Below are 57,671 nucleotides of genomic sequence, written 5' to 3'. Positions count from 1 at the left end.
GCGGTTCTCTGCCGACGGACCACGCATCCATGCGCCGCGCCGGCACCGTGCGCCGCGCGCTTCCCCTCACCGCTCATGCCGCCGCCTGTGTCAGATAGCGGATGCGATCTTTGCGCATGAGCTGGTCTGCAATCGAGGCGCGGAAGGCGGCAAGTCCGAAATGGCGGAGGTCTTCGTTGAAGTCCTCCGTCTGCGGCGACAGCACGATTGCCTCGATTCCGGCGTCGGTCGCACGCTCGAGCAGGCCGTCTCTGGCACCGTCACCGGCCGGATCGTTGTCGCGGATGACATAGAGCCGCCGCAGGTTCGGAGGAAACAGGATGGCGGCAAGATGGGCTGCCGAGAGTGCTGCCGCCATCGCCATGTCGGGCAAGGCGCATCTGAGCGATAGCGTTGTCTCGATGCCTTCGCCTGCCGCCATGACGTTGCCGGGTACGCCGAAGCGGACGGCGTGACCGAGAAGGTCACCCATTGCCCGACGCGGTGTGTCGACGAGTGCCTTGCCGGTGCCGTCCGGTGCGAGCCAGGTGCGGTGCGCGCCGGTCAGATGTCCATCGAGGTCGGTGACAGCGGCGATCATCGCCGGCAAGGTCTTGGTCGGTCCATGATCGTCTGGCCGGTAGTAGCAGTGTGGATGGAACTGCAAGGCTGCGGTTCCGTGCAAAGTCGTAATGCTACGGCCACGCAAATAGGTTTCCACGAGGGTGCCGATAATGTGCTTCGACATGGCGACCAGTCGGCGAGCGGACTCCGGAGATCCAATGGGGACCTGCGTGATCGGCTCGGCCGGTCGGGGTGGCATGGCATCTGGCATGGCGAGAAACCCGCGCGCCTCGTCGGCGACGTCCCGGAAGTTGACCAGTCCGAGGGATTCGCGGATGACATCGAGCAGGTCGCCATGCTCGCCGGTAGCGGCGTCGGTCCATTTGCCTGGCGGTCCCTTCGGGGATGGCTGCAGACGCACGAACATCGAGCGACCCGGCGCATTGCGGACGTCGCCGACGGTCCAATAGTTGCCCTGGCGACGGCCATTGGAGAGGTAGTGGCGGCACACCGCCTCGGCATGTTCGCCGAGGCGGTGTGCGAGGTCGGATGCAGCGTGACGCGGAATCATGCAGCCTCCCGCTCGCTGACCCGCTCGATTGGAAAACGGTCGAGCACGCGCTCCAGCACGGCGAGCCCGTTGGCGTCGATCGGCACGAACATCCTGAGCTTCCATGAAATGATCTCGTGGAAGAGACCGTAGGCGGTGAGGCGCTGGCGCATCGTGTCGGTGAAGCCCGACAATTCGATGCGCCATGCGCCCATGACGCGGCTGCGGCGAAGCTGGAGATCCTCGGCAAGATCGAGGATTGTCCGGCCGTCCATCAGAGCCGCAAACGCCTGCTCCGGCGATAGCGCAACCCCGTTCGTCGCAGAGGCGTTGGCGGCCCATGCCGGCGAGACGCGACGGCCGATGAGGCGCTCGCCCTCGTCGGTCTGAAGCCGATAAACGCGTGTCGACTCGTTGGGCAGGCGCTTCCAGATCGGCAGCAGCAGGCCGGTGACCATGTGCAAGACCGAGTCCGAAAACTCTGGCACCCCGGCGATTTCGGCCGTCCAGGCAGTTATGAACGCCTCGCGATCGGCCTCGGCCCAGCGTGTTTCGCCCATGGCCTTGAGCGGCATGTTCTGGCCTTCCATCGGCCGGATCAGGCGGACACGTCGCTCGACCTCGCCATCGTCGAGCATGACACTGGGTGTCGGGATCTGTACGGCGGCGCGGCCCGATTGCTCGTTGATGAGCAGTAAGGCACGCGGATCACGGAGATGATCGAGCGCCGCATTGAGCGTGACGGGCCGATTGCGCTTGCGTTCGGTGATCGTGAGCAGGCGGCTTTCGGCGCCGGTGCGCGGATGGGTGTAGATCACCTGCCGATCGGTGACGACGAAGTTTTCGGCCTGCAGCGTCTCCAGCCCGGCATCGTAGGTGCCTGACGCGATCGCGCCCTCGATGCGGGCCGCCAGCAGTTGCTCGAAGGCACCGAACAGCACGCCCTGCAGCGCGATAGTCAGTGCGAGCAGGCGATTGAGGAAGGTGGTGATCGGCGGCAACTCGTCCTTGACGCCATTGGCATCCATCAACTTGAGACCTGTCGCCGCCTCGAAACGCTCTAGCGAGCAGCCCTCGACCTTGCCGCGGACGATCAGCAGATAGAGTTGCCGCAACGCATCGCGGGCATAGTGGCTTTCCAGATTGTCCTCCGGCCGGAACAGGCCCTGGCCACCGGTCTGGCGCTGGCCCCGAGTGATCGCGCCCAACGTGTCGAGACGGCGGGCGATCGTCGAGAGGAAGCGCTTTTCCGCCTTCACATTGGTCGAGATCGGCCGGAAGAGCGGCGGCTGCGCCTGATTGGTGCGATGCGTGCGGCCCAGGCCCTGAATGGCGGTGTCGGCCTTCCAGCCGGCTTCGAGCAGGTAGTGGACGCGCAGGCGCCTGTTCCGAGCCGAGAGGTCGGCATGGTAAGACCTGCCCGTGCCACCGGCATCGGAAAAGACCAGAACGCGCTTCTGGTCATCCATGAAGGCCTGCGTCTCGCCGAGGTTGGCTGGCCCGGCACGGTTTTCAACGACAAGGCGCTCTCCCTTGCGGACAATGCGGCGCGAGCGACCGGTGACCTCGGCCACGATGTCCACCCCGAAATGCTGGACGATCTGGTCGAGCGCGCCCGGGACAGGCGTCAAGCTGGCGAGTTTGGCGATCAGCTCGTCGCGCCGGGCGACCGCCTCGCTGCTCTCGACCGGCTGGCCATCGCGGTAGACCGGGCGCGACGACAGATTGCCTTCGGAGTCGGTGAAGGGCTCATAGAGCTGCACCGGGAAGGAATGGGCGAGATAGTCGAGGACGTATTCGCGCGGCGTGATGTCCACTCGGACATCGTTCCATTCCTCGGTCGGCAGCTCCGCCAGCCGCCGCTCCATGAGCGCCTCGCCCGTCGAGACGATCTGGACAACGGCCGCATGGCCCTCCTCCAAATCGCGGGTGATGGAGCGGATCAGGGTCGGCGTCTTCATGCTGGTCAACAAATGACCGAAGAAGCGCTGCTTGGCGCTTTCAAAAGCGCTGCGCGCGGCCGACTTGGCCTGGGCATTGAGCGTGCCGGTGGTGCCGGTGATGTTGGCCGCCTGCATCGCCGCATCGAGATTGTTATGGATGACGCCGAAGGCACCAGCGTACGCGTCATAGATGCGGACCTGTTCAGGCGTCAGCTCATGCTCGAGCAGTTCGTATTCGACGCCGTTGAAAGAGAGCGAGCGGGCCGTATAGAGGCCGAGCGCCCGAAGATCGCGTGCCAGCACTTCCATCGCCGCCACGCCGCCTGCCTCGATCGCCTCGACGAAATCGGCTCGGGTCGAGAATGGAAAATGCTCGCCGCCCCAGAGACCGATCCGTTGTGCATAGGCCAGGTTGTGGACCGTAGTGGCGCCGGTGGCTGACACATAGACGATGCGAGCTTGCGGCAGGGCGTGCTGGAGCCTGAGGCCGGCGCGGCCTTGCTGGGAGGGAGCGGCGTCGCCGCGTTCGCTCTTGCCGCCACCGGCGTTTTGCATGGCGTGCGCCTCGTCGAAAATGATGACCCCATCGAAATCCGGGCTCAACCATTCGACGATTTGTTTGACCCGCGAAACCTTCTCGCCGCGGTCGTCGCTGCGCAGCGTGGCATAGGTGGTGAATAGGATGCCTTCCGCGAGCGTGACCGGCTTGCCCCGCGGGAAGCGGGAGAGCGGGGTGATCAACAGGCGCTCCATGCCGAGCGCGGACCAGTCGCGCTGCGCATCCTCGATCAGCTTGTCGGACTTGCTGATCCAGACCGCCTTGCGTCGGCCCTGCATCCAGTTGTCGAGAATGACGGCGGCGGATTCCCGGCCTTTGCCCACCCCAGTGCCGTCGCCAATCATGAAGCCTTGCCGAAAGCGTACCGAACCCACGGCGTCATCGGCTGCGGCGCTCACCACGTCGAAGGTGTCGTCGAGGGTCCAGGCGCCGGCGAGATATTCGGTATGGGCCTCGCCGGCATAGATGACGGTCTCGAGTTGCGCATCCGACAGCAGGTCAAGGACATTCTTCGGCAGGCGCGGCCGGTAGCTCGGCTTGGGTGGCGCCACCGAGGCCATGGCCGCCGATTGCACGAGTTGGGTGGGGTGCGGCTGCGCGTCGGGAATGCGGATCGCCTGAAGCGCGTAGTCCTCGTAGATGGCGTCGCTGATGTGGCCGCCCTCGGCCGCGTGCCAGTCGACCACCGTATAGGCGAGTTCGACAGCCTCTGGGTCTACAATCGACATGTGTGGCGTGGTTCTCACCGCGCGTGCGAGATAGCCGTGCACTGTGCGGGGCGCGGCGACCGCCGATGCCGCGCTGGAAACGGCGGTCATCACGACCGGCGACCGCGCGGGAAGGCGCTCCTCAATCCACGCGAGGAGCGTCGCCGCATCCGGAGCGATGCCCGGAGCATCCGCGAGTATGGTGGCATCGTCCGCCGGAACCTTGTCGATGACGGTGAGGCGTGTCGGAAAGGTCGTGCCATGCTTGGCATAGACGGCGCCGTCTATGGCGGCAGAGAAGACGACGCGACCACGCTCCTGCAGCCGGGTAAAGGCCGGGGTCCATGCCGGATTGTCGGGACCGAAACTGGCGCCGGTGATCGTCACCAGCCGCCCGCCAGGCGCAAGGCGCGCCAGCGCCGAGGCGATGTGCCGCCAGGCCGCGTCGGCCATGCGGCCGTCGACATTGGCTATGACCGAAAAGGGCGGGTTCATCAGCACCACGCTCGGCTCGGCGCCGGGATTGAGATGGTCGTCGATCTGGGCGGCGTCGAAGCGGGTGACGGGAACGGTCGGAAAGAGGCAGGAGAGAAGTGCCGCGCGTGTCTCGGCAAGCTCGTTGAGGACGAGCGAGGCACCGGCTATCTCGGCCAGGATGGCGAGCAGCCCGGTGCCGGCGGAAGGCTCCAGCACACGGTCGGCGGGCGTGATGGCGGCGGCGGTTGCCGCGACCAGGCCGAGCGGAATCGGTGTCGAGAACTGCTGGAAGGTCTGCGCCTCTTCGGATCGGCGGGTATGCGTCGGCATGAGCCCGGCGATCTTCGACAATGCGGAAAGACGGAGAGCCGGCGACGCGGCTTTGCGGAACAACGCCTTTCCGTACTTGCGCAGGAAAAGGACCGTCGCGGCCTCGCAGGCATCATAGGCCTGCTTCCAGTCCCAGGCGCCGGCGGCGTCGGATGCGCCGAATGCGGTTTCCATCGCCGAGCGCAGCGTTGGCGCGTCGATGCACTCGCCGCGTTCGAGACGGGGAAGCAGCAGGCCGGCGGCGGCGAAGATAGCGTCGGCTGCACGGGTTTGGGCGAGCGGGAGCGGTGCGCCAGTGGGAACCGTAGCAGCGGGCGAGATCATATACATGGTGTGAACCTCGGGAGAGCGGGGAAAGGATCGAGCCGCGCGGCGCTCTCTCTGGACCGCACGGATTCAAACCCATCCCGGCCCGCCTCTCCCTCTCAGGGCCCCGCCGAACCTAAAATGAAATAAACGCCCCGCCGTGAGGTGGAGCGCTTGCCGGTGTTTCGCAGTTACGCTGCCGCCCGCCCCTCGACGACGTCCGCGCCGACCTCGTCGGCGGTGACGTCTTCAAGACGCGCATTGCGGTATCCGGTCTTGGCCAACCAGAGTGCGGCCGCCTCCCGGCTCTCGGCGAGGTGCAACAACTCGTCGTCGTCGCCGATCTGCTGCAGGACCCGGACCATGCCGATACCGGGCTGCTCGACGATCTTGAAGGTGAGGTCGCTGTCGACCGAGTAGGTTCGCATGGCCGTCACGAGGATGACGCCCCCGGAGGAGAAGTTCCCTTCATTGAGCGTGATCGAGACCGGCGCGCTGTAGGTCGGACGGTTGCGCGGCGATGCCTTGCGGACCAGACGGCCGAAGCCGTTGCGACGGTCCCAGTCGGCGAGCTTGCGGGTAAAAGCGCGCGGGCGGTTTGGGGGTGCCGTCCGAGTACCGGATCAGCGAGCCGAGCGGGGCGTTGTCATAAACGATGTGGGCGGACATGGATGTCTCCTGAAACGAAAAGGCCCGACAGGGCGTCGGACCATGAGGGTGAGGTGAAGGGAAACGGGGAGGCCGGAGCCGCCCCGTCGATGGGTGCTATTCGGCAGCGACCGCGTGAGCGATGACCTCATCGGCTGCCGCCGAGTCGTCTTCGTCATCGCCGGCGAGGAATTCGGGCAGGTCAGGTTCCTCGCCCTCGCCCGGCAGCGCGGGCGGTGCGTCCTGATCGATCAGACGGAGCGGTTCGGGTAGCCAGCCACTATCGGCAAGGAGGCGTTCGGCCTCCTTGGCCATGTCGCCCTTCTTGAGGTGGTCGATGAGTTGAGCGGCCTGCTCGCCGACGCCCTCACGCACGGCTTCGAGGATGCGGGACTTGGTGACGCGACCGAGATAGTTCTCGACCGTCGGACGCCAACCCGCATCCACCATGTCGAGCCCGGTGGCGTGGGAGAGCCGGTCGGCTTCGCGCAAGCGCTGCTCCAGCCCGTGCTGGGAAACGCCGCTGCCATAGGGGTTAGGCCGCTCGAACAGCGCGTTGATCCCATAGCTGACGCAATGCGCCAGCAGTGCGTGCTGACTGGCTTCATCGAGACTGTCGAGCCAGGCCCACAGAGTCTGGTCGTCACCGAGCGGGATGTCGCCCTTCCACGCTTCATGGCGTTCGTCGATCGCCTTGGCCGCGGGGCTATCTTTCAGCTCGGCGTCTTGCGTCGGCAAGCGAACGTGTCGGACGAACGCCTCGAGGCAGCCGGTCGCGGAGCGATGACCGAAGGTGTCGAGGACAAGCCGATGCAACAACGCCGTCATCGCCACGTGCTGGTTCCCGGCCACGGCATTGCGCAGCGCCAACGTGCGATGCGCGGTGAGCTCGATCAACAGGCGTTCGGGCAGCGGCTTGATGGCGTCGCCGTCATCCTCATCGGGCTCGGACGTTTGCGCGCCGATGGTAATGGTGGCTCGGCGCACCGAAGGATCGTCCCTGCCATCCTCGCTCTCGGTCGCACCGTCGGCGTCGCCGTCGACCGCTTCCGGCGCTTCGTCCTCGGGGCGCACATATCCGCGATCGACGACCAGGTCACCGTCACGGTCGATGCTGATGAAGGCACCGGCGCGGCCGATATCGGCGGGATCGTAGTTCATCGGGCGGCTCTCGAAGGCCTCAAGCGCAGTCTCGATCTGGCCGAGGCGCCGATCGACCTCATCGGGGAGTTCGTCGGATTCGCCATACTCGGCTTCGAGCCGATCGTACTCCGCGCGCAGGGCTTCGCGTTCCGCCCGCTCCGCGTCGGTCAGATCGACGGCGGTACCGGCCAGTGCCCGCAGACCGTGATTATGGCCATAAGGCAGATCGACATCGACCACGATCCACTTCCAGCCCTCCGCCGCGATCTCGTCGGCGATAGACTTCAGCTTGTCGTGGACCAGGCGGTCGAGCAGAGCGGGGTCCTGCAGCCAGCCGCCATTGTCGGCCTCGAACAGGTCGCGCAGGACGACGCCGCCAGCGGCGACATACGCCTCGACACCGACGAACAGCGCCCGGCGATCGGTCGCGAGCACCGTGGTTTCCGTCAAAAGGCGCCGGATCTGCTGCGGTTCCTTCGACCAGGAGTTTTCGACAGCCTCCCAGACCTGTTCCTGACGGGCGTGATCGTCGGTGACGGTAAAGGCCATGAGCTGCTCGAGCTTCATGCCATCCTGCTCGTAAACCTCCTGCAGCTTGGCCGAAACCCTGGCCAGCCTCAGGCGCTGCTGCACGAACGTTGCGGAGACGAAAAAGCGTGCCGCGATCTCCTCATGGCTGGCGCCCTGGTCGTGAAGGGTCTGGAAGGCGCGAAACATGTCGAGCGGATGTAAATCCTCGCGCTGAAAATTCTCGGCAAGCGAATCCTCCTCGATCGGGATCGCGCTGTGGGCATCGCTGACGACGCAGGGAACGGGCTCGGTCTTGATCATGCGCTTCTGCTTGACCAGCAGTTCCAGCGCGCGATAGCGGCGCCCGCCCGCCGGCACCTCAAACATGCCGGTCTCGTTGCCCTCGCCATCCAAAACTGGCCGGACGTTGAGGCTCTGGAGCAGGCCACGCCGTGCGATCGAGGCGGAGAGGTCCTCGATCGTTTCCCCGCGCTTGATGCGCCGGACATTGGACTGGCTCAGCATCAGCTTGTTGAAGGGAATGTCGCGCGAGGCGTTTAGGGTGATCTTCTGCTTGGGCGTAGCCATGTGGACTATCTCCGAGACGGGCGGCCGAGACTCTCTCGACCTCCAAACCCGTCACAAAGACGGGCGCAGCCCTCTCACTCTGAGGACTACGCCGCACACGGAACATTTGGAGGGCACAGGGCCGCAGACACGACTTTGCGCATCTGCGGCTTGGGATTTCCAAGTTGAGATCTCACTCGCCGTCTCGGCAAGGCTGGGCCGCGTGGTAGAGGATGCGTTCCGCGTCGCGGATGCTTCCGGCCCGCTGGGCGGCCTCTGCCCAGACCGAAATCGGTAGGTCGGTCGCAAAGAGAATGTCGCGCTCGATGCCCATACCGAACGGCAGCCGGACTGACGTCATATCGAGGAGTGAGAAACTGCCCAACTCGAGATAGCCGAGATCGGCGAGACCGAACATGGCGTCGCCATCGGCATCCAGTTCGTTCGCGAGCCAGGTTCCTTCGCCGAGCGGATTGAAGAACTTCACGACCGGTGCGTGATCGGCGTTGCGCTCGCGGCCATTTGCGAGGAGGCGCTCGCGCAGTTCGTCGGTGAGGAGGATCATGCCGCCCTCCTATCGATGTCGGTCTCATCGACCTCGGCGGAGCCTGCCTTGGCTCCGCTGCCAGGTTGCGGCAGGAAGGCGAGCAGCCAGTCGGCCGCCTTGCTGGCCTGGGAGGCCGCACGAACGATGGCGCGGTTATCTTCGCGCAGGACCTCGAGCCAGGACGCCAGGTAGTCGGCGTGGCGCACGGTCGGCACGATGCCAAGCGAAGCGCAGCAGAAGGCTGCGTTCATCTCGGCGACGAGTTCCTCGAAAGCGTATTTCTTGGTGCCGAAGGCGCCGCCGAGGTCACGGCCGACGCGGGAGGCATGGCCGGTAGCGTGGCCCAACTCGTGCAGCGCCGTGCGATGCCAGTTGATCGGCTCGAAATAGGCGGCCGGCGGCGGCACACACACATAGTCGTGGGTCGGAACATAGAACGCCCGGTCCCCGCCGATACGGAATGCGATGCCAGTCGCCTTGATCAGCGCCTTCACCTGCGGCTCGATCTGGCCGGGTGGCGGGGATGGCGCGGCGATCGCCACGTCCTCCGGCAAACCCTCGCACTGGCCAACGTTGAATACGGTGTAGCGCTTGAGGAATGGGATTGACACGGCTTCCTCTTCGGTCTCCTCGGCGCGCTTCTTCTCGTCGTCGGGGATAAAGCGATCGGCATAGACGACGGTGGTGCCGTGTTCGCCTTTGATGACGTTCCCGCCGAGCGTGAGGGCCTGTCGAAAGGTGAGCCAAATCTGGCTGGGAAAACCGTGCTCGATTAAGGCGCCCCAGAGCAGAAGCACGTTGATACCCGAATAGCGCCGCCCGGTGGCGGCGTTCTTCGGCATGGCGAGCGGCGCCTTCGCCGCCGCCGTGCCCCAGGGCTGCACCCAGGGGAAGCGGCCGGCCTCCAGCTCTGCGATGATCTTGTTGGTGATATCATAATAGAGGCTTGCCCGGTCGGCGCCGACGCGAGCGTAATGTCTGGACATCGCGGTTCTCCGCGACGGGCGCAGGAGGCCCGTCCTCCAGCTCTCAACCCGTCACGACAAACCGGTCCGTACTCTCACTTTAGACGGCGATGCGGGATCCTTCCGTAGGAGGGGGACGCTCTCGAATTTGCGGCAAAGGCAGCCCGCGCCAAATTGGCGAATGTCGCTAACCATCTAGTATGGTTATTGCTACCGGACTGCGTGGCGGATGCGGTCGGGGCATGCCTGGCAGTGTGTGCTTCTGAAAAAAGTCTGTTGCAGGTCGCCCTGGGTATCGCGCACCAAGCGAAAGCGGCCCATCCTGGATGTGCGGCAGCATCTTCCCGGCCACCACGGCGTAATAGGCGGCGAGCGTGGGCCTTGGTCACGTTGGCCCCGAGATACAAGGGCGAAACTATCTCGATATTTTCGCGACAACGGTCCCCTGTTCCATCGAACTCAGCCTGGCTGCCGCGGAAGTCACAGCATAATTAAACTCGAATTGGGGGGCTTATGCGAACGGTAACAAGATGGTCTGGCCCTATGCCGCCGACGGGCATACGCTCTCGGCGGCATATTCGATCACGACCCCGGTTGCGTATACACGAGCGGGTGCCCGCCGCTCTGGTAGTCCTTTACCGGCAGGGCCGGTTGCGGCCGTGCGTAGAACATCGGCTCGCGGGTATCGAGACCGGCATCGGCGGTCTGCATCTTCATCTCTACCCCAGTGCCCTCGGCTTCCGCCTTGCCCATCGCATCTTGAAGTTGTTGCGCGGCTTGTTGGCTCCATGGCAGCACATAGAAGCGCGGCTCGGTCGAGTCAGGCGTGGTAAGCCATATGTAGATAGCTTGGTTCTCGACCGGGACAGCGCCCACCACCTGGGCTTTTGCCGTGTCACGCCACTCGAGCGTGAACGGCTTGGGACGGCCAAGAAGCTCGCTGGCGCCGACATAGACGACGGTGATCAGCGCCAGGAAGATGCCGACCGAGAGGGTGCGGCGGGCAATGCCTGCATTCGGCAGAATGACGAAGATGAACACCCCGAGCAGCAGGGCGAAGAAGACGGGAGCGATCATCATCGGGAGGCCGCCACGCGGAGGGGTTTGAAGATGCTGTTGATGCTAGCCGGCACCAGTTGGCCGGTCGAATCGAGCCGGAATCTCAAGGCGGTAAGCTCCTGGTTGGGCTTGCGCAGCTGGACCGTCGTTGTGGCCAGCGGCGTTGACGACTTGGTGGAATCGGTCTTCACGTTGACAATTATCTTCACCGGGACGGGATATGTGACGTTCACGCCGCGATACATGTGAACATTGACGATGTATTCGCCTGCGGGAGCTCCCCGAGAATAGGCGACCTCATGGTTGGAGTCGGTCATGTCCTGCGCCATGCCGAGGTCGTCGCGCAGCAGATCGAATACCTTGCCGCTCTTGTTGGAGTAGCCGACCGGCACATCGCCGGGCGCCTGGACCCACAGATCGACATCGGCGTCGAGCTTGTCGGGCCACTGCGTCTCTACTGTCACGTTTCCGGGCGCCATGACGCCATCGGTCTCGCTCGCCTTGGCTGGAGGGTTCATCACCGTCATCATGAGCGTGGTCATGAGGACGAAGCCGCCGAGCATCAGGAGAGCGGTGTCGAGCCAGACAGTGAGAGTTTCCTCATCCATCGAAGTTGCCGAGCAGGCGAAGATTGATCTTGAGCCACAGGTTCGTGGCTATGCCGAGCAGCGTTGCATAGAGCGCGACATACATGCCGTCTATGACCGACCCGATCATCGAACGGATTGCATTGGGATCGGCCGTGCCGCCGGCGCGCGCCGCTGAGAAGGCGACGATGAGCCCAACCACGGTTCCGAGCAGCCCGATCCGCACCACATGGGTCGCCAGCCAATCTACATCGCGCCAGCGCCGGAAGAAGACGCACAATATGCCCAGGGCACCGATGGCTGCGATCAGCCAGCACAGAAACGCGTTGTTGCCGGCGAACGGTTTGCCGGCAACGCCGACGGCCCACAGCCCGACGATGCCGGCGGTGCCAATCGCCTGAAGAACGATGAACCGCGACAGAAACGCCTTTGGAGCGCCGTGATCGGAATGCGTGTCCGACAGCCTGCGGCCAACGGCGTGCGATCCCAAGTCGGCTGCCTGCTCTGGCCAGAGCTTCTGAGCGACCGGACTGGGCCACGGCTTTTGCCGCGGTGCGTTTTCGCGGGAATAGATATCTACCATCTTGCCGCTCCTTCTTTTGCGATCCATTTATCTATGAGATCAGGCGCCGCGCTCGCCCTTGGCGCCGACCCGCTTCAATTCTTCCCAGCCTTCGCCGGCCGCGACGAGGCAGCTTGGGCCGTTCGGCTGGCTTACCATGATCGTCCAGGTCTCGCCGTCATCGCTGGTCAGCACTTCGACGACCGAGCCGTTTTTGGCCAGGCCGAGGGCAACCGGCGCTTCCTTGAATCGGCTGGAAAGCTGCTTCAGGATTTCCGGCCGGGAGCCGCACTGGGGCAACCCGCTCGCCGTGGCTGCTGGCGATGCCGCCGCCACCGGCATGGCGGAGATGGCGACCAGCGAGACTGCCGCGCCCATCGCTTTGATGCGCGTTGACTCAAAACGTGACTTACCCTGTTTGAGAGCTTGGTTGGACATCGGGACCTCCGAGTTTGCGCGAAGGCAGGCCTCCCGGCCAGCCCTGCGGTCGATTCAACCTTCGTGCCAAGGGTGTACTTGTTCGCACCTGCTATTAGCCTTGCAGAGTACTGCAGGAGTCACGGTGCCTTCCATTCCACCAGGGTTTACTCGGCTAACTGATTAGTGGGGGAAGCTTAACCTTAGTATGAGCGAGATGGCCTGCTGCCGGTTTCGGACATGAGGTTGTGCTAACATAGCTCGTTCCTCAAACTCGACGGGACTCAGACAGCCCCAGTGTCGAGTGCCTTCGCCGAGGGTTGTGGAAGCGCTCGATGTAATCGAACACATCCGCCCTGGCGTCATCCCTCGTCCTGTACACCTTGCCGCACGCCCACGATGCCGTCGGACCTCGCGTAGCACTCGGTGATCAGCAGTCTAGCGCATCCCTCGCCGACTTTCTCCTTCCGCAAGGGACGGCCGCATCACCTCCGTGCGCGTTGACAGCCAGCTCGCCATCACCATCAACGAACGCGCCACCCAAGCGTCGCCGGGCTGAGGATCGCCGCGTCAAGCGAAATAAGCGCGCGCGGGCCAGAAGTCGCGGCCGGGGCGCCCGTGCGGGTGCTGCCTGACCGGGATTTCGGGTCGATGGAAGTAAATGCGGTCTTCGTCAGCGGAAAGACGATCAAGCCTGCCGCCCGAGCATTTTCCGGATTCCTTCTAAGGGAGTTCCGTGCTCGTCAACACGGCGTCGGCTAGGGCATCGCCGTGACAACGGCGGCATTACCCGGAGTTATTGACACAATACCTTTACCCCGTCCGCGTGGAATCTTAACGCTAGCGCAATCGAGCGGAACGGTGTTGGCAGAGTGGAAGAGAAGGCGGAAGACCAGGACGGCATGGAAGAGGCCGAACGCGACCTGCTCACCGACCTACGGCGAGCGCGGCGCTCGCTTCGACTTCAGGGCATGGATGAGCCCCCGGCGGCTTCGTGCCTGACGCCGGGGCAAAGGATAGCGGGCGCTGTCGCCACCGTAATGGGCTCGTGGACCTTCATCATCATCCAGAGCGCAATCCTGTTCGTCTGGATAGCCGCCAACCTGGCCGGCGCGATCAGGGGCTGGGATCCCTACCCGTTCATTCTTCTCAATCTCGCTCTTTCGTTCCAGGGGGCCTACGCCGCGCCGGTCATCATGATGGCCCAGAACCGGCAGCAGGACATCGATCGCACGGCCGCGGAGAACGACTACCGCATTAACGTAAAGGCGGAACTCGAGATAGAGTTGCTGCATGAGAAGATCGACCAACTGCGTGAGCGCGAAGTCCTGAAGCTTACCGAGGCCGTCAGGATGCTGACCGAGTTGCTGGAGCAGTCGGGGTCGGGTGCATGCGGGTCCGATGCGGAAGGCGGACGGCCATCATAACGCCCGGCTATCGACTTCATGGCCTGACGTCATTTCCCATTCGCCGCGCGGAATTCCATGCTCCGCCGGTAGCTTGCCCATCCCGCGCAGAACAGCTTAGCGCAATGTGCGGGACGACGCTCCTTTCACCGCCGACGGAGGAAGTCCGCCATGGTCACTCGCGGTTTCACGGGCCGCCAATCCGGATCTGAACTTTCGGATCGGATTCCCCCGGGACAGCACCTCGTTGATAGTTTCCCGGTGCTTACTGCCGGTCCCACGCCACGGATCGAGCCCGCGGACTGGACATTCACGCTGAAGATCGGAACTCGTCCGGTCAAGGCGTGGAGCTGGTCGGAGTTCAACGCGCTCCCACGAACCAGGATGACGCGGGACATCCACTGCGTGACCTCATGGTCGAAGCTCAACACCGCCTGGGAGGGCGTGGCCATCGACGACATTCTCGCCGACGCTGGGCTTAGCGCGCCCACTCCGTTTGCACTCGCACATTGCTACGACGGATACTCCACCAACGTTCCACTCGCGGATCTCGCGACTGGGAAGGCGATGGTTGCGCTCAACTACGAAGGCCAGCCGCTGCCGCGCGATCACGGGGGGCCGGCGCGCCTACTCGTGCCGCATCTCTACTTCTGGAAGTCGGCAAAGTGGGTAAACGGGCTTCAGTTCACGGAGCGCGACGAGGCCGGTTTCTGGGAGCTGCGTGGGTACCACATATATGGCGATCCGTGGCGTGAGCAGCGATACAAGAATGACTGAAGCGATTGCCGCGACCGCGCGATGGCAGAGCTGCGCGATTGTCGAGATCGCGACGAGAACGCAGCAGGATTGGGCAGCATACTGTAGAAAACTGCTGTACATAGAAGAAAATATGCGACAATGTAAATCATTGAATTGTGTTTGACACAATAGTAGTAAATATACTGTCGTGAGTGTATATCTATGCCACTTCAAATAGCGGCTTTGCTTTCGCGATGAAATGGACCGCAGAGCGTCGGTCAACTTATCTTTCCCTAAGTCGATAGTTAGATTTTGGGCGTGCAGATTCCGTTCGGTCGCTGGAGCAGGATACCTATGACTGACACCGACAATTTAGAACTCGTCAGTTTGAACAGAGCCGCCTGCCCCAACAGGCTATCGTGGACATTCCTAAATCGCCCTCGAACCGAGGGACGGTTCCCAGCCACCATTTCCATGGGGGAGCGAAGAATTGCCTTTCTGAAAAGCGAGTTCTTGGACTTCATCAGAGGCCGCGTCGCGATGAGGGTGGCCGCATGAAGGTCACTCTAATCAGCGAAGACTTCCGCGACGGGATGCAGGTAGACTGGCCGGCAATCCCACGCGCAGGTGAGTTTGTGAGTCTTCGACATATCGACGGCACTGCGCAGTACGTCGTTGATGGTGTCGAGTACGCTTGCGACACGAATGGGGTTTTGACCGAAGTGCGGATTGACCTCGATGCCTAGCCCCGCCCTACCCCGCCTGCGGCACGTCAACCCACGCGGGCGGATCCACTCGGAACAATAGGACATACAAGTTATAGACATACGTCCTGAGCCTCCCGGCTCTGGCGGCACCTTGGCGCGTCTCGACATCCAGCTGACGCCAAGCTGCCGACTGATCAACTTTTAGCTGATCAACGACCCGAAGGGGGAAACGCGTCTACACGGCCTCAGCGTTCGGCATCAACACAGCCACGTTTTCACTTGTGTGCCGCGAGGTAGTCCACGAGCGCCACCGCGTTATTGCGCTCGGTGTCCTGCGCGCCGAAGACCAGCGTGACTTTGCCCGCCGATACAAGATCCGCCAGGTGCTTGACTGCGGTGTGATTGGCGCGGAGCTCCTCGAAGCATCGCTTGTGAAACTCGCCCCAGCGGTTCGGGTCATGGCCAACCGGGTTCTGATACCGCGCTCGGAGCGATGTCCTTCAGCCACACGTCGACGCCGGCATGCTCCTTCGTGAGCCCGCGCGGCCAGATGCGGTCGACGAGCACCCCTGGTGCCGTCCGAGGCCTCGGGCGGCTCATAGACGCGCTTGACACCAGGCCGCGAGGATCGTCGAGACATTGGATCTCTTCTCTTCTCCAGAGGAGGACTCCCTCGCGTTAGGTTGCTTTCGCGGGACTGACCTCAGGAAAATCGATCGGAGTCTGCACCGCGTTGTTCATGAAGTTGGTCAACAGGAACTGGGCCGTCAACGCGATCATCTCGACAATGTTGGCGTCAGTCCACCCGGCGTCTTTGACCGCTGCGAACTGGGCGTCGGAAACTTTGCCGCGCGTCTCGATGAGCGCCCTCCCGAACGCCACCGCAGCCTGCCGCTTCGGGTCGCCTGAACGGCCCTGCCGATTCAGCGAGATCTCCTCTGGGGGTATCTTCGCCAAGTTCGTCGAGACGTAGCTGTGCGCGGCAAGGCAGTAGTCGCACCCGTTAGCCTCCGAGACTGCGAGCGCGATCCCCTCCCGAGTCTTCAGGTCGAGGGTCTTCGACACCGGCCCCATCAGGCCAGCCCAACCGCCGAGGGCGTTCGGGCTGATGGACATGAGGCGATAGTGGTTCGGCACGAAGCCGAGCATCTTGTTGGCGTTGTCGAGAATTGCCTGGGATTCGGCGGGCGCGTCGTCGCGCCCCGGAATGGTGATACGGGACATTTTCTTCTCCTGACTCTGGCCGGCTCGGCTTGTGAGCCTCTGAAATAGCCCCTACCGTTCGGCGGAATAATCCGGTAATCGTGAGAAATGGCCTCTCGGAATGTGAGAGAAGATGGACCGGCTTGAAGCAATGTCGATTTTGGTAGCCTCGGCCGAGGCTGGCAGTTTCTCCGCGGCGGGCCGGCAGCTCGGAGTCCCCTTACCGACCATCAGTCGGAGGGTCGCTGACCTGGAGAGGCACCTTAATACCCAGTTGCTGGTCCGCTCGACGCGGAAGCTGTCGCTGACCGAGGCGGGGCTCGCGTACGTAGCCGCGTGCAAGCGCATCCTGGAACAGGTCGACGAGGCAGAGTCGCAGGCCGCCGGGGAGTACACCGTCCCGCGGGGGACGCTGGCGATGACGGCGCCGATCGTCTTCGGACGCCTCCACGTCGTACCGGTCGTGAACGAATTCCTGGCGCGCTTCGCCCAGATCAATGTTCAGCTGACGCTCTCCGACCACACGATCAACATTGTCGACGAGCACATCGACCTGGCCGTCCGCGTCGGCGCGCTGCCCGACAGCACGCTCGTCGCGACGAAGGTGGGCGAGATCCGGCGCGTGGTCTGCGGCAGCCCCGGCTACTTCGCCGCCCACGGCGTCCCGAAAACGCCCGATGACCTGGCCGACCACATGTGCGTGACGTTCACGGCCCTGGCGTCTGGGATGACGTGGATCTTCAACCCGCGCAGCAAGGCGACCAAGGGAGTGCGCCCCTACTGCCGGCTGAGGATCAACACGGCCGAGTCCGCGATCGACGCGGCGATCGCGGGCGTCGGCGTGACGAACGTGCTCTCCTATCAGGTCGCGCGGGCGGTGGCCGCGGGGAAGCTCAGGCTCGTCCTGCAGGACTATGAGCCCGATCCGATCCCGGTGCACTTGGTGCACGCGGGACAGGCGATCCTGCCCCTCAAGCTGCGGCGCTTCACGGAGTTCGCCGCGTCTCGGCTGCGCAAGTCGCTGGCGGCCGACCTGGCCAAGCTCTCTGCGCCAAAGACCGGAGTAAAGAAGAAGTAGCCACCTCACTCGCGGATCATTCATGCATGACAAAAATAACTCAAACTCGCGCGGAAAGACTACTGAGTCGCACTGGACAAGCGATTGTCCCCACGGGCAAGTCGGGCGCCGAAAAATGTTACTCTAAGACAGACTGGACGCTCTGAAAACTGAGCCTCACCAAGACCCCGGCGAAAGTGACGCTGGTTCGGCGGCGGGCGATGGAAGCGCTTGCCCCGCATCCGGATTGGCCGAGCCCGCCGTGCACGCCGAGGAGCAAGCCCCCGCCTTCCAGCTGCGTGACGGCCACGGCCGGTGGTTCTCGTCGCGCGAGGCGCTGCGTCTCGGCACCACCGTCCTCGTATTCTGCATGAGGGGATGGTGCCATACTGCAACGTAGAACTCCGAGCGATCGAGTCGGCCTCTCACGACATACCCAGCCTCGGCGCTTCGTTGGTCGTCGTCTCGCATCTGACGCCTGACAACAGCCTGGAGACGCAGAGGCGCGCAACGGGCTTTCGTTCGCAAGCTTGGTCGACGCGGGAAGCGAGGTCGCGCACGCTTTCGGCCTGCGTTGGAAGGCGTCTGACGAGCTGCGTGCCGTCGAGGCGGGCTGCGTTGATCTCGCGGCCTTTAACGGCAATCCGGGCTGGACGGTGACCATGCCGCCCGATACGTCTTGGCGCCTAGACTAGCGGGACGATCGAGTACGCCGACATCAGCGTCGACTACACGCGGGCGGGCGACCCGTCGGAACTGATCCCGGTCCTCGCTCATATCGCCGCGCACGGGCCCGGCTCTCAGAGGCTCCAGAAAGCGTGTCCGTGCGTCCAAACCAATAGACCGGGCCATTCCAACGCATGCCTGCAAGTGGCATCCATGCGCCTCGATTACGGCGTGCGCCCTCACGCCCTCGAGTGCACGGCCTCGTATGGTCGGCGGCAACTTGACGGAGAAAAACACATGGAGCTTCATCAAGTTCGTTACTTCCTCGCCCTCGCGTCCACGCTCAATTTCACCCGCGCAGCCGAGCAGTGCAATGTCACGCAGCCTGCCCTGACCAAGGGGGTGCAGAAGCTCGAGCAGGAACTCGGCGGCCAGTTGATCTACCGCGAGCGCCAGTTGACGCAGCTCACCGACCTTGGAAAAGAAGTCCTTCCGATGCTGGAAGGCACACTGGCCTCGGCACAGGCGGTGCGTCACAGAGCCCAGGAATTCCAACGCAAGGAGGTCGCGCCACTGAAGATCGGCCTCGCCCCCTCCATTTCGGCGTCGCTCGTCCTCGATCCGATCGCGGAGATCGCAAAGTTCGTCCCTGGACTTCACGTCGAGCTGCGCGAGGGCTCGGCGGAGAAGCTCGTCGGCCTCTTGCTTGAAGGGGAGATCAACGCCGCAATGGTCGGAGACGTGCAGGACATACCCGCCCGCATCGACGACTGGCTGCTGTTCGAGGAGCGCTACGTCGCGGTTCTCGCGCCGACACACCAGCTTGCAAACCGCCCCTCGATCTCCATCGACGACCTCCGCGAGACCGCCTTGCTGGAACGCGCCGGATGCGACGTCGGCCCGAAGATCCTACGCTCGTATTTTCCCGAGGAGCCGCCCCCCCGCGGGCACTGCAGCGGTAACGACTTGCACCTGCAGCACATGGCCGCGGCTGGCTTCGGCTTGATGCTCGCGCCCGAGCACATGCCGCGCCTTCCGACACTCAAGACCATTCCCCTCGAAGGCAATCCGGTTTCGCGGGAGGTGCGGTTGCTGGCCGTGCAGGGGCGCCGCTACTCGCCGGCGCTGGACGCTTTCATCAAGGTCGCGCGGCTTCGCGACTGGACGCTCGAAGTCCCGCACCAGGACATACCTTTGGAAAGTCGGGGGCATACGCTCTCGTGGAGTGATGACCTGAGTCAGGCTGCAGCGGATTGCTCGATCGCACCCTCGGCCGGTGCGGCGCTTGAGGACGCGGTGCGCTGCGCCCTGGCACGGTATTCTGACAGATCGCAGCCGTAGTACCTGCGGAAAGTGCGCGAGAAGCTGCTCCGGCTCTGGTAGCCGGCGCTGAAGGCGACTTGGTCGATAGACAGCGCGTTGGCTGCGAGCAGGTCCGCTGCATGGCGCATCCTCACCCGGCGGAGCAATGACATCGGGATTCTCCGAAGGCGGCGGAAAACCGCGCCATGAAAGCCGAGCGGCTGAGGCCGACGGCGTGCGACAGACTCTGGACGGTGTGAGGCACGGACGGGCGCGAGGCCATCTCGGCGAAAGCCCGTGCGATCGGCGGATCGCTCAAGATCGAAAACCGCTCCACCCACGCATTCGTCGAGACCAGGCAGCGCCTGAGCAATGCGAGCAGAACGAGTTTCAGCAACGCCGCCGACATCGGCCCTCCACCAACGTCCTGGGCTGATGCGGCGATAGTGCCGACATTGCGGCGCGAGTTGATCGCCGCGCTGGACGAACTGTTCCAATAGCCGATGCATGTCGTTTTCATATTGACGGGGAACGGCGAGGTGCCAGAGCCAATCCATTCGCAAGTTAGGCAAGTTGCCCGGGCCCCGACATCTCGCGCCGCGTGGCGCGCCGATAACGATCGTCTATCGACTCTATGGCGAGAGGTCATTTCCCTCGCCGGCGTTGCAAGGTCATTTTCCAAAGGTCGGTCCAACTACGCTCAGCATCCGGCACTCACTGCGATGGCGCCGCTGCGACCTCCGGTTGCCCATTAACACTACCAACAGCGCGAAAGAGAAGACACTGATGTCCAACGAAGCCTACGATATTGTCATTGTTGGCGCGGGTGCGGCCGGCTGCGTCGTTGCAAGTTATCTCGCCGAACACACAGATGCGTCGATCGCGCTGATCGAAGCGGGCGACATGGATCGCGATCCATTCATCCATATTCCTGCCGGTTTCGCCAAAATACTCGCCACTGGCAGGCATATATGGAACTACGAGACGGTTCCCCAGCACGGCACAAAGCGAATCTATGCTTCGGGCAAGGTGCTCGGCGGCGGCTCTTCGATCAACGCAATGTGCTACGTCCGTGGTCAAGTCCGAGATTACGCCGCGTGGCAAAACGCGGTCGGCGATACCGGCAAGTGGTCGTATGAAGACCTGCTTCCCGTCTTCATGTCGCAGGAAGTCAACGACACCTTCCACGACGAATTCCACGGCATCGATGGAGGTCTCGCGGTCCAGTTGCCCAAGGGCATCAACGAGCTGAACCAATATTGCCTAAAGGCCTTCCAGGAATATGGGCTGCCCTACAACCCAGACTATAACGGCAAGAGCCAGATCGGCGTCTCGCCGGTGCAATCCACGGTCGGACATCAGCGCCGCTGCAGCGCGGTCGACGCTTTCCTGCGTCCGCACCTCGCCTCGGGCCGCGTCACCCTCCTCATTGGCAAGACGGTCGTCCGCATCCTCGTCGAGAACAAGCGGGCTGTCGGCGTCGAGCTCACGGACAATGAGACGATCATGGCCGGCGAAGTTGTGCTGTCGGCCGGCACCGTCCACAGTCCGAAGATCCTCATGCACTCGGGCATCGGGCCAGCCGAGCAGCTGCGCCAGCACGGCATCGCGGTGATCGTCGATTCACCCGAGGTGGGCGAAAATCTCCACGACCACGCGATCGTGCCGGTCCGCGCCTACGTAAAGGGCGACCTTGGTTATCAGGCGGCCGCGCAGGGCTTTGGCAGCGTGAAAGCGGGCCTTCGCTATTTCGCGACCAAGGATGGCCCGGCGTCGGGCAACGGCATCGAGACGGTTTCCCACTGGAATCCGTCCGACTTTGCCGCCGAGCCCACGATCCAATGCTATCACGTGCCAATCATCGCAAAAGATGGAATCAGCCCAACGGGCGACCGCTCTGGCATCACCTTCGAACTCGTGGTGCTTCAGCCGAAAAGTCGCGGCTGGGTGCGGCTTGCCGACAGCGACCCAACGTCGATGCCACTTATCAACCCAAACTTCATGGGCGAAGAAGAAGACGTAAGGGCCGCAGTGGGCTCGGTGCGGGCGATCCGCAAGGTCATGGCGCAGGAGTCGCTTGCGCCGGTCATCACGGAAGAGATCGATCCTGGCCCGCGCATCCAGTCGGACGCCGAGATCGGCGAGTGGGTTAAGAGTGCCGTGACGACGATGTTCCACCCGGTCGGCACGTGCCGGATGGGCCAAGATGCGCGAGCGGTGGTTGACGCCCGGCTCAGGGTTCGCGGGGTCGACGGCCTCCGTGTGATCGACGCCTCGATAATGCCGAAGATCACCAGCGGCAACACGAACGCCCCGACTCAGGCGCTCGCGCGCCACGCCACGGCGATGCTGGTCGAGGATCGGAAGCGGACCTAGAGACCTCTCGCGCGAAACGACCACGGCGCTGGCAGCAGTTTCCCGCCCGTCGACCTATCCAATTCGACTGCAACATTCTAGATCCTCACGGAGACTGAAGTGAGTGCGACTGACAGAACGAAGTGTCCGGCTAACCGGCTCGATCGCGGTTCGCTTCGCGGCTTTACACGATGCGGCGGCGCACCGATCGGCTTAATGTTAGCGCTCGCACTCGCTGGCTGCGACGAGAAAGCGCCATCGCAGGCAGCCGCGCCTCCGCCGCCGCCGGTGACGGTCGCGCAACCGGTTACTCGGACCGTCACTGACTGGGACGAATTAACCGGTCGCTTCGAGGCGATCCAGGAGGTTGAAGTCCGCGCACGCGTCGGCGGCTTCATCGACAGTGTAGAGTTCGAGGATGGTGCGATCGTCCACGCTGGCGATCTGCTTTACATCATCGATCCGCGCCCGTTCGAAGCAGTCGCCTTGCAGGCCCAAGGCCAACTCGATGACGCGCGTGCCAAGGCCGAGCTTGCCAAGCGTGAACTCGACCGCGGGCTGAGTCTAGTCCAGTCCAGTGCAGTTCCCGAACAGGTCGTCGACCAGCGCCGTCAGGCGCTGCAGGCGGCGCATGCGGCCGAGACGCAGGCCGAGGGCGCGCTGAAAGCCGCGCAGCTCAATGTCGAGTTCACCCACGTGCTGGCGCCTATCACCGGCCGCGTCAGCCGCCATCTGGTGACCCCGGGCAATCTCGTGCAGGGCAGCGAGGGCGGCGCGACGCTCTTGACCTCGATTGTATCGCTCGATCCGATCGACATCTATTTCGACATTGACGAGGCGACCTATCAGCGCAACAGCAAGCTGTGGTTAGAAGGCAGGCGGCCGAGTTCGCGCGATACGGCGCACCCGGTGCAGGTGACGCTGACCGGTGAGACCAAGCCCTCGCATGAGGGCAAGATGGACTTCCTCGACAACCGCCTCGACGTCTCCACCGCAACGCTGCGCAGCCGCGCGGTGATCCCAAACCATGATCTCTCGATCCTGCCCGGCCAGTTCGGCCGCGTCCGCATCATCGGCTCCTCGCCCTATGAGGCGCTGCTGATCCCCGACGCCGCTATCGCGACCGACCAGTCGCGAAAGATCGTGTTCGTGGTCAAGGATGACAACACAGTGGAAGCGAGGCCAGTCACGCTCGGCCCGCTCGATGAGGGTCTGCGCGTGATTCGCGAAGGCCTCAAGGCTGAGGACCATGTCATCATCAACGGGCTGCAGCGCACCCGAGTCGGCGCCAAGGTGACGCCGCAGATGGCCAAAGCCCCGGCGGGTGACACGCCCGCGTCAGATCCCAAGCCCCTGGCAGGTGCCAAGCCATGAATCTCGGCAGGCTTTCCATCAACCGGCCCATCCTCGCGATGGTGCTGTCGATCGTGCTGCTGATTGTCGGTGCGATCGCCTATCCAACGCTGCCGGTCTCGGAATATCCGCAAGTGGCGCCGCCGACCGTTACCGTCACCACGCAATATCCGGGCGCCTCGGCGCGGACCGTATCCGACACCGTTGCCGCCCCGATCGAGCAGGAGATCAACGGCGTCGAGGACATGCTGTATCTCTACAGCCAGGCGACCTCGAACGGTCAGCTCACCATCACCGTCACGTTCAAGCTCGGTACTGACCTCGACAAGGCCCAGGTGCTGGTGCAGAACCGCGTCGCGATCGCGCAACCGCGGCTTCCCGAGGAGGTGCAGCGCAACGGCGTCGTCACCCGCAAGAACTCGCCCGACATTCTGATGGTCGTATTCATGCTGTCGCCCGACGACACGTTCGATCAGCTCTACATCTCCAACTACACGTCGCTGCAGGTCCGCGATCAACTTTTGCGGCTCGACGGCGTCGGCGACATCAAGATGTTCGGCGCGCGCGACTACTCGATGCGGTTGTGGCTCGATCCCGACCGGATCGCCAATGTCGGTCTGACATCTAGCGAGGTGCTGGCAGCGATCCGCGCGCAGAACCTGCAGATCGCGGGCGGACAGATCGCGGAGCCGCCGATAGCCGATCGCGAATTCCAGCCTAACCTCGTCTTCACTGGCCGCCTCGAAGATATCAGGCAGTTCGAGGACATCGTGGTGAAGGCCGGCTCCGACGGTCGTACCGTGCGGCTGCGCGACGTTGCCCGCGTCGAGCTCGGTGCGCTGTCCTACGCCACCAGCAGCTTCATCCTGCGCAAATCGGCCGTCGCAATGGTGGTGACGCAACGGCCCGGATCGAACGCGCTCGCCACCGCGAAGCACATCTCCGACACGATGGCGCAGCTCAAGACGAACTTCCCGAAGGGGCTCGACTACAATATCGGCTACAACCCCTCCGATTTCATCGCCCAATCGGTCCATGAGCTGATCAAGACGATCTACGAGGCGATGGCGCTCGTCGTCATAGTGGTGCTGGTGTTTTTGCAGGGGTGGCGACCCGCGATCATCCCGATCATCGCGATCCCGGTGTCGCTGGTCGGCACCTTCGCGGTGATGGCCGCGCTCGGATTCTCGATCAACAATCTGACGCTGTTCGGTCTGGTTCTCGCGGTCGGCATCGTGGTCGACGACGCCATCGTGGTTGTCGAGAATGTCGAGCGACATCTCCAGCTCGGTATGAGCCGGCGCGAAGCGGCGCTCAAGACCATGGAGGAGGTCGGCGGCGCGCTGGTCTCGATCGCGCTGGTGCTCTGCGCGGTGTTCGTGCCGACAGCCTTCCTGGGCGGCATTTCCGGACAGTTCTTCCAGCAATTCGCCGTCACCATCGCGGTCGCGACCGCGATCTCCTTGTTCTGCTCGCTGACGCTGTCGCCGGCACTGACCTCGCAGATCCTTGCTCCGCATGAGGAGAGGCGTCCGCCGGCGCGCTGGAACATCATCGCGCGCGGCTGGGACAGCTTCACCGCGCTGTTCAACCGCATCTTCGATCGCCTGGCACGAGGCTACGCGGCCGCCGCCGACTTCGTGATCCGCCATACAGCGGCGATGCTTGTGATCTATCTGGCGCTGATCGGCAGCACCTGCTGGCTGCTGGTGAGCACCCCACAGGGCTTCATTCCCGCACAGGATCGCGGTTACCTCATCATCTCGGCGCAATTGCCAGGCGCCGCGTCGCTGGTGCGGACCGCGGCGGTGGTGCGCGAAATCGAGCGGATTGCGCTGGATACGCCAGGTATCGTCCGTGTCGCGGCCTTCGCCGGCTTCTCCGGCGCGACGCGCACGGAGGCCGGCAACGCCGCGGCGTTGTTCCCGGTGTTCGACGAGCCGGAAGCGCGGCACAAGAAGGGATTGTCGGCGAATGCGATCACAGCCGATCTGCGCAAGCGGCTGTCGGTGATCCAGGGCGCTTTCGTTATCGTCATTCCACCGCCCGCGGTGCCAGGCATCGGTACCGGCGGCGGCTTCGCCATCCGCATCCAGGATCGACAAGGGCGCGGTCCGGAGCTGCTCGCAGCCGCGACCGACGAGCTCGTCGCCGCCGCGCGGAAGTCGCCAAACCTGACCTCGGTATTCTCGCCGTTCACGGCGAATACCCCGCAGCTGTTCGTCGATATCGATCGCGTCAAGGCGCAGAAGCTCGGCGTCCCCATCGCCAGCATCACCGACACGATCGAGACTTACTTCGGCTCGACCTATATCAACGACTTCAACCTGTTCGGACGCACCTATCACGTCACCGCACAGGCCGATCTCCCATTCCGCAAGGAGACCTCCGATCTCGCGCGGCTGCGTACCCGCAACGCGGCCGGCGATATGGTGATGCTCGGAAGCGTCGTGAACTTCAAGGACATCTCGGGACCCGATCGTGTCGCGCGCTATAATCTCTACTCGGCGTCCGAGCTGCAGGGTGAGCCGGCACCGGGCGTGAGCTCGAAGACGGCGCTCGACACCATCAAGCAACTGGCCGACGAAACATTGCCGAGCGGCTTTTCCTTCGAATGGACTGATCTGTCCTATCAACAGGCGACGGGTGGCAATGCCGGCCTCTATGTGTTCCCGATCTGCGTGCTGTTCGTCTACCTGGTGCTGGCGGCGCAATATGGCAGCTGGACGCTGCCGTTCGCGGTGATCCTGATCGTGCCGATGTGCCTGTTCGCGGCCACGATCGGCGTGCGCATCATGGGCCAGGACGTCAACATCCTGACCCAGATCGGCTTCGTGGTTCTAGTGGGACTGGCCGCCAAGAATGCGATCCTTATCGTCGAGTTCGCGCGCGACATCGAGCTCGAGGGAAGGTCGCGGCTGGAGGCTGTCGTCGAGGCCTGCCGGCTCCGCCTGCGGCCGATCCTGATGACCTCGTTCGCCTTCATCCTGGGCGTGCTGCCGATGGTTGTTTCGACCGGGTCCGGCTCGGAGATGCGCCAGGCGGTCGGCGTCGCCGTGTTCTTCGGCATGCTCGGCGTCACGCTGTTCGGCCTGATCTTCACGCCGATCTTCTACGTGGTGGTGCGCAACCTCGCGGAAGGCAAGAACGACGGCAAGCCGACCCAGACGACGGCGGCCGCGGCGGGATAAGTCGGGGTGACGCCGATGCACGATGAGGCCGATAAACTATCTCCGTCACCCTTAGAAGCGCAGAACGCGCGTCATGAATGGTGCGCGGCCCTGCCGGCGCCACGCACCCTTCGAGGCTCGTTCCTCTCCGCACCTCAGGACGACGCGTCTGAAGCTGCAGGCCTAAAGGGGCAATTCCATTGGCTGAGCCAAAATAAAACGGGCGGGTGTGGGGATGCAAACAATCATGCGCCGTTTTTCCCTGATAGAAACTGTCGGAGATCATAAAAATGAAATCGGGATTTTTCGCCGCGGCCGCGGCGTGTTGCCTGTTGCTCGCGGCGCCGGCGTCGGCGCAGGGTGTCAAGATCGGCGTCCTGAACGACCAGTCCGGCGTCTATGCCGATTACGGCGGCAAATATTCGGTCGAGGCCGCGAAGATGGCGATTGAGGATTTTGGCGGCGAGGTGCTCGGCCAGAAAATCGAGTTGGTTACCGCCGATCACCAGAACGAACCCGATCTCGCCGTCTCGATCGCGCGGCGCTGGTATGACGTCGACGGCGTCGACATGATCACCGATCTGACCACGTCGACGGTCGCGCTGGCGGTGCAGGAACTCTCCAACGAGAAGAAGAAGATTGATATCGTGGTCGGCGCCGCGACCTCTCGCATCACCGGCGACGCATGCACGCCCTACGGCTTCCACTGGGCCTTCGACACCCATGCGCTCGCGGTCGGCATCGGCGGCGCGCTGGTGAAGGCGGGCGGCGTTACCTGGTTCTTTCTAACCGCCGACTACGCGTTCGGCCACGCACTGGAAAGGGACACCAGCGAGATCGTCACCCATGCCGGCGGCAAGGTGGTAGGTTCGGTTCGCGTGCCGCTGAACTCGTCAGACTTCTCCTCCTTCCTACAACAGGCGCAGAGCTCGAAGGCGAAAATCGTCGCCCTCGCCAATGCCGGCCGGGATACCACCAACTCGATCAAGCAGGCGGCTGAGTTCGGCATCTTCCGGCAGGGCCAGAAGCTTGTCGGCCTCTTGATGACGCTCTCCGAAGTTCGCGGCCTCGGTCTTGACGCGACGCAAGGCCTGGTGCTGTCCGAAGGATTCTACTGGGATCACGACGATCGGAGTCGCGCTTTCTCCGAGCGATTCTTCAAGCGTACCGGACGCATGCCGAACATGAACCATGCCGGCACCTATTCGGCAACGCTGAGCTATCTGAGGGCGGTGAAAGCCGCCGGCACCAAGGACTCCGAGGCAGTGGCCAAGAAACTGAAAGAGCTGCCGGTCGACGACGCCTTCGCCAAAGGCAAGGTGCTGGCCAACGGCCGCATGGTGCACGACATGTACCTGTTCGAGGTCAAGAAGCCCTCGGAGTCAAAGAAGCCGTGGGACTACTACAAGCAGCTCGCGGTGGTGCCGGGCGATCAGGCGTTCCTCACCGCCAAGGAAAGCGGTTGCCCGCTGACGAAGTGACGCGCGGCGTCATTTCAGGGCGATGCACCGTATTGAACCCGGAATCTCGAGATTCCGGGTTTCGGTTCGCTCATTAATCGAGGCGCGCAGAGCTTCGTCGATCGCCATCTCATCTCTGACAATTGAAGAGAATAAAAATGTTGGCTTCGAGCGTGATGCAGCTCGTGGCATTCCTCGGGACGAAATCACACCGCGGCGAACGGCAATAACGATCGCCTATGGCCCAGCCGTTTGGTCATGGCGCAGTTCCCTCGAGGGTTATTTGTCGGGCGTGGTCAGAGGTTTGTCATTGGTGTCGAGGACGAAGACGGCGAGCAGCTTCGCCGGCTCAGTCTTGCTCGCATTGCGGCTGATCGAATGGAGCGCTTCCGGCTGTTCGGACCAGCTCTCGCCTGCCCGATAGATGCGTGTCTCGCCGTCATTCAGCTTCGACTCGTAGATGAAAGCCGACCTCGCGTGGGTGTGGGACGGGGAAGCCGCGCCCGGCGCGTAAACGACTTCCACGGCGACCAGCGACTTGCCGGGGATATTGGGGATCGTCGCCTCGAAGTTCTTGGTGACGGTTTCCGCTTGGCTGTCGTGGGCTGCGACGGGCCCGGCCGTCGAGATGGCAAGGGCGGCGCCGGTGGCGGCGATGATGGTTCGGATCTTCATGGGCTTTCTCCTTTTGAGTATCGGTTGGACTTGGTTCATTGTTTCCTCCCGGCCTCTAGGCCGCCCTGGCTTGCAGCCCGCGGCGCACCGCTGGATGCGCGATTAACAGCCCCTCGCGCGCCAGACGGCGCCATTGCCGGGCGTCATCCTGATCCTGTCGGCGCCGGAATGCCGCCTCGGATCGATACCCGATCAAGTCGACCACGGCTTCGGTGGTCATCGCCGGCTTCTTCAGCTCGGTGGCGGCCAAGCCCATCCGGATATCGGTCAACAGTTCGACGGCTGAGCGGCCCAGCTTGTCTTGGAACGGAGCCGCCCCGCTGCTGTATGCGAACGGGTGCGAACGTGACCCGTTGGGCCTCGTTCTTCGCGGGCCCTCCACCTATGCACCGATGGGTTTCACACCGTACTTTTGATAGTAGGTGCTCCTGATCTCGTCCTGACTTCGAGGAGGGTCGGCAAAGACATGGGCCGGGGAAAGCAACGGGGTGATCGAAGTGGTTTCGATTTTGACAACGTGATCGACAGGATACTCAGGGCCGTTCGTCGCCCGAACCCAGTCAGCGATCATCAAGAACTCGGCATCGTCTGGCGGCAGTATCAGCGCGCGGCCCTTGAATCGATAACCGCGCCTCTGAAAAATGTCGACTGCGTTAATTTCGACGGCGGGATTGCGCTTCAAATTCAGTATCGTCCGCGGCGATGCGATATCGGCGAAGTAGAGAACGCCGCTCCTGACCGTCAAAGACGCCTTCGGCGAAAGATTTGGCGTTCCGTCTTCGTTGACTGTCGCGACGAACGACAGTATCGCCTGCTTGATGATCGCCTCAATGTCCGCAGTGATTTCGATCATAGACATGGAACCTCTCTTATGACCGTGAGATCGATCGCCGCGAGGGCTTTGTCCCTCGCTAATGTGGCCTGGTCCCGGTCGAGAAACGCAGTGGCCTGCACGGAGAGGAATTGCTGGGTTGTCAGCCCAATGCTACCCAGCACCACCGACAGGTACGGCGTGAGAAAATCGGGCTGGTTGGCTCGGTCGCCGGTAAAAACGCCACCAGAGGCGATCCCGATAAACACCGGACGATCTCTGAGCATTCCCACCTTCCCGGCCGGCGTCGACATGAACGTGCGACCGGCGCGAAGGATTTGGTCGATCCAGGCCTTGAAGACCGACGGAACGGTTAAGTTGTTCATGGGCGTTCCGATGACAATCACATCGGCCGCCTCGACTTCCTGAATAAGCGCCTCGGAAAGCTCCAGCGCGCCCTTCGGCGGGGCCGCCAAGGTGGCCGGCGACGACAGGGCAGTCGCGTAGTCGGACGAAGCGTGCGGCAGCGGGGCGGCGGCAAAGTCTCGCCGGCTGATGCTCGCCCCGGGCGCAACATCAAGGAGCTTTTTGACGATCGCCGCTGAAAGCTGGCGGCTTTGCGATTCTGGACGCGGGCTGCAATCAATATGGAGGATGTTCATGCGAACGATCCCGATGGCGTTACGGAACCAATCACGTTGTCAACCTGCCCTTCGCGTTTGGCGAAGCGGCACGCGTTCGTGTTCGTCGCCGCGATATCAAGAACCAGGCGGTCGCAATATTCATCGATGCCCAACACAACTATCTTCATGGTTTACTTTCTTTCGTCGGTCGCCGCAGGATTCCCGCGCCGCGCATCATGCCCGCGTCGAACACCTGCCCCGGATTGTCGATTTCCTGTGTCTGTTTGGTGGAAATGTTGCATCGATGGGCGCGTGTCGCTCACGGGCGAACGCGGATGATCGTCTTCCCCGCGCGTCGCTCGGTCGCGTTGAAGGTGGCGACCGCACCCTCAAGGGCCGAGACGTTGCCGATGTTCGTCCGCAGTCGTCCGTCCCGCACCCGCTGGACGATCTCACTCAGTTGGGCACGATCGGACACGACGACGAAATCGACCGCCAGGCCATCTGCGGGCCGCGCCTCGGTCGGCCCGGCAATGGTCACCAGTGTTCCTCCGGCCCGGATCAGGCTTGCGGACCGCTTCGCGATGTCGCCGCCGAAGACATCGAAAACCAGATCGACTGGGCTGACGTCTTCCAGGGCGTTGGTCTCGAGGTCGACGAACTCGTTCGCGCCGAAGTCGAGCACCTTCTGACGGTCGGCGGCGCGCCCGGTGCCGATGACGTAGGCGCCGGCCTCTCGTGCGAGTTGCGTCACCATCGAACCGACTACGCCGGCCGCGCCATGCGCGAGCACGCTCTGCCCCGCCTGAAGGCGACCGTGCTCGAACAGTCCCTGCCACGCCGTCAGGCCCGGCATCGGCAGGCTTGCGCCCACCATGAAGTCGACGTCGCCCGGCAGCGGTGCGAGGTTGCGGGCCTCCATGGCCATATACTCCGCCAGCGTGCCGTCGCGATACCAATCGGTGAGGCCGAACACCCGCTGTCCCACCGACAGACCCGTCGTACCGTAGCCGAGGGCGGTGACCACTCCGGCCAGCTCGTGCCCGGGGATCGACGGTGTCCGGTCACGGCCGAGGCGATCGGTCCAGGTCGGGGGCCACGTCAGCTCATCCCAGGTGAATCCCGACGCATGGACCTGAACGACGACGTCGTTTATCGCTGCCTGCGGCTCGGGCCGCTCCACCAGCTTCATCCCGGCCGTTCCCGCGGCCTGGTCTGTCACCACGATTGCTTTCATCTTCCACCTCTCAATTCGTGGGATGTCGTCATTTTTGGGGATTTCCTTACAGGTGAACGAAAATAGAACGGCGAAAACCGATGGTCCAATGACCTTCGGCTATGGAATCGATGCCACCGACCCGACGCGCAAAAATCATGAACTCAATGAGGTTGATTTTGACTGGCGACACTCTCTCCGACGCGCGGTCTCCGACGCGGCAAACCCAATGGATTGCTCGTTCAGACTGCCGGGTCAGCTGGCAGCTTCAACGCCTGCCGGGAGCCTAACCCCGAACCCGATTCAGTCCCAAAGGGTCTTTAAGCTCGACCGAAAAAAGATTCGGGAGCGGGGCCAATTGACACTGGACACCGATTGGCCCGAGCTGGCGATCGTTTGCCGATGTTAGCAGGCAGGGCCGACTACAACGCCCCGAAACACTTGTGCGCGGAGTTTCTATCGCAAGCGGCAGGCTGTGCTCGCCGTTCGACCACGCGACCGCCGTTTCTTCATCCGCTTACAGCTCAATGTCGGCTGTCGCCCCGCGGGAAAAGCCTAGCTTGGCCAGCCCCAGCCGGATCTCCGGGCAGCTCATAAACAGGCGCCACAGGAGCCCGCTCCGATAGTTCTCGATCATGATCACGATCGGCCCTTGATCAATGGCTAGATAGGAGTCCGCGTACCAATCCATCGCCGGACTAAATGCGTCCACGAAGCCATAGGCGCCCCAAAGCCTCTCGCTTCGGGAAGCAAAGTGGCGAAGCGCCCGATGGCACTCCGCTGGGGCATAGGGGAAGGAGCCAAGCGCAGCGGCCGGGGTGATCACGCCCAGATCGCGGTCGGGAGCGTGTGCGACATAGCCATCGATACTGTCACTGGCTGTCAGCCCCCAGCAATCGGCGCCATAGCCGTCGAATTTCTGAGGATTGCGCATGCAATGCGCCTGGTTGATGAGAGTACTAGCGACATTCTGCCGCCAATAGTCGGCGTAGCAATCCCGAAGACGTCTTGGGTCGAGCCCCAGAAAGGAATAGTGAGCGAAAAACAGGGGGCCTCCATGATCGGGTCCAAGGGGGAGCGGAATACCGTCGAAGCTTCGGCCGTTGGCGAAGGCTTGGCCCGCGGCCCAGCCACGGTGATAGACACTCGGCTCGATCGGATGCCGTGGGGCCGACGCGGCTAGGACGAATGCGATTAGGCACTCGTTCCAGCCGTGGATCGTGTGGTCCATCGCCCATTCGTGCACCGGGCTCCAATGCCAGTAGAGCGAGTCGGAGCCGCGGGTGAACCAGTCCCATTCGATTTCCTGCCACAGAGCATCGATGAGGCTGCGCAAAAGGTACGCTTTGGGTTCCGATCCTCGGAAATATTGTCGCGCCGAGAGAAGCCCTACAATCAAATATGCAGTCTCGACGATGTCGGCGCCATCGTCGCATTGACTAAACGGGATGGTTCGGCCGCTCTCGCCATCCATCCAGTGAGGAAAGGCGCCATGGTGGCGCTCGGCCTGGCCGAGAAAGCACACCATCGTAATCAGGCGATCGATTGCGGCCTGCCGGTCGATCCATCCGCGCTCGATGCCTACGAGGATCGCCATGATGCCGAAGCCGGAACCGCCTGTTGTGATGATATTCGGTGTCTCGTTGCTCCGCTCTCGCGTAAGGCCGCTCGTCGGATGGCCAAATTCCCAGAAATATCGGAGTGTCTGTCGCTGCAGGGTATCGAAGAGCTCATCCAAAGACGCACCCCCGTGGGGAGTGACGCTATGCCTGGGTCGAGTGGAGATTTTGAACGGCGTTTCAGTCGCAGACGCGACGGAATGGGCTTGTCTGTAGAAACGAGAACGTCGGCCACGCGGAGGCAATGCGCGATTCTGAGGCAATGGCAGGAAGTTGCTATCCAAGGGCGAGATCGGGCCAGCGGCCAGAGTTGCGTCTGTGAACATGGTGTCACACCTTTCGGTGTTTGGGTCTTAGATCTGCGTTTCTCGCCGGTAATTGATCTTGGCGAACGCTTCGAAATGGATGGCCTCACCAAGCCTTGGGCTGCTCGAAGCGGCAGACCGTGTCCGCTGCTTCCGTACCCGGCTGATGCACGAGCCAACGGTAGTCGTCGGTTGGCTTGACAGGGCGTAGTGTACGCTTGCGCTGTCTTGGAACCCGACGATGGCCGGGAGAGGTAGTGGGCTTGAGCGGATAGGTGAGCGGTTCGACGTCATCAGAGAGAATCGACCAAGGAATGTTTTTCGATGCGTCCTCCCAGCATATCGTCGAACAAAAGTAATACTTGAATGGTCTGTTGTGAAACACACCGCGACAGTTGATACAAACCATGGCGTCCTCCATGCCGGAAAGATGGTTGTCCTTTGCGAGCAGAGCCCCCCCTCTCCAGATTGCGTGCCAGCTTATCTCGTCCGTAATGATTTTCTATTGCAATGAAGTGGTCGGACCTACCTGTTTAGGCGTTGCGCCGCATACTTTGGTTTACGTCTTACCTACAAATTGTATGTCTACGACCGCAGCCTCGACACGCGGTGTGGAGCGAGCCGATGGAAACCGTCGAGTTATGCCCAAAGATCGCTCGCCTGGCCGGTTTAGTGGCGGCTGGATGTCTAGTTCCCAAAACCGATGCAATTCCAGAGAGCTTTAAGCCGCCCGAATGGAGCATACGGGAGCGATTTCCGATTGCAGCGGAGCCAAAAGGCCCGAGCTAGTGGTCGTTTGCCGACGTAGCAGGCAGGGCCGATGACAGGCGCAACCATCGAGGGTCATAGGAGCCTATCGCTCCTTCTATGGCGACCTAACCGCGCCTGCTTCTCCAGTCCATCCGTCGCGATTTCGACAGTCTACTGACGCCACTCAGCCAAATTGTCCGGCTAGCAACAGCAGCCGGCGCGCCAGAATTTCATTGGGGTGACATGGATGCGGGTGGCGTTCGCATACATCGATACAAATCCTCACGCGATACAAGGCCTTTTCTTGGAGCTCTTGGCCGACGCGAGGCGATCTGACGGCGGCTTACAACGCTAATGAAGGCCATGACGTTTAAAGAAACCAGGTCGTTCGAAATCGCACAGCGTCTCGCTCATATACTCATATACTTAGTCTAGGCGTGCTCGATCAATGGATTGCGCTGGCCGCGATCTCGATGACGGTCCCGAGATCAAGGCGGACACCCGCTGACATGAGGCCCAGTGCAACGAGGCTTGCCGGCCTTCCGCCTCCCGCGCCATAGGGGTTTGCGTTCAAAGCGGTTTTTTATATCGCCTCCAGTGATTTCACGCGGATCCAGTTTCTGGCCGCGGCGACGCATAAGCCGTCGTGAGAAGCGATGGCTTTTAAATGCACGCTTACTGTCGTCGTCCATGAGCGAGGAAGCGAGTTTAGAGATGTTGAATGGCGTTAGACGTTGTGTGTTCCGCTGGAAAGGGTCCGACTGCCACATCAGATCGGAGTTGTCCGAGCGACGGATCCTCCCGAACAGGTCGCCTGACGGACCGTACATTTGGAGAACTGCAATGAAGACCATCGTTTTTGCCGCTGCGGCGCTTGTTATCGCCACAGGCAACTCCTTCGCCAGAGGAGGAGGAAGTGACCACTTTGAGCCCTTCTCTGACTTGCATTCAATGAGCGGAATTGACGGATCCCAAATTGACAGAACCCATACGTCATCTCTCAAGAACCATCCCCACACTATGACGAAGAGGCCGGCGCCGATGACGAGGAGGCCAGCGCCGATGTCGAGCTCGCCTTACAACCCGGCTGACGATTATGGACAGGGCATTTGGGGGCGCTGAGTAGCATTGAATGAACAGGCGGATGGACGGTGCCAAGCGTGGGACTGTCCATCTCGCATCAAATGTTCACTCACCAAAATGAAGCATGGAGTGAGAACAGGAGCCGCCTGCAAACTCGGGATCACACTCCGGACGCGATGCGGATAGCTCGACGGATCGCATTCAGCAAATCCAGATGATGCACGGGCTTGGTCAGGAAGTCCACGGCTCCCGCCTTCATGGCCCGGACCGCCATGGGGACGTCGACATGGCCGCCGATAAAAATAACTGGAAGCCTCATATCGATCTTGGCAAGTTCGGAGTGGATATCCAGACCGTTTTGCTCCGGGAGCCACACATCGAGAACAAGGCATTGAGGAGGTGATTTCGGTACCCAGTCCAGGAATTCCTGGACCGAGGAGAACAATATCGTCCGCAGGCCTGTTGACCGGAAAAGGCCTTGAAGTGCCTCTCGAACGTCTGGATCATCATCGATGACGGCGACTGTGAGCGTGGTATCGGATTGGAGCGGCGCCTGTGATCCGGATTGCCGATGCCGGATGGCGGGGCGAAGGTCTGACGTGCCGCCCGGCGGCGGCCGACGCGTTGCCAGCCTGACCACCACATCCGTGTCAATCGGTTCTTCCATCAGCTCGGCAGCTAGCAGATAACCGCGCCCCGAAACCGTCTTGATGAGATCTCGATCCTCACCGAGCGCCCTTCGAAGGGCCGTCACCTGAAACCTGACATTGGCCTCCTCGACCACCAGTGAAGGCCATACACTCCTCAGAATCTCGTCCTTGGGGACGAGCCTGCCTCGAGCGCGTAGCAGCACGAGCAGGAGATCGAAGGCTCGGCCGCCAAGCCTCACCGATCGACCATCGGCAAGGAGTTGGCGCGCTCCCGGCACCACGCAAAATCGTCCGAACCGTAGGAGCTTCGCACCGTCCTCACATCGCCTGTTGGGGTGCTTGGGCACAACCTCGATTTGCTCCGCGATCCAATGCGAGTTCATGGTCAGCCCTCAGAGAGTTTAACATACGACTGTCCGTCATAGGTTTGCGGACTGGGCGGCGAGAATGTTGTCGCGGCGAATATGAGCATGAATCGGCCGAGAGCCGACACAATGCGGTTGGGCAACGATATCAAGAGTGCGATGATGGCAAGGGAAGTGCTCGTTGCAGGCCAGCCCGCATTCACAAGAAACACCCCCGGCAACGCAACCCAGATCGCCGCTCGGATACCACCCTCAACAGCAGCTCGATGCGATCGATAGATCAGCCCACGCCAATGCCATTGAGGACGTCCATCAGTGCGCAGGGCGGCAATATTCTGTCGAACCTGCTCGAAAGCCCAGGAACTAAGGGGGTGACCCAACGGAAGGAACCTCACGTGCTTAGACAGCGTCAAACAAATCTACTCCGTGATTTCGACTGTCCGCCTCTTCCGGCATGTTCGCTTTCGCGATCGCCTCAGTCAGCTCTGCGACCTCCTGGGCCTTGCCATCGCCCTCCCCCAACTCCAGCTGGATCGTCGCCATCTGCTGGCTAAGGACTGCCTTGCGCTGTCTCTCGTCGAACGTCGCCTTGGTCTACAGGCCATCTCGTTGCTGAGGACAAGACCTCTATGCGCTCGGAGAGAAGCCGTGCGACCTTGTCTATTCGCGCGACCACGAGGTCGACCGACTCCAGGATCTCCGGCTTCTCCTTCGGCTTGATGTCCACGAACGACGCAGCAAGGTCGGCGAGCGTGCCCGCCGGCTCGGGACACTCGAGCACGAGTATCAATTCCTGAGGCACCTCGACGAAGCCGGCTTCGTCCGGGCCGAATGATAGATAGCCGGGCGTCGGCGATGGCAACTTGGCGGCGATAGCACTCGCGGAAGCTTCTACGGATTGGGAGGAGACCGGTCGGAATGCGTCCGCGAGAGCCGCGGTCGTTGCGGCGGTTCCTACCAGGACACCCCGAGCCAGCGAAGCAGCGCCCGTGGCTGCGGCAACGCCGAGAAAGCCTCGACGGCTCGGATGGAAGGTCTTGTCAGCCGGATCATTGGTCATCGGAGTTGCAGTCCACTTTTTTGGTCGTGGCAAAATCGCGTGAATCCACGGGGCTCCTTTGCGGCCACGCGGGGCACGGCGGCACGCGCAATCGCTTCAATCAATGTCATGGCGGCCGCGTGTGCTCGGCCGGCCCAACCAGACCCAAAGATCGGACGCAGCGGGCGAAATTAGAAATTCCCTTTGGACATGCTTTCGATAGGCGTGAGGTATCATCGTCCAAAAGCGCTGTGCGCACCGCCGCCCGGAGGCATTTCAAACCGGTTTATTGCCGCAAGCGGGGCGAGCCGCGTGTCTGGACGAACGGCGACGGATTGTGGATTCGCGGCGCGATCCGCGGACCTACTTTTCCGCCGCGGCGGCGTGCGGCCCGCGACTCGATATCCCGCACCTCACTTCCCGCCCCAGGGCTTGAGCCTTCGTGACAAGAAATCGTTGACGACGGCCCGCTCCGCGATCTTCACGTGCGGCGCCCGAACGGTGCCCACGTCGACTTCAGCCGTCTTCTTTATGCCCCGCTCGAAGATGTCCGCCGCCTCGCCAAGTAGCGCCTTCTTCCACCGGTGGAATCGGATGCACGCCATATTCGGCAGCCAACTCCCACACGGTGCGCTCGCCCTGCACGGCTTCCAGCGCCACGCGAGCCTTGATGCCTCTGCGTCATGATCCCTGCGTTTGCGCATGTTCTGATCTCCTCGTACTTGGAGATCAGCAGACGTCAGTTCGCAACTTCCGTCACTGTCCGATTTTCGGGGGACGTGCTAACGTCTAGCAAGGCCGAAAGGCTGCCGTCGTCGCGTCATCTATTCTGAGCCGCTCCAAGTCAGGTTTACCGCGTGGTTTCGCGAAGCGCTCCTCAATCTAATTCCGTATCCGGTATTCGACGGTGGCTAGTTGCAATCCCGCGCAGACCTGCGATTGCCTGATTTAGCAGTGAGCCGCTTATGGGTTTCTCGCGGTAGATCAGATAAACGGGGCGAAGGAACTCAGGCGCTCCGGCAATAACCTTAAGCTTTCCAGCCTCAACCCAAGTCAGGGCGATGCTATGGGGCAAATAAGCCGAGGCGCGCCGGTCAAGGACGAATTGCAGGCCGAGATAGGCTGGATTGACCGTGATCGCAGGTGCCGACAGTCCAGGAAACGCTGCCTGGTGCCCCGCTTGAAACTGCTCGTCCCACTCAACATAGACGTAGTGCTCTTCCCAGTTGTCGGCATGGTCGCGGTCGCAGACCAGAACCAGCCGTTCCTGCGTAAGTTCCTCGAGCGCCAGGCCGGGCTGACGCGGCGGCACGAAAACGAGTCCCAGGTCGAGTGTACCTGTGATCAGACGCTCGGCAAGGTTGCTCGAATAGCTTCCTTCCAGGCGGATCGCGACGTCGGACGCGTGCTCACGCATATAGGAAACCCACGGGCGCATCAGCGTGTACCAGAGGCTGCTCGGCCCCCCAAGACGCAATATTGTTTTGTAACCGGGGGGGAGCGCTATCTCACGTTTAGCCTCTTGCCAGGAATGTACGATCGATCTGGCGTGCGGCTCCAAATGCTTTCCCGCATCCGTCATCACCACGCCGTCCGCTCCCCGCACAAGCAACGTTTGTCCGAGATGATCTTCAAGAGCGCGAATTCTGGCACTGATTGTGGACTGGGTTACATTTAAACGATTCGCCGCAGTGCTGAAGCTACCCGTCGCCACGATCTCCAGAAAGCTTCTCAACTGTTCAACCTTCATTTAGTCCTTCCGTATCGATAATTTCGATGCGACGCATGCAAAACATTCGCTTGCAATGGAGCTTGAGCGCTCGGAAGCTGTCTTACTATCGCTTTTTCCAAAAAGGCAAGGGAGGCCAAACATGCCGAAAGCTCGCGATCACGCACATCTCGTTACACTGAAAACTGACCTTGCGAACGGGCAGATAAGTCGTCGTGCCTTTTTGCGAACTGCTACCCTTCTCGGTATGTCGGCGGCCGCGGCTTACGCTTTCGCTGGCGGTGAGGCTGCCACTGCGAATGCTGCAGAAGCGAAACCTAAGGGCGGGACATTGCGCATCAGCACGACGGTTTATGACGTCAAGTCCCCGGCGATCGCCGCGACAACTGCTCACCCGCTCGTCTATTCGCAGGTAGTAGAGTATCTGGCCAAGACTGGTACCGACAATGTGACGCGCCCTCATCTGCTGTCCTCTTGGGAACCTTCAGCCGATCTCAAGACCTGGACGCTTCACATCCGCGATGGCGTGAAGTGGCATAGTGGCCGACCCTTCGTCGCTGACGACGTCATCTGGAATCTAAAGCGTCTGCTCAGCGATGAAGTCGGATCCTCGATGCTCGGACTGATGGAGGCGTACATGCTGAAACCCATCGATACGGGTAAGACAGATGAAAAAGGCAATAAGATCATCAAGCACCAGGTCTGGACGGAGACTGCCATCGAAAAAGTCGACGACAAGACAATAAGGTTGAATTTGCAGGCCCCCCAGCTGGCAGTACCGGAGCACTTGGCTCATTTCCCGGCTGTGATGCTTTACCCAGAGGAGAATGGCGTTTTCGGACCGGGATCTGTGGGGACTGGTGCTTTCACATTGAAGGAAATCAATGTCTCGCGGAATGCGGTGCTTGAGGCCGTCAGCGACTACTGGGGTGAAGGGCCCTACCTGGACAAGCTTGAGTTTGTCGATTTGGGAGGCAGCGAACAGGCGAACGTCAACGCCTTGATGTCAGGTCAGGTGGACGGGGCCTTCCAAGTTCTTCCAGAGTTTTTCCCGGTTCTGAGAAAGCAAGAAAACCTGACGTACTACGAAGTAACAACGGCCGATACTTCAGTGGTCCGTATGAACCTCAAGCACAAACCGTTCGATGATTCACGGGTACGTCTGGCGTTTCGACTTGCTGTCGACGTTACCAAGGCTGAGGACGTCACATTTGGTCAGTTTGCCGTGCCTGCGGAGCACACGCACGTCTCGCCGATCCATCCCGAGTACGCGAAGCTGCCGCCGTTTGAGCGAGATCTAGAGCGAGCCAAGGCGCTCCTTGCGGAGGCTGGCTATCCAAATGGCGTCGATGTCGAGCTGATTATCCCCCAAAATCCGCCCCACCATCTCAGAAACGCGACTGCACTTACTGAAATGTGGAAAGAGGCAGGTATTCGCGCCGCGATCAAGGTGGTGCCCAACCTGCAATACTGGGACGTCTGGACCACCGCTCCGCTGGGCATGACGGTTTGGGCACATCGTCCGCTCGGTGTGATGAATCTTTCACTCGCATATCGGTCAAACGCTGCTTGGAATGAGAGCGCATTCGCAAACGCCGAGTTCGATGCGCTTCTCGACAAGGCGGAAAGTATCCCGGACCCCAAGGCGCGTAGCGTTGTCATGGCAGACATCGAGGCGCTCATGCAGAGGGAAGGCCCGATTGTGCAGACATACTGGAGAAATCTCATTACTTTCTACGACAAGAAGGTGCTGGGGTTCGCGATGCATCCCACGTACATGCTCTCTGCCAACGAACTCGCGATTCAGGCGGCATAGGGAAGAAAATGTCTGTGCTGCGATCATGCCATCCCCTTCTCCGCGGGAGGCGAGCTTGGTTCGCTTTCTAGCTCGGCGACTACTGCACTTCGTGTTGACAATCACAGCTGCTTCTTTCCTTCTATTTGCCGTGACGGAGTTCTCACCAGGTGATGTTGCCTCCAAAATTCTGGGACCCTACGCCGTTGACACTCAGGTCGAGATGCTGCGCCAAAGGCTGAAGCTCAACGATCCATTACCAATCCGTTACATTCGGTGGATTGGAACGTTGCTTGGAATTGTCGAGAATCCACTCGGTGACTCTTCGACAGGATTGGGATTGGTAGATCCACGCGGTAACCGCTACTTCGGAAATCTAGGCTATTCGCTGATGCTAAAAGAGCCGGTGATCGACGTCCTGAGTGACCGCCTTGGCTACACACTCCTGCTTGCTTTCTGGGCTGTTGTTTTCATTGTTCCGCTGTCGATCACGATGGGCGTTGTCGCTGGTATGAATGAAGGTAGGCTGATTGACCGACTTATTTCGATGACAGCCGTGGTTTTGACGTCATTGCCGGAGTTCGTCGTTTCGGTCGGTCTTCTGCTGGTCGGGGTTGCGTGGCTTGGAATTCTGCCGGGGACCAGCCCAATGAATCTTGGGAGCAAATGGTCCATCGGGACCCAGCTCTTCCTTCCTGTGACCGTTTTAGTAATCGCATCGGCGAGCTATGTTTCGCGAATAGTTCGTGCTTCGGTCGTCGACACGCTTCGCCGTCCCTATGTGCGAACCGCACTGCTGAAGGGGCTGCCACGCTGGCAGATAACGATCCATCACGTTCTACGAAACGCGATGATCCCGCCCATCACGGTCATCCTCTTGCAGATCAATTGGCTTCTTACAGGAGTCGTTGTCGTTGAAGCAATCTTTGCTTACCCCGGCGTGGGTTCTCTCCTTCTGCAAGCGGGTCTTTACGGTGACATCTACTTGGTACAAGCCTTGAGCCTTTTGGCGCTTTCGGTCGCGGTTGGAACCCAATTGATCGGAGACCTTTGCTACATGGCCCTCGATCCCAAAATTAAGGTTGCGTAGCATTATGAGTGCTTCTCTTGGTGCTGCCGACGCGACGATGGTTGAGCTACGTCAAAACTTCTTTGGTATCTGGGCTGCAATCAAACGCAATCCATCAGCGACTGCCGGCATTGCAGTGCTGCTTGCATGGGGTATCGTTGCGATACTCGCGCCGGTCGTTGCGCCCTATGATCCGACTGCAATCGATTTCTTGGCGGCGGCTGATCCGATGCCTTCGTCGTCGCATTGGCTGGGCACTGACTCCACCGGTCGCGATATCCTATCACGAATTATTTGGGGCGCGAGAACCACCTACACGGTAGTCCCTCTATCTGTCTTCGCGGCATTTATTGTTGGCATCGCGTTAGGGATGCCTGCTGGCTACTTTGGAGGATGGATCGATACCCTAGTCAGTAGAGCTTCCGACATAATGCTTTCATTTCCCGCTTTAATATTATATATCATTTTAATAACATCTTTTGGACCCTCTTTGTGCAATATTGTTATTGCGGTTACATTGGCGTATGCGCCGGGGGTCAGTCGGCTGGCGCGGGCTATCACTCTTTCCCTTCGAGAGCAGGATTATGTTGCTGCCGCTCAGGTCCGAGGGGAAACGAGTTTATACATAATGGCAGTCGAGATCCTGCCGAATGCACGTGGGCCACTTACCGTCGATCTATGTCTGCGAGCTGGGTACACGGTAATCCTTACGGGCACACTTGGGTTCCTCGGTTTGGGGCTACCGCCACCTACTGCTGATTGGGGCGGGATGGTCGTTGAGAATGGGCATTTGCTTTCGATCTATTGGCACATGACTGTGTTCCCCTGTCTTGCGATTTCAAGCGTCGTTATTTCCTGCAATTTGGTGGCCGATAGTTTGCGCGGAGGTCGCACCAGATGAACGATACTTCTCTGCTAACTGTCGAGAAACTGGAGATTTCCTATCGCAAGGACGGCTTGCTACTGCCTGTGGTCAAAGATTTCTCGCTTAGACTTGCGCCCAGTGAGACCTATGGGCTGGTGGGTGAATCCGGCTGCGGTAAGTCTACTGTCGCATATGCGCTCCTGGGGTATCTGTCGGAACATGGGGTCATAACCGACGGCTCTATTACGCTTAATGGCACTGATGTGAGGAAACTCGACCATGCCGGCCTACGCAAGCTGCGCGGTGGAGACGTGGCTATGGTGTATCAGGAGCCAGTTAGCGCGCTGAATCCGGTTCTCACCATCGGACGCCAGTTACGTGAGGCCAGGTTGGCCAAGAGAGATTGCAGCAAAGCAGACGCAAATGATGCGTCGATTAGCATGCTAAAAGCGGTGCAATTGCCAGATCCAGCCGCCATGTTTGATCGTTACCCGCACGAGTTGTCCGGTGGCCAGGCTCAGCGGGTGGTGATTGCAATGGCGCTGCTTGCTGAGCCTAAGCTTCTTGTGCTTGACGAGCCTACGACAGGTCTTGATGCCACCGTCGAGGCAGAGGTGGTTGAGCTCATTGCGAACCTCGGGCGCAAATTGGGGACGGCAATTCTCTACATTTCGCACAACCTGACTTTAGTAGGTCGCATCTGCGAGAGAGTCGGCGTCATGTACTCCGGCCGTATTGTCGAGGAAGCTCCGACGAGACAGCTGTTTCAACAGCCTCGGCACCCATACACGGCGGGTTTGCTAGGCTGTCGTCCATACTCAGCTGCTGCTGGAAAAAATAGACGCTTGGCAACAATTCCCGGGAACGTTCCGCTTCCGGGTCAAGAGCCGGCAGGGTGCAGTTTTGGGCCCCGTTGTCAGTATTTCGAGCCAGGAAGGTGCGACCAGCTGCCTGGGCCAATCCTCGAGGCGGTGGCTGGGCCTACCCGAGTTAGATGTGTACGCCGGGACGAAATCGTTCCGCAGACTTTGGTACCGGTTTCCGTCGCTCACCGTCCGAAGTCCGGCTCATCGGTGATCGAAGTCGAAGCTCTCGTAAAGAGCTATGCCCCGCGACACGCGCTTAGATTTGGAGGTAAATCGCCAGGGCCTGAAGCTAGGAACGCGAATGACAAGATTTCACTTTCTGTTAAGGGAGGCGAGATCCTCTCGATCGTTGGTGAATCTGGATCCGGAAAATCAACGCTGGCAAAAATTGCCATCGGTCTTGAAGAAGCGACGTCCGGAAGGATGATCACCTTCGGACAGGACGTAGCGCAGGTACGGGCACGCCGCCGGCCACTTCATCTGCTGCATAAGATCCAGATGATATTCCAGAATCCAGACAGCACTCTCAATCCGGCACATACAATTGGTGCGATCATTGGTCGCGCGGTTCGTTGTGTGAACGGAAAGCAGAGTGCCGCCGACATAAAAAGGCACGTGGATTCACTGTTGGCTGCCGTGGCGTTGCCTCCAGAGTTCCGACATAAATATCCCCACGAACTTTCCGGTGGCCAACGGCAACGCGTGGGCATAGCGAGAGCATTTGCAGGGCATCCTGAGGTCATCATCGCCGACGAACCTGTTTCGGCTCTGGACGTGTCCATCCAAGCAGCGATCGTCAATTTACTGTTGGACATGCAGGCACATGCCGGGACGACTTTTCTTTTCATAAGCCACGACGTCGCCCTGGTCCGACATTTGTCCGATCGTGTTGCGGTTCTGTATGGCGGCCAACTGATGGAAATGGGCACCGTCGATGAGGTGTTTTCGCCGCCGTTCCACCCTTACACCGCCCGTCTGATTTCTGCGGCATCCGGCAGAGCCGCATCGGGCGGACCCAAAAGCGAGGGGAAGGTGGGGCAGCATGCCAGCTGTCGCTTTTTCGAACAATGTCACGTTCGTATCGATGGCCTTTGTGACCGTGAGACACCTCCGCGGCGGGAGGGGTCAGAAAGCCATTCCGTTACTTGCCATCACGAGCTTTCTGAACTTGCGATGCAGCCGATCCTCGTATCCGAAACAATGTAAGGGCGGACACCTTTATGCGTCATGAGCACTTGCGGGGCCGCGGACCCCATCTCCCACCACTGGACCATGTCACTCAGTTTGACTTCGAACCCGGATATGTGTTGTTCCCGATGTCGGTACCGAAGCGCCTTAGGGTCGTAGCCGGCGGCGTAGTGATCGCGGATACCGTTCGGGGGATTATCTTAAATGAATCGGACCACATACCTGTGTATTACTTCCCAATCGAAGACATACGGTCGGATATGATGCGTGTAAGCGGCCGTACAACTACTGACATGTTCAAAGGCACTGCAACCTATTACTCTATGCTTGATCACGATGGGAAAACTATTGAGGATTTGATGTGGCGCTACGACGGCCAAATCAACGGTTGCCCTTCATTGCTGAGCTACGCGAGTTTTGATTGGAAAAAAGCAGACCGTTGGTATGAGGAGGACGAGGAAATATTCGTTCATCCTCGTGATCCATTTCGTCGCGTAGATGTCCTTCCGTCAAGTAGGCATGTTCAGGTATTTCTCGGCGGAAAGCTGGTTGCCGACTCACGGCGAGCCAATATGCTTTTCGAAACGGGACTACCGACACGCTATTACTTTACCATTACAGATTTGATTCCAGGAATAATTGCTCCTAGCGAAACAGTCACCAGATGTCCTTACAAGGGAATTGCGCGTTACTATAATGTTACAATAGATAACAAATATTACCCCGACATGGTATGGTATTATCCGGACCCGGTCCATGAAAGTTCCCGAATTAAGGGCATGGTTTCCTTCGCCAATGAGTTCGTGGACAGAATACTGGTTGACGGCAGAGAGCAAATGCGGCCAGTCACATCATTCTCTCTTGGCTCTGATCGGGGGGATCCCCATCCATTGTCGGCAACTGTCACAGTATAGCGTCGGTGTGTTATGTTATTGGCAAATGGAAGCGATGACGCCGACTGCCCCATCCCTGTCCTGTTTGTCGGCCGTATGCACCGTAAGCCCGACCATGTGCCCCTAAGTGTCGCTGAAGATATAGTGCTTTGCGGCCTTTGATCTGTAGCGTCGAGGAAGACCGCGACCGCGTTGAGGCGATTTCGTCGATCGGGACATTGCGCAACCACTCCTTAGCGGGCACCGCTGAGGAGTGGCAGAATATCAAATATCACATCTTGTCGATTTTATCGGGGTTTAACAGGATTAACGGTTTAGGGCGGGGGCCCGAGTCACGCTCGGCCACGCAGCCAGCAATTCACACGTGTAGGCTTCCCGAGGCGACTTGAACAGCGAACCGACCTCGCCTCCTTCGACGACTTTGCCAGATCGCATGACGACAGCGTTTTCGGCGATCAGGCGCACGATCGCCAGATTGTGGCTGATGATAACCAGCGTGATGTTGTCGGACTGCCTGATGTCCTGCAACAGGTTGAGCAGATCGCCCTGCACGGAAACGTCGAGACCAGCGGTGGGTTCGTCGGCAATCAGGATCGACGGCTTCATCAGCAGCGCCCGGGCGATGGCCACGCGGCGGGCCTGTCCGCCGCTGATCTCGTGCGGGTATTTTTCTATGACGCTCTGTGGCAGGCCAAGTCGGTTCAGGATGACACCAAGCCGCTCAAACAGTGCGGCATGCGGCTCCCTCAGCACCGTGCCGACCTCGTTCATCATCGTGCTGATGCGGCTGCGCGGCGACAGCGAGGCGGCCGGATCCTGGAAGATTGGCTGGATGAAGCTGGCGCGCTGCTTCAGCGCCGCGCGGCCTGGCACCAGCGGATTGCCGAGGACGCAGATCTCGCCCTGGTCGAGTTTTTGCAGGCCGAGCACGGCGCGCATCAGCGTCGTCTTGCCGGAGCCGGATTCGCCGACAATGCCGAAGCATGTACCTTGCGGAATGGTGAGCGACACGCCGTCGAGTGCCGCGGTCTCGCCGAAGCGCAGCTCAGCATTGCTGATCGAGATCGCGTCGGTCATGGCGTCGCCAACCGCAGGCAACGGGCGCTGTGCGAGTCGTCATTGCGAACGGGATAATCGCCCGGACTGACGACAGCGCAATCCTCGAACGAGACATCACAGCGTGCGTTGAAGATACAGCCGGGCGGCCGCCGGCGGGGGTCGGGCAGATCGCCTGCAATCACCGTGAAGCGGTTTTGCGAGGCATCGGCATGGCGCTCGCGGTCGATCGGCACCTCGCAGTCGAACAGCATGCGCGTATAGGGATGGCCCGGCTGGCGCTGCACTTGCCTCACCGTGCCGCTTTCCAGTTTCTCGCCGGCATAGAGCACGGAGATTGCGTCGCAATATTCGGTAACCAGGCCGAGGCTGTGGGTGATCAACAGCACCGCGCAGCCGATGCGGTCGCGCAAACCGATGATCTCGCGCATGATCTGCGCCTCGACGGTGACATCGAGCGCTGTGGTCGGCTCATCGGCGATCAGCAACGCCGGTTCAGACAAGAGCGCCATGGCGATCACCACGCGCTGGCGCATACCCCCTGAGAGTTCATGCGGATACTGGTTCATGCGCCGCCCGGGGTTGCTGAGCCGGACCTTGGCCAACGCATCTTCGGCCATCGCACCCTGCGTCTTGCGGTCGCTGCCGGGCGTGCGCCGGCGCAGCACTTCGCAAAGCTGCGTGCCGATGGTGAACACTGGATTGAGCGACAGCATCGGATCCTGAAAGATCATCGCCATGCCGCGGCCGCGTAGGTCAGCCGTCGCGTTGCGCTTGGTCAGGTCGAAACTTTTCCCCTCGATTGTCGCCGTGCCCGACGTGACGTTGGCGTTGTTGGCGAGCAGGCCCATCAAGGCGAACGCGACGGTGGATTTGCCGCTGCCGGATTCGCCCACCAGCCCGTGCATCTGACCCTTCTCAATGTCCAGTGACACGCCACGCAGCGCATGCGCGGTGCCCTGCTGCAGGCTGTAGTTTACTGAGAGATTGCGCAGCGAAATCGCCATCAGCGTGCCCTTGTCGACTTGGGATCGATGACCCGCCGCAGCGCTTCGCCGAGCAAGGTCGCGCCGAGCGTGGCGATGGCCAGCACCAGGGCTGCGGCGACCGTCGGCCACCAGGACTGGTTGATCGAGATGAAGCCGTCCTTGATCAGCGTGCCCAATGAGGATTTCGGCGGCTGCACGCCAAAGCCGAGGAAGGACAGCGAGGCCTCGAAGGCGATCACAACGGGCAGGTTCATACTGGCCAGCACGATGATCGGCCCGGCGACATTGGGCAGATAGTGCCTGACCACAATGGTGATGGGATGGACGGCGAGCATCCGCTCGGCCTCGATGAAAGAGAGATTGCGCAGCGTCTTCGCGCGGGCCCGCGCCATGCGGCCGAACTGCGGAATGAACACGACGGTGACCAGCAGTACGAAGGTAGCCGAGCCGTTGCCGTAAAGCGCTATCAACGCGAAGGCGAGGATCAGCGGCGGGAAGGCGTTGACGATATCGAACACCGCCGCCACCGCCCGGTCGATCCAACTGCCGACGATGCCGGCGATGATGCCGATCAGTGAACCAATGATCGAGGAGATGACGACGATAATCACCGCAAGCGTCAGCGCATAGCGTGTGCCGACCGAGGTGCGCGCCAACAGATCGCGACCGAGATTGTCTGTACCCAACAGATGCGCCAGCCCCGGTGCCGCGAAACGGGCCTTGATGTCGATGGCGTTAGGATCAGGGCTGACCAGCGGCCCGACAAGCGCGAACATCAGGATGAGACAGGTGAAGGCCAGGCCGAGCCGGCCGTCGCGCTCCGAGCAGATGCGTTTGAGTGTCGCGAAAATACCGCTCATCCCCGCCCCGCCGCGATTCGAGGATCGAGCCCCGCGTTGATCATGTCGACCACGAGATTGGCGACGATGTAGAAGGCGACGATGAACACGATGCAGGCCTGCACGACGGGGTAGTTGCGTTGCGCAATCGAGTTGAAGATTAGGCTGCCGATGCCCGGTCGGGCGAAGATGATCTCGACGACGACCGAACTGCCGATCAGATCGCCGAGCCCGATGCCGAGGATCGACACCACAGGCACCAGCGCGAGTTTCAGTGCGTACAGCCCGACGATGCGGTATTCCGACACGCCATAGGCGCGCAGCGTGCGCACATGCAGTTCGGCCAGTGTGTCGAGCAGTGCGGCGCGCACTAACCGCGAGATGTAGCCAACCCAGCCTAGCGCAAGCGCCACCGAGGGCAGGACCAGATGTTGCAGCCTGTCTGCGATGTCGCCGGGGTTGCCGGCTCCGGCCACCGGCAGCCAGTGCAGGCCGATGGCGAAGATCAGGAACAGGATGACCGAGACCACCAGCGTTGGCGTGGTGATGAAGGAGATCGATAGCAGCGCCAGGCCGCTGTCGAGCCAAGAGCCTGGTTTCAGCGCCGCGATTACGCCGATCGGAATGCCGACTACCATCGCCAGCGCCAGCGCGCTGAAGGCCAGCGCCAGCGTGTTGGGAACGACATCGAGCACGATGTCGAGGATCGGCCGGTGCGAGACGACATCCTCGCCGAAATTGCCAGTCGCGGCGCGGCTGGCGAACAGCCAGAGCTGCTCGACCATGCTGCGGTCGAGGCCCATGTCATGGGTTATCTGGGCACGCAGCACCGGCGTCGCTCTCGGGCCGAGCATCACCGAGGTGAAGTCGCCCGGCACCAGCCGCACCATCAGGAACAGAAGCAGCGTGGCCCCGGCGATGGTCAGCATCACCGACGCCAGACGGCTCGCGATGAAGGCGGCGGTCCGTTGCGATCTGGTCATGAACGCTCCGGATCTAGTCCGCCACATCTGGTCAACCACCCCTCCCAGGTCACGGCTCTGACCTTACGCCTTGTCGAAGAATTCGAATTGCCAGTCCTTGCCGTTGGGCAGGAACATCGGCTTCAGCCAGGCCGCGTCGACGAAGAAGTTGCGGCCGTGCGTGATCCAGATGCAGGAAGCCGATTCATCGAGCAGCTTCTGCATGTTGATATAGATCTCCTCGCGCTTGGCCGTGTCCAGCGTCTCCAGCCCCTCCTGGTGCAGCTTGTCGAACTCGGGACTGTTCCAGCGCTGCCAGTTCCACAGGCCGATCTGGCTGGCGAGGAACCACTGCGTCTGGAAGCTCGGGTCGAACTTGGACGTGTAAGGAATGAGCGTCAGTTCGAGATCCTTACTGGCGTCGTCGGCGCCGAGCGCCCAGTAGGCGCCTGAATCCATCGCGTTGATGGTGAGCGTGATGCCGATCTCGGCGAGGTTGGCCTGGGCGATCTGGGCAACCGCCAGCGACGTCGCGTCGTTGAGGCAGGTGAAGGTGAAGGTTAGTCCGGTCTTGCCGGTCTCGGCGACCAGCGCCTGTGCCTTGGCGACATCTCTGGTGTAAAGGGGCGCATCGGCCCAGTTGCCGAGCAGCCCGGGCGCCAGCAGCGTCTTGGCGCGCGAGGTGGCGCCGGAATAGGCGCCCTGAATGATCGCATCGACATCGATCGCCCAGCGGATCGCCTGGCGCACCTTAAGGTCGGCGAGATCGCCCTTCTCAACATTGATGCCAATCCAAGTGTAGTCGATGCCGGGAATGTCGATCACCTTGGTGTCCGGTAGGCGCTTGGCGGTGTTGAGCTGGTCGGCGTCGAAAGCGGTGAAGTCGAGTTCCTTGGCCTGATAGGACAGAAAAGCGGTCTTGTGCTCGGGGATGATCTTGCCGGTGAGCTCCTCGAAATGCGGCTTGTAGGGACCCTTGTAATCCGGGTTGGCGGCAAGCACGAACTGCTCCTTCGGGCGCCATTCCTTGAGCGTCATCGGGCCGGAGCCGATCAGCGTCGTGGCGATCTTGTCGCCAAGCTGTTCGACGGCCTTCTTCGACAGGATCGCGCCCGAAGCGTCGCAGAGGCCGATAAGCCAAAGGGCAGCCGAAGGGTGTTTCAGGATCAGCTTGCCGGTGTATTTGCCGGTCACCTCGACCGCCTTTAGCGCTTCCATGTCGTCGGCGTAGGTGAGCTTCTTGCCGTTCTTGTCGCCGTCGATGAAACGGTCGAACGAGTATTTGACGTCATCCGCCGTCATCTCGCCGAAGCCGCCGGTGAACATCTGGCCGCGGTTGAGCTCGAAGTCGAATTCGGTGTCGGAGATCTGCTTGATCTCCTTTGCCGCGTCATTGGTCCAACTGGTCTTGCCCGGCTCGAAGCGCACCAGCGTCTGGCATACCGACCGGATGATGTTGCTCTCGGTAGTGCCGACGCGATTGCCCGGGTCGAGATTGCCGATGTCGGTATCGAGCGCGATGATCGGGTTAGTTCTGTCAGCCGCCCGGGCAAAGCTGACATAGGGCAGGATCGCCAATGCCGACGAGCCGGCCAGGAATGTTCTGCGGTCGAGTTTCATGCGCATTTTCTGTTTCCCCTTCTTGTCGGCTACATGCAGTCGCGTGGAATGACCTCGTCGTAGGTCCGTTCAGCGAAGATCGTTCCCCGTTCGGAAGCCCTGACCCAGCCGCGGGCATAGAAATTCTCGCGGTCGCAGCTGAAGGTGATCTGACAATCGAGCCGCGCGTTCCAATCCGGACGCGTCAATTCCTCGTGGCAGGTCACTTGCGTCACACAGCTCGCCGGGTCGTTGGCGGTGATCCCATAGATTTTGCGGCGCCACGAGGTGATCTCGGTGCCGATGTCCTCGAAGACAAAACGACCGTCCTCGGACAGTGCCGTCAGTTCGGTGCGCTCGGTCGGCAGGTCGGTCGTCAGCGAGCGCAGCTGGCGCGCCGGCTCATTGACCGTAAATGGGCGGGGCTTAGCCCACAGCGCATCCTCGAAGGCGACGGGTGTCAGGCCTTCCTCGCTGGCCAGGACTGCGAGATCGAGTCGGCAGCCCTTCGGATCGAAGGTCAGCATGGTGCGCTCCGGCGACGGCCAGGCCATTGGCCAGTAGGACGAAGAAATCGCCACCCGCAGCCTGTGTCCGGCCGGGATGATCTGCGCCACCGGCTTGAAGTCGAGCTCGACATCCTCGAACTGACCCGGCGTCAACGGCGTCGGAAACTCATGGCTCTGGCGGTGCGCGAGATTGAGTAGCGCAAACGTGATGAAGGCCGAGGTGCCATCCGGCGCCAGGTCGTTCAGCCTGACGCAGAGTTGCGCCTGCGGTTTGTCGGCGGCGACGCGCAGCCTGATTTTCGATATACCGGCAAGCGGCAGGTCGGCAGCCATTACCGCGCTGTCGAAGCACAGCGAGCCGCCATCGTCGGCACGCTGGTCGCGCGCGCCCTCAGCCGAGATGCGGCCCTGGCCATAGGGGCACCATTCCTGCCCCTGCACGCCGGTGGTGAGCGGCGATGAGATGGTCAGCGCTGCCCCGCCGGCTCCTTGCGTCTCGCCGAGCTTGCCGTCGCCGTTCAGCCAATAGGCCTTGCCGCCGATCTGCTTCGCCGGCCATTGCGGAAAGCCCAGCCAGCGGCCCGGTCTGAAGTCAATATGCGAGTGCGGCGTGGCATAGTCCATCAAATAGAAGCGCATGTCCGGATCGCGGTCGGCGCCATTGTCGATGCCCTTCAGCCAATGATCGTACCAGCGGATGCATTCCTGCAGGTAACCGACGGCAGGGCCGGGGACGCCATAGTTCGGTTCCTTGTGGCCCCAGGGCCCGCAAAGGCCCTTGGCCGGCGACGTGAGATTCTCGACCAGGCTGAAGATCGTCTGCGTATAGCCGTCGAGATAGCCGCCGACCGCCAGCACCGCGCATTCGATCGCGGAAAAATCCTCGCAGACTGAACCCTGCTTCCAGAACGCGTCGCGGCGCTGGTGCTTCAACCATTCGGCGGCATGGTTCTTGTGGTCGTCGAGCCGATTCTTCCACATCTCGCGCCAGCGGTCCTCGCCAACGACGGCGGGATCCGGCGGCAGCGCCGAATAGCCGAAAAGCGCCCCGCCCCAGCCGAAATTGTCGTTGATCACCAATCCGCCATTGTAATGCGCATCGCAGGCATAGCGGTCGTCGGTCGAGCAGGAGGTGACAATCGCCTTCAACTGCGGCGGGCGGCGGGCCGCGACCTGCAGGCCGCTGAAGCCACCCCAGCTGTTGCCGATCATGCCGGCCACGCCGGTACACCATGGTTGCGAACAAAGATGGTCGAGGATCTCGAGCGCATCGTCTTGCTCACGCTTGACGTATTCGTCGTCGAGCAGGCCGTCTGAATCGCCGGTGCCGGAAATGTCGACGCGGGCACAGGCATAGCCATGGCCGGCAAAGAAAAGATGCATCTCTTCATCGCCGGTGCGCGTGCCGTCACGGCGCCGATACGGGATGTATTCGAAGATTAACGGGACGGGATTTTTCTCGGCGTCCTCCGGGAGGAACAGACGGGCGGCCAGCTTGCGGCCGTCGGCAAGCGGAATCCAGTGTGTTTCGACGGTTCTGACCCCGGAAATAGCGACGCTGGGCATTTGAACTCCGGCTTGGATTGAATGGTGATACGGTATATTGAATGGCTAATTAACATACGAACGAGAAGGCATTGCAATGGTGAAACGGTCAATCAAGGCGATGCGCCGCGACGAGCTTATAGACGCCGCGATTGCCGTCGTTGGCGAGGAAGGCATGTCCGGCGCCACGATGGCGGTCATCGCCCGGCGCGCCGGCATGTCGGCCGGTCTGGTCAACCATTATTTCGACAGCAAGGAAGAGCTGATGGCGTTGGCCATGCGCAACCTGTCGAACCTGTTTCGCCAGAACATCATGAGGTTGGCGCCGACCAATCCGACGCCGGGGCAACGGCTGAAGGCGATCGTCGATGGCTCGTTCGCGCAGCAGCACCTCGGCATGCCCAACCGCGCCGTGACCTGGGCGCAGTTCATGATTGCCGCGCAGACGGAGCCACGCATCAAACACCTCTACCACCTGACCGGCGCGCGCTTCGTCTCCAACATCCGCTACGCCGTCAAGCAATTGGTTCCGACTGATCAGGTCGACGACACCGTCGACGGCATCGCCGCGCTGATCGACGGCTTCTTTTGGCAGAGCGTGGGCGAGTATGAGGACGAGGATTTGGAGCGGGCACACCGGATCTGCTGGCGCTACATCTGCCTGCTGATCCCCGGCATCGACGCATAGTACGCGCCTAGACGGAGCGCGGCACCAGGCGCCCCCCTTATCGAGCCGACGGCCGTCATGGGGGAATGTTCTTTGGATCCAAGTCAAGACGATGCTCCTAGGTCTCGCGCGCAGAGCAGGTTCGCCCCGGCTATCTCGACTAATCTACTAGTGCAGTCGTCGCTGCGTGCTCCTGCCGTCACCATGCGGCAAGCCTCTGATCGACCGCCTCCGCCGCCTCCGCGAGCACGCGGTAGGAGGCCACATCCGGGTTGTCGAACCGTTCAATCGCGAGCGGACGTAACGCAGCACGTCCGTCTTCGCTTTCATGAGCCCGCAACAGCGCCTGCCGCAGAGTTGACACCATATCGGCGGGCGCAGTTCTGGACGAAACGAGCGTCGGACACGGCAGTGACCTGGTCGTCGCCACGATGCGCAATCCCACCACCGCATCCGGTTCGTGCATTGACAGCAACGTATAGGCATAGGCGTCCATAGCCCCGACTTCAATGCGCCCCTCGCGAAGCGCCGCAACGACGCCTGATGGATTAAGGAGAGGCCCAACGGTGCGCAGTGCAGGTGCTCTTTCGGGCAAAAAACCAGAAAGGAAGTCGCGCGGCGCATTATAGCCAGATTGGGAGTCTCGGACTGTCCAACCCCAAATCGCCGTCGGTAGGTCCGCAGCCGTCCGCACTGGCCCGTCCTTGGACACGACGATATGGCTTGCATAGCAGGGCCGGCCTCCGGCCCATGAAGCATGGGCTACGGGCGCGGCCAGCACGGTCGGACGCTCATTCTCCGCCAGGAGGGAAAGGGGATAGCCGCACATGAAGACGGCTCCCATGTCTGGCCTTGCCCATAGTTCGGACAAGGGCGCAGGCGCGGGATGGGATATGATCTTGAGCTCCACGCCCGCCTGTCCGCTTAGCCAGAAGAACAGATCGTCCCAGCACGCGCGAGCGGCCGGTGTGACATTGTACATTCGCGAACAGGCGATGAGGTTAGCTACGCTCATGACAGCTCAGGCAAAACGGAGTTTCTGGCCGATGTTCATGCGGTTTGCCTTTTCGACCATGGCGGCGCCGAGGGCGACGTCTGTGCTGCTAAGCCCGCGATGCCAGAAGAGAATCGTTTCATCGTCACTTTCGCGACCGGACTTGGCGCCACAGACAATCTGGCCCATTTCGGCGTGCAATGTCTCCAAGGTGACCTTGCCCTCGTCGACATGGCGGCGGAGTGCCCCAAAGGGGCGTCCCGGCTGGCACTGGCCCCAGTCGTCAACAACCACCTTGTCCATGATATCGGTGATGTCGAATTCCAGCGCACTCATCGTCCCGTATGGAACCACAAAAACCCCTGTCTTCACCCAGTTGGTTTTGAACAGTGGCGTGGGCTCCGGCAAACGGCTGGCCTCAACCATGATGTCAGCGCCCTTCAGGCAGTCCTCCCAATTGTCTGTGACGACGATCTTCTTGCCAAGGTCTCGCGTCAGCCGGGCCGCAAAGCCCTCGCGGCTTTCAGGCCGACGGGAGTGGACGCGAATTTCGTCGAAATCGAAGAGATGATCGAGCAGGCGGACATTCCAATAGGAAGTTCCGCGCGCACCGACGTGGCCGAGTACCTTGCTGTCCTTACGTGCGAGATGTTTTGCGCCGATCGCGGTTACCGCGCCAGTCCGCATGTCGGTGATTGCCGTCGCATCTATGACGGCTCTGGGCACGCCAGTGCGCGGATCGAACAAGTTTAGGACGGCCAGCTCGGAAGGAAGACCGACCTTATAGTTGTCGACGAAATCGCCAACCACCTTCACACCAGCAACGTCGAGCGGTTTTACGTAGCCACGCAACACATTGAAATGGCCCTTGTCAGAACTTTCCGGGACAAGATGGACACGAGGCTCGATAACGGTCTCGCCGCGACCCTGGGCATCCAGGGCCTTTGAAACCGCATCAAGAATCTCCTCGTTCGTCAGGCTCAGCGCCTTTACGTCAAGCGCGTTCAGATAGTCGATCCAGATTTCCGGCATTCCTGTTCCTCCAATTTTTCAACTCGATTGGATCTATCCGGGCTTCCCCGGGATGAGACCAGGAAGCCGGTTCAAAGAGGTTTGTCGCGCGGTTTGACCGATACCGGTGAGGCTGAATTCTCGATCACTTTCGCAAGGCGCATAAAGTCTGGTCCTTGCGCACGATCCTCGCCGACTGGCTCGACAAGGCTTCGAACGATGCGATAGGCGTCGCCAGTTCCTGTGCCGAGTTGGTCCGCCACGCCTCTGAGGTCTGTTGCCTGTGCCGAGGTCACGAGCTCGATAGCTACGAGATATCGCAGCCGTTCGACGATTGCCCCGGTCTTAGCAAGAACACGCGGGGCCATCGAAGCCTGATCCTCGAGGCCGTCGGCCACCGGAATAGGCGTAAACGAGACAGGCAGGGCGAGATGGCGGATTTCCGCTTCCAAGGCGGAAACCGTTTTTTGCACGGTTGCAAACCCAGCGCGATTCTGACCCGTCGTGGTCAGGAAACGAGGGAGATCTGAGATACCTGGCGACATGATCTTCATCGTCCGATAGGCCGTCGCGGCGGCGCAATGCGCCAGCGCCTGCCCTAGCCTCTCCCAAGACAGGACGAAGGCCGTCAGGTCAAAGTTAGCATGCGACAGGATCAGGCCTTCCGTCGCCAGCACCACGGGGTTGTCACCCGAACTGGTAAGCTCGATTAGGGTAGCCTGCCGGGCTTCCGCGATGGCATGCGACAGCGCGCCCCACACTTGCGGTACGCAGCGATAGCTCAACGGATCCTGCAATCGGCGCGCAGCCCCTTCTGCAAAAAGCAAGCTGCCTGAAAGGATGTCGCGCAACCGCGCCGCCACCGCACGCTGGCCAAAAGCGGGGCGTGCGGCGAGCGCCCGATCATCAAACGCAGTAATATTGACGCGAAAGGCCTCGAAGTTCAGTGCAACAGCCAAAAGCGACCATTCGAACAGTCGTTCGATGTCATGGACCAGGAGGCAGGCTTGCGATACCGATAAGCTGTTGGCGCCGACGAGCGCGTGACCATCTTTCGGTCCCAGATCCAGCGGCGTGAGTCCCGCCCTTTCCAGTGCAGCTTGTGCCGGCATTACCTCGCCGTCGAGTTCTGCCTCGCCGTGACCAAGGAGGGCACACCCCATATGTGCCAATGGCGCCAGGTCGGCGGCACCGATTGAGCCAAGCGACGGCACGACGGGATGAAATCCGGCATTCAACGCTGCAACCAATGCTTTAAAGATGCGCAGCGAAACCCCAGCTCCGCCTGCGGCCATGCCGGCAACCCTGACCGCGATCATGGCTCTGACCGCTTCGCGAGAGAGAGCACACCCTACGCCCACCGCGCGTGCCTGCGGAACCCGGATCTGGAAGGCGACGAGATCATCGGCCTTTAGGCGCGTTTCCACGCCGGCACCGAGGCCGGTTGTCAGGCCATAGGCAGGCAAGTTGAGCTCCGCATACCGATCGACAACTGCGCGTGCAGCAACAATGCGTTGTTCAACCGCGGGAGAAATCTCGATGCGTGCGCCCTCGCGAGCTATGGCGACGATATCCTCGATCGATGCGGCGGGCATCTTCAACGCGATGGTTGCGAGATGGTTGCTCATGCTCTTTTTCTCAGTAGGTCACATTTCGCAGTAGGCCACAGGCATTGCCCGTTTTTCAGAGGAGCGGACTTCCGTCCCGGATAAGACAGCGGGTCACCATGGTCTTGGATGACCACGTGCGGCCGGAAGACGCCCACACAGGATTGGTCAGCCCTGACGTCCAAAAGCTTGCGCTCGGTCGCATCCCGTCTGACCGCTTCAACAAGGTGTTCGAACGCCTTGATGTGCGCCATCGCTTGCAAGTCGTTGGCGAGATAGTTCGGTGCGATGATAGGTTGACGTATCGTTCTTCAACCTGCCCGCCACCCGTCGGCTCGATGCTGCGGAAGCGAATGGCAACATGGCAGCATCTTCAAAACAGGACGCGGCAACGGCCATCCGATCCCGCAGCCGGTCTGCTGCTTCGCGGGCGGTTCTGATACACATGAGTTCCTCTGGGGTCTTTGTATTTGTATAGACAAACACAGGTTCCAGCCTTTGAAAAGGCCCTATGA

50 protein-coding genes and 3 pseudogenes are annotated in these 57,671 nt (G+C 61.3%); 15 read left to right on the top strand and 38 right to left on the bottom strand.

Annotated elements, in window-relative coordinates; translation table 11 throughout:
• Positions 1–73 precede the first annotated feature (73 nt).
• The 12 genes and pseudogenes from DPM33_RS20630 to DPM33_RS37040 all read right to left on the bottom strand — a co-directional run.
• Entirely contained in the window at positions 74–1,114 is a 1,041-nt protein-coding gene (locus DPM33_RS20630; protein ID WP_112099286.1) for a DUF7146 domain-containing protein, read from the bottom strand.
• Positions 1,111–5,439 (bottom strand): bifunctional class I SAM-dependent methyltransferase/DEAD/DEAH box helicase, encoded by a 4,329-nt coding sequence (locus tag DPM33_RS20625; protein WP_112099285.1) that lies wholly within the window; start codon positions 5,437–5,439, stop codon positions 1,111–1,113. Before DPM33_RS20625 ends, DPM33_RS20630 begins: the two co-directional genes overlap by 4 nt.
• A gap of 167 nt (positions 5,440–5,606) precedes the next feature.
• Positions 5,607–6,084: pseudogene (locus tag DPM33_RS20620) on the bottom strand (hypothetical protein).
• A gap of 96 nt (positions 6,085–6,180) precedes the next feature.
• Complete coding sequence (locus DPM33_RS20615; RefSeq protein WP_112099284.1) at positions 6,181–8,304, bottom strand: ParB/RepB/Spo0J family partition protein; 2,124 nt, start codon at positions 8,302–8,304, stop codon at positions 6,181–6,183.
• A 172-nt stretch (positions 8,305–8,476) separates the two neighbouring features.
• Entirely contained in the window at positions 8,477–8,848 is a 372-nt protein-coding gene (locus DPM33_RS20610) for a DUF2958 domain-containing protein (RefSeq protein ID WP_112099283.1), read from the bottom strand.
• Entirely contained in the window at positions 8,845–9,816 is a 972-nt protein-coding gene (locus DPM33_RS20605; protein WP_112099282.1) for an ArdC family protein, read from the bottom strand. The genes DPM33_RS20610 and DPM33_RS20605 overlap by 4 nt, the downstream gene beginning before the upstream one ends.
• A 166-nt stretch (positions 9,817–9,982) precedes the next feature.
• A complete protein-coding gene (locus tag DPM33_RS37635; protein ID WP_425373549.1) occupies positions 9,983–10,135 on the bottom strand; it encodes a hypothetical protein in 153 nt (50 codons plus the stop codon).
• A gap of 242 nt (positions 10,136–10,377) precedes the next feature.
• Positions 10,378–10,875, bottom strand: coding sequence for a hypothetical protein (locus tag DPM33_RS20600; RefSeq protein ID WP_112099281.1), 498 nt, complete (start codon positions 10,873–10,875; stop codon positions 10,378–10,380).
• Positions 10,872–11,462 carry a hypothetical protein gene (locus tag DPM33_RS20595; protein ID WP_112099280.1) on the bottom strand — a complete coding sequence of 197 codons (591 nt, stop codon included), beginning with the start codon at positions 11,460–11,462 and terminating at the stop codon, positions 10,872–10,874. The genes DPM33_RS20600 and DPM33_RS20595 overlap by 4 nt, the downstream gene beginning before the upstream one ends.
• Complete coding sequence (locus DPM33_RS20590; RefSeq protein ID WP_167449160.1) at positions 11,455–12,024, bottom strand: MotA/TolQ/ExbB proton channel family protein; 570 nt, start codon at positions 12,022–12,024, stop codon at positions 11,455–11,457. The genes DPM33_RS20595 and DPM33_RS20590 overlap by 8 nt, the downstream gene beginning before the upstream one ends.
• Positions 12,025–12,063: 39 nt before the next feature.
• Complete coding sequence (locus DPM33_RS20585) at positions 12,064–12,381, bottom strand: hypothetical protein (RefSeq protein ID WP_112099278.1); 318 nt, start codon at positions 12,379–12,381, stop codon at positions 12,064–12,066.
• 288 nt (positions 12,382–12,669) lie between these two features.
• Positions 12,670–12,805, bottom strand: a pseudogene (locus tag DPM33_RS37040) (IS3 family transposase); the annotation flags it as partial.
• A gap of 487 nt (positions 12,806–13,292) precedes the next feature.
• On the opposite strand from DPM33_RS37040, the gene DPM33_RS20580 reads away from it, so the two are divergent.
• The 3 genes from DPM33_RS20580 (at position 13,293) to DPM33_RS20565 (ending at position 15,310) form a co-directional block, all read left to right on the top strand.
• Positions 13,293–13,847, top strand: a complete 555-nt coding sequence (locus DPM33_RS20580; protein WP_112099277.1) for a DUF1003 domain-containing protein — start codon at positions 13,293–13,295, stop codon at positions 13,845–13,847.
• Between the two features lie 150 nt (positions 13,848–13,997).
• Positions 13,998–14,603 carry a sulfite oxidase-like oxidoreductase gene (locus DPM33_RS20575; RefSeq protein ID WP_112099276.1) on the top strand — a complete coding sequence of 202 codons (606 nt, stop codon included), beginning with the start codon at positions 13,998–14,000 and terminating at the stop codon, positions 14,601–14,603.
• 515 nt (positions 14,604–15,118) lie between these two features.
• Positions 15,119–15,310 (top strand): hypothetical protein, encoded by a 192-nt coding sequence (locus tag DPM33_RS20565; RefSeq protein ID WP_112099274.1) that lies wholly within the window; start codon positions 15,119–15,121, stop codon positions 15,308–15,310.
• A gap of 236 nt (positions 15,311–15,546) precedes the next feature.
• On the opposite strand, the pseudogene DPM33_RS20560 reads toward DPM33_RS20565, so the two are convergent.
• Positions 15,547–15,911 (bottom strand): annotated as a pseudogene (locus tag DPM33_RS20560) (DUF488 domain-containing protein).
• A 38-nt stretch (positions 15,912–15,949) separates the two neighbouring features.
• A complete protein-coding gene (locus DPM33_RS20555; RefSeq protein ID WP_112099273.1) occupies positions 15,950–16,495 on the bottom strand; it encodes a carboxymuconolactone decarboxylase family protein in 546 nt (181 codons plus the stop codon).
• 112 nt (positions 16,496–16,607) lie between these two features.
• On the opposite strand from DPM33_RS20555, the gene DPM33_RS20550 reads away from it, so the two are divergent.
• Together DPM33_RS20550 and DPM33_RS20540 are read left to right on the top strand one after the other, a co-directional pair.
• Complete coding sequence (locus DPM33_RS20550; protein ID WP_112099272.1) at positions 16,608–17,552, top strand: LysR family transcriptional regulator; 945 nt, start codon at positions 16,608–16,610, stop codon at positions 17,550–17,552.
• Positions 17,553–18,494: 942 nt separating this feature from the next.
• Positions 18,495–19,538 carry a LysR family transcriptional regulator gene (locus DPM33_RS20540; RefSeq protein ID WP_112099437.1) on the top strand — a complete coding sequence of 348 codons (1,044 nt, stop codon included), beginning with the start codon at positions 18,495–18,497 and terminating at the stop codon, positions 19,536–19,538.
• Here the strand turns inward: DPM33_RS20540 and DPM33_RS37800 are convergent.
• Positions 19,436–19,648 (bottom strand): helix-turn-helix domain-containing protein, encoded by a 213-nt coding sequence (locus DPM33_RS37800; RefSeq protein WP_425373555.1) that lies wholly within the window; start codon positions 19,646–19,648, stop codon positions 19,436–19,438. The genes DPM33_RS20540 and DPM33_RS37800 overlap by 103 nt on opposite strands.
• A 2-nt stretch (positions 19,649–19,650) precedes the next feature.
• Complete coding sequence (locus DPM33_RS36330) at positions 19,651–20,019, bottom strand: hypothetical protein (RefSeq protein WP_167449158.1); 369 nt, start codon at positions 20,017–20,019, stop codon at positions 19,651–19,653.
• A 266-nt stretch (positions 20,020–20,285) separates the two neighbouring features.
• On the opposite strand from DPM33_RS36330, the gene DPM33_RS20530 reads away from it, so the two are divergent.
• The 4 genes from DPM33_RS20530 (at position 20,286) to DPM33_RS20515 (ending at position 27,858) form a co-directional block, all read left to right on the top strand.
• The gene (locus DPM33_RS20530) at positions 20,286–21,875 is read left to right on the top strand and encodes a GMC family oxidoreductase (RefSeq protein ID WP_112099270.1); all 1,590 of its coding nucleotides are present in this window, start codon (positions 20,286–20,288) and stop codon (positions 21,873–21,875) included.
• A 99-nt stretch (positions 21,876–21,974) separates the two neighbouring features.
• Positions 21,975–23,228, top strand: coding sequence for an efflux RND transporter periplasmic adaptor subunit (locus DPM33_RS20525; protein WP_483466566.1), 1,254 nt, complete (start codon positions 21,975–21,977; stop codon positions 23,226–23,228).
• Positions 23,225–26,398 carry an efflux RND transporter permease subunit gene (locus DPM33_RS20520; RefSeq protein WP_112099268.1) on the top strand — a complete coding sequence of 1,058 codons (3,174 nt, stop codon included), beginning with the start codon at positions 23,225–23,227 and terminating at the stop codon, positions 26,396–26,398. The genes DPM33_RS20525 and DPM33_RS20520 overlap by 4 nt, the downstream gene beginning before the upstream one ends.
• Before the next feature lie 269 nt (positions 26,399–26,667).
• Positions 26,668–27,858, top strand: a complete 1,191-nt coding sequence (locus tag DPM33_RS20515) for an ABC transporter substrate-binding protein (RefSeq protein ID WP_112099267.1) — start codon at positions 26,668–26,670, stop codon at positions 27,856–27,858.
• 258 nt (positions 27,859–28,116) lie between these two features.
• On the opposite strand, the gene DPM33_RS20510 is transcribed toward DPM33_RS20515, so the two are convergent.
• The 12 genes from DPM33_RS20510 to DPM33_RS20465 form a co-directional block, all read right to left on the bottom strand.
• Positions 28,117–28,512, bottom strand: coding sequence for a cupin domain-containing protein (locus tag DPM33_RS20510; RefSeq protein WP_112099266.1), 396 nt, complete (start codon positions 28,510–28,512; stop codon positions 28,117–28,119).
• A gap of 55 nt (positions 28,513–28,567) precedes the next feature.
• On the bottom strand, positions 28,568–28,783 hold the full coding sequence (locus DPM33_RS36675; RefSeq protein ID WP_208648431.1) for a hypothetical protein: 216 nt from the start codon (positions 28,781–28,783) through the stop codon (positions 28,568–28,570).
• A 111-nt stretch (positions 28,784–28,894) separates the two neighbouring features.
• Positions 28,895–29,371, bottom strand: coding sequence for a pyridoxamine 5'-phosphate oxidase family protein (locus DPM33_RS20500; RefSeq protein ID WP_245442286.1), 477 nt, complete (start codon positions 29,369–29,371; stop codon positions 28,895–28,897).
• Positions 29,362–29,985, bottom strand: a complete 624-nt coding sequence (locus DPM33_RS20495) for an FMN-dependent NADH-azoreductase (protein WP_112099264.1) — start codon at positions 29,983–29,985, stop codon at positions 29,362–29,364. Before DPM33_RS20495 ends, DPM33_RS20500 begins: the two co-directional genes overlap by 10 nt.
• The gene (locus DPM33_RS36325) at positions 29,982–30,134 is read right to left on the bottom strand and encodes a hypothetical protein (RefSeq protein WP_167449157.1); all 153 of its coding nucleotides are present in this window, start codon (positions 30,132–30,134) and stop codon (positions 29,982–29,984) included. The genes DPM33_RS20495 and DPM33_RS36325 overlap by 4 nt, the downstream gene beginning before the upstream one ends.
• A 131-nt stretch (positions 30,135–30,265) precedes the next feature.
• The gene (locus DPM33_RS20490; protein ID WP_112099263.1) at positions 30,266–31,183 is read right to left on the bottom strand and encodes an NADP-dependent oxidoreductase; all 918 of its coding nucleotides are present in this window, start codon (positions 31,181–31,183) and stop codon (positions 30,266–30,268) included.
• 496 nt (positions 31,184–31,679) lie between these two features.
• Positions 31,680–32,900 (bottom strand): glucoamylase family protein, encoded by a 1,221-nt coding sequence (locus DPM33_RS20480; RefSeq protein WP_245442285.1) that lies wholly within the window; start codon positions 32,898–32,900, stop codon positions 31,680–31,682.
• Between the two features lie 2,179 nt (positions 32,901–35,079).
• Positions 35,080–35,952 (bottom strand): response regulator, encoded by an 873-nt coding sequence (locus tag DPM33_RS20475; RefSeq protein ID WP_112099260.1) that lies wholly within the window; start codon positions 35,950–35,952, stop codon positions 35,080–35,082.
• A gap of 381 nt (positions 35,953–36,333) precedes the next feature.
• Positions 36,334–36,477, bottom strand: a complete 144-nt coding sequence (locus DPM33_RS37795; protein ID WP_167449156.1) for a hypothetical protein — start codon at positions 36,475–36,477, stop codon at positions 36,334–36,336.
• A 7-nt stretch (positions 36,478–36,484) separates the two neighbouring features.
• Positions 36,485–36,994 carry a hypothetical protein gene (locus DPM33_RS37790; RefSeq protein ID WP_112099259.1) on the bottom strand — a complete coding sequence of 170 codons (510 nt, stop codon included), beginning with the start codon at positions 36,992–36,994 and terminating at the stop codon, positions 36,485–36,487.
• Between the two features lie 392 nt (positions 36,995–37,386).
• Entirely contained in the window at positions 37,387–37,677 is a 291-nt protein-coding gene (locus DPM33_RS35890; protein ID WP_146770294.1) for a hypothetical protein, read from the bottom strand.
• A 173-nt stretch (positions 37,678–37,850) separates the two neighbouring features.
• Entirely contained in the window at positions 37,851–38,723 is an 873-nt protein-coding gene (locus tag DPM33_RS20465; protein WP_112099258.1) for a LysR family transcriptional regulator, read from the bottom strand.
• A 121-nt stretch (positions 38,724–38,844) separates the two neighbouring features.
• Here DPM33_RS20465 and DPM33_RS20460 point away from each other — a divergent pair, with 121 nt between their 5' ends.
• The 5 genes from DPM33_RS20460 to DPM33_RS20440 all read left to right on the top strand — a co-directional run bounded on the left by DPM33_RS20460 (position 38,845) and on the right by DPM33_RS20440 (position 45,399).
• On the top strand, positions 38,845–40,518 hold the full coding sequence (locus DPM33_RS20460; protein ID WP_112099257.1) for an ABC transporter substrate-binding protein: 1,674 nt from the start codon (positions 38,845–38,847) through the stop codon (positions 40,516–40,518).
• A 55-nt stretch (positions 40,519–40,573) separates the two neighbouring features.
• Entirely contained in the window at positions 40,574–41,587 is a 1,014-nt protein-coding gene (locus DPM33_RS20455; protein WP_112099436.1) for an ABC transporter permease, read from the top strand.
• Positions 41,580–42,467 carry an ABC transporter permease gene (locus DPM33_RS20450; protein WP_245442283.1) on the top strand — a complete coding sequence of 296 codons (888 nt, stop codon included), beginning with the start codon at positions 41,580–41,582 and terminating at the stop codon, positions 42,465–42,467. Before DPM33_RS20455 ends, DPM33_RS20450 begins: the two co-directional genes overlap by 8 nt.
• Positions 42,464–44,503 (top strand): dipeptide ABC transporter ATP-binding protein, encoded by a 2,040-nt coding sequence (locus DPM33_RS20445; protein ID WP_112099256.1) that lies wholly within the window; start codon positions 42,464–42,466, stop codon positions 44,501–44,503. The genes DPM33_RS20450 and DPM33_RS20445 overlap by 4 nt, the downstream gene beginning before the upstream one ends.
• Positions 44,504–44,613: 110 nt before the next feature.
• On the top strand, positions 44,614–45,399 hold the full coding sequence (locus DPM33_RS20440) for a DUF427 domain-containing protein (protein WP_245442281.1): 786 nt from the start codon (positions 44,614–44,616) through the stop codon (positions 45,397–45,399).
• 285 nt (positions 45,400–45,684) lie between these two features.
• Here DPM33_RS20440 and DPM33_RS20435 read toward each other — a convergent pair whose 3' ends face one another.
• From DPM33_RS20435 to DPM33_RS20410, 6 genes are all read right to left on the bottom strand, one after another.
• On the bottom strand, positions 45,685–46,455 hold the full coding sequence (locus DPM33_RS20435; RefSeq protein ID WP_112099254.1) for an ABC transporter ATP-binding protein: 771 nt from the start codon (positions 46,453–46,455) through the stop codon (positions 45,685–45,687).
• The gene (locus DPM33_RS20430; RefSeq protein WP_112099253.1) at positions 46,452–47,441 is read right to left on the bottom strand and encodes an ABC transporter ATP-binding protein; all 990 of its coding nucleotides are present in this window, start codon (positions 47,439–47,441) and stop codon (positions 46,452–46,454) included. The genes DPM33_RS20435 and DPM33_RS20430 overlap by 4 nt, the downstream gene beginning before the upstream one ends.
• A complete protein-coding gene (locus DPM33_RS20425; protein WP_112099252.1) occupies positions 47,441–48,283 on the bottom strand; it encodes an ABC transporter permease in 843 nt (280 codons plus the stop codon). The genes DPM33_RS20430 and DPM33_RS20425 overlap by 1 nt, the downstream gene beginning before the upstream one ends.
• A complete protein-coding gene (locus DPM33_RS20420; RefSeq protein ID WP_167449155.1) occupies positions 48,280–49,245 on the bottom strand; it encodes an ABC transporter permease in 966 nt (321 codons plus the stop codon). The genes DPM33_RS20425 and DPM33_RS20420 overlap by 4 nt, the downstream gene beginning before the upstream one ends.
• A gap of 63 nt (positions 49,246–49,308) precedes the next feature.
• Positions 49,309–50,850, bottom strand: a complete 1,542-nt coding sequence (locus DPM33_RS20415; protein ID WP_112099250.1) for an ABC transporter substrate-binding protein — start codon at positions 50,848–50,850, stop codon at positions 49,309–49,311.
• 23 nt (positions 50,851–50,873) lie between these two features.
• Complete coding sequence (locus DPM33_RS20410) at positions 50,874–52,898, bottom strand: CocE/NonD family hydrolase (protein WP_112099249.1); 2,025 nt, start codon at positions 52,896–52,898, stop codon at positions 50,874–50,876.
• Between the two features lie 76 nt (positions 52,899–52,974).
• Between DPM33_RS20410 and betI the strand changes: the two genes are divergently transcribed.
• Positions 52,975–53,565, top strand: coding sequence for a transcriptional regulator BetI (gene betI, locus DPM33_RS20405; protein ID WP_112099248.1), 591 nt, complete (start codon positions 52,975–52,977; stop codon positions 53,563–53,565).
• A gap of 178 nt (positions 53,566–53,743) precedes the next feature.
• Here the strand turns inward: betI and DPM33_RS20400 are convergent, their stop codons facing one another.
• The 4 genes from DPM33_RS20400 to DPM33_RS36670 form a co-directional block, all read right to left on the bottom strand.
• Complete coding sequence (locus tag DPM33_RS20400) at positions 53,744–54,559, bottom strand: phosphate/phosphite/phosphonate ABC transporter substrate-binding protein (RefSeq protein ID WP_112099247.1); 816 nt, start codon at positions 54,557–54,559, stop codon at positions 53,744–53,746.
• A gap of 6 nt (positions 54,560–54,565) precedes the next feature.
• Positions 54,566–55,570, bottom strand: coding sequence for an ornithine cyclodeaminase family protein (locus tag DPM33_RS20395; RefSeq protein ID WP_112099246.1), 1,005 nt, complete (start codon positions 55,568–55,570; stop codon positions 54,566–54,568).
• Positions 55,571–55,641: 71 nt separating this feature from the next.
• Positions 55,642–57,177, bottom strand: coding sequence for an HAL/PAL/TAL family ammonia-lyase (locus DPM33_RS20390; protein ID WP_112099245.1), 1,536 nt, complete (start codon positions 57,175–57,177; stop codon positions 55,642–55,644).
• Between the two features lie 198 nt (positions 57,178–57,375).
• A partial coding sequence (locus tag DPM33_RS36670; RefSeq protein ID WP_208648361.1) for a hypothetical protein occupies positions 57,376–57,671 on the bottom strand: 296 nt, incomplete at its 5' end.

The organism is Mesorhizobium hawassense (assembly GCF_003289945.1).
Lineage (GTDB): Bacteria > Pseudomonadota > Alphaproteobacteria > Rhizobiales > Rhizobiaceae > Mesorhizobium > Mesorhizobium hawassense.
The sequence above is the reverse complement of the archived record's forward strand: the minus strand, read 5'-3'. Positions and strand labels throughout refer to the sequence as shown.

Coding starts and splice junctions, on each gene's coding strand:
- DPM33_RS20440 (WP_245442281.1), top strand. CDS start 44,614: ATGTCGGTACCGAAGCGCCTTAGGGTCGTAGCCGGCGGCGTAGTGATC.
- DPM33_RS36325 (WP_167449157.1), bottom strand. CDS start 30,134: ATGAAGATAGTTGTGTTGGGCATCGATGAATATTGCGACCGCCTGGTT.
- DPM33_RS20555 (WP_112099273.1), bottom strand. CDS start 16,495: ATGTCCCGTATCACCATTCCGGGGCGCGACGACGCGCCCGCCGAATCC.
- DPM33_RS20600 (WP_112099281.1), bottom strand. CDS start 10,875: ATGATGATCGCTCCCGTCTTCTTCGCCCTGCTGCTCGGGGTGTTCATC.
- DPM33_RS37790 (WP_112099259.1), bottom strand. CDS start 36,994: ATGACCAATGATCCGGCTGACAAGACCTTCCATCCGAGCCGTCGAGGC.
- DPM33_RS20430 (WP_112099253.1), bottom strand. CDS start 47,441: ATGGCGATTTCGCTGCGCAATCTCTCAGTAAACTACAGCCTGCAGCAG.
- DPM33_RS20490 (WP_112099263.1), bottom strand. CDS start 31,183: ATGAAAGCAATCGTGGTGACAGACCAGGCCGCGGGAACGGCCGGGATG.
- DPM33_RS20460 (WP_112099257.1), top strand. CDS start 38,845: ATGCCGAAAGCTCGCGATCACGCACATCTCGTTACACTGAAAACTGAC.
- DPM33_RS20590 (WP_167449160.1), bottom strand. CDS start 12,024: ATGGTAGATATCTATTCCCGCGAAAACGCACCGCGGCAAAAGCCGTGG.
- DPM33_RS20510 (WP_112099266.1), bottom strand. CDS start 28,512: ATGAAGATCCGAACCATCATCGCCGCCACCGGCGCCGCCCTTGCCATC.
- DPM33_RS20540 (WP_112099437.1), top strand. CDS start 18,495: ATGGAGCTTCATCAAGTTCGTTACTTCCTCGCCCTCGCGTCCACGCTC.
- DPM33_RS20435 (WP_112099254.1), bottom strand. CDS start 46,455: ATGACCGACGCGATCTCGATCAGCAATGCTGAGCTGCGCTTCGGCGAG.
- DPM33_RS37795 (WP_167449156.1), bottom strand. CDS start 36,477: ATGGCGACGATCCAGCTGGAGTTGGGGGAGGGCGATGGCAAGGCCCAG.
- DPM33_RS36330 (WP_167449158.1), bottom strand. CDS start 20,019: ATGAAAACGACATGCATCGGCTATTGGAACAGTTCGTCCAGCGCGGCG.
- DPM33_RS20410 (WP_112099249.1), bottom strand. CDS start 52,898: ATGCCCAGCGTCGCTATTTCCGGGGTCAGAACCGTCGAAACACACTGG.
- DPM33_RS20625 (WP_112099285.1), bottom strand. CDS start 5,439: ATGTATATGATCTCGCCCGCTGCTACGGTTCCCACTGGCGCACCGCTC.
- DPM33_RS20420 (WP_167449155.1), bottom strand. CDS start 49,245: ATGACCAGATCGCAACGGACCGCCGCCTTCATCGCGAGCCGTCTGGCG.
- DPM33_RS20565 (WP_112099274.1), top strand. CDS start 15,119: ATGAAGGTCACTCTAATCAGCGAAGACTTCCGCGACGGGATGCAGGTA.
- DPM33_RS20585 (WP_112099278.1), bottom strand. CDS start 12,381: ATGGGCGCGGCAGTCTCGCTGGTCGCCATCTCCGCCATGCCGGTGGCG.
- DPM33_RS35890 (WP_146770294.1), bottom strand. CDS start 37,677: ATGCGCAAACGCAGGGATCATGACGCAGAGGCATCAAGGCTCGCGTGG.
- DPM33_RS37800 (WP_425373555.1), bottom strand. CDS start 19,648: ATGCGCCATGCAGCGGACCTGCTCGCAGCCAACGCGCTGTCTATCGAC.
- DPM33_RS20425 (WP_112099252.1), bottom strand. CDS start 48,283: ATGAGCGGTATTTTCGCGACACTCAAACGCATCTGCTCGGAGCGCGAC.
- DPM33_RS20475 (WP_112099260.1), bottom strand. CDS start 35,952: ATGAACTCGCATTGGATCGCGGAGCAAATCGAGGTTGTGCCCAAGCAC.
- DPM33_RS20550 (WP_112099272.1), top strand. CDS start 16,608: ATGGACCGGCTTGAAGCAATGTCGATTTTGGTAGCCTCGGCCGAGGCT.
- DPM33_RS20390 (WP_112099245.1), bottom strand. CDS start 57,177: ATGAGCAACCATCTCGCAACCATCGCGTTGAAGATGCCCGCCGCATCG.
- DPM33_RS20530 (WP_112099270.1), top strand. CDS start 20,286: ATGTCCAACGAAGCCTACGATATTGTCATTGTTGGCGCGGGTGCGGCC.
- DPM33_RS37635 (WP_425373549.1), bottom strand. CDS start 10,135: ATGCTGCCGCACATCCAGGATGGGCCGCTTTCGCTTGGTGCGCGATAC.
- DPM33_RS20630 (WP_112099286.1), bottom strand. CDS start 1,114: ATGATTCCGCGTCACGCTGCATCCGACCTCGCACACCGCCTCGGCGAA.
- betI (WP_112099248.1), top strand. CDS start 52,975: ATGGTGAAACGGTCAATCAAGGCGATGCGCCGCGACGAGCTTATAGAC.
- DPM33_RS20605 (WP_112099282.1), bottom strand. CDS start 9,816: ATGTCCAGACATTACGCTCGCGTCGGCGCCGACCGGGCAAGCCTCTAT.
- DPM33_RS20515 (WP_112099267.1), top strand. CDS start 26,668: ATGAAATCGGGATTTTTCGCCGCGGCCGCGGCGTGTTGCCTGTTGCTC.
- DPM33_RS20520 (WP_112099268.1), top strand. CDS start 23,225: ATGAATCTCGGCAGGCTTTCCATCAACCGGCCCATCCTCGCGATGGTG.
- DPM33_RS20595 (WP_112099280.1), bottom strand. CDS start 11,462: ATGGATGAGGAAACTCTCACTGTCTGGCTCGACACCGCTCTCCTGATG.
- DPM33_RS20415 (WP_112099250.1), bottom strand. CDS start 50,850: ATGCGCATGAAACTCGACCGCAGAACATTCCTGGCCGGCTCGTCGGCA.
- DPM33_RS20610 (WP_112099283.1), bottom strand. CDS start 8,848: ATGATCCTCCTCACCGACGAACTGCGCGAGCGCCTCCTCGCAAATGGC.
- DPM33_RS20615 (WP_112099284.1), bottom strand. CDS start 8,304: ATGGCTACGCCCAAGCAGAAGATCACCCTAAACGCCTCGCGCGACATT.
- DPM33_RS20400 (WP_112099247.1), bottom strand. CDS start 54,559: ATGAGCGTAGCTAACCTCATCGCCTGTTCGCGAATGTACAATGTCACA.
- DPM33_RS20575 (WP_112099276.1), top strand. CDS start 13,998: ATGGTCACTCGCGGTTTCACGGGCCGCCAATCCGGATCTGAACTTTCG.
- DPM33_RS20465 (WP_112099258.1), bottom strand. CDS start 38,723: ATGAAGGTTGAACAGTTGAGAAGCTTTCTGGAGATCGTGGCGACGGGT.
- DPM33_RS20500 (WP_245442286.1), bottom strand. CDS start 29,371: ATGTCTATGATCGAAATCACTGCGGACATTGAGGCGATCATCAAGCAG.
- DPM33_RS20495 (WP_112099264.1), bottom strand. CDS start 29,985: ATGAACATCCTCCATATTGATTGCAGCCCGCGTCCAGAATCGCAAAGC.
- DPM33_RS20395 (WP_112099246.1), bottom strand. CDS start 55,570: ATGCCGGAAATCTGGATCGACTATCTGAACGCGCTTGACGTAAAGGCG.
- DPM33_RS20445 (WP_112099256.1), top strand. CDS start 42,464: ATGAACGATACTTCTCTGCTAACTGTCGAGAAACTGGAGATTTCCTAT.